Below are 57,671 nucleotides of genomic sequence, written 5' to 3'. Positions count from 1 at the left end.
CTTTTTTAAAATCTAGTGCTTATATTCAAAAAGTGGGAGAGAAAAAGAACGTTTCTCAGGCATCCGCTGTTAAATAAACAACTTCCCTATTATTATTCTAAACATAGCAAACAAAAATCCCTATTTCACTAATAAAGTAGTGAAATAGGGATTTTTGATGTATTTACATCGTATGTAGTGGAAACGAAGTATCAATATCCACAGAATTAGTAGAGGTACTCCATTCATTAGATTCAGAGGGTTGAGATGTATCTAAATCGTATTCTGTTATAACATCTTGTAACCAGAACCATGTTATGATTAAAGCTATAATGGTAAAAGCGATTATGATAAAAATAGCGACTTTTCCTTTCAACTGCAACCCTCCTTTAGCATCTAAATTAAGATTATCAAATCTAACGACAACTGTAAATATCAACCTTCCAATTTAAAAGTCATGATCCCTTAAAACTAACGAAGGCATATCCCTCATTGGTTCACATTTTCTTAATGTTATTTTACTGGATTGCCTCAGTTATATTGTAGTCAGCAATATCGATGTCTAGTTCTTTCCCAAGCGCTAATTTAGCAAGTTCGTTTCCTATATATGGACCCATTGTAAGTCCAGTGGCCCCTAGTCCATTGGCAAGCAGAAGCCCAGTATAGCCTGGGAGGGATCCTATAACTGGTAAAGAACCGGGGGTAAATGGTCTGAAACCAACCCTTGTTTCCAGTACGGTTCCTGTTGCTAAATTTGGTGCAACTTGTAATGCTTTTGTCAAAACTTCCTCTAAACCGCCAGCAGTAATGCGATAATCAAAGCCGACATCATTTTCATGTGTGGCACCAACAACGATCCGGTCGTCAAAGGATAATAAATATTGATTATTCGGAGGCATTACTACAGGCCAGTTTCTTGTGTTTACGTTGGGCATTTGAATATGCATGATTTGTGCTCTTTGGGCTGTAACAATAAAATTTATGCCTAAAGGTTTAATCAAATCGCTCATCCATGCTCCTGAAGCTGCTATGACGGTATCTGCAAATATTTTATGATTATTTACGATAACACCAGTAATGTTAGTTTTCTCAAATAAAAGACTAGCATCGCCTTGGATTATTTTTGCTCCATGCTTTTTAGAAGCATTTAATAGAGCGTTTCGAAGTGCACGTCCATCAACCCGTGCAGCACCGCTTATATGTACCGAACGATATTCATCTGATAAAAGAGGAAATAATTCTTTGGTTTCCTCTTGATTTAACAATGTAACATCGCCTATTTCACTAGCTTCTTCACGTCGTTTTAATGCTCGTTCCTTCATTGCTACGAGTTTCTTTTCATCCGTATGAATACTAATTGCACCTACACGATGGTATCCAACATCTGTTTCTCCATCCTGAACAAGAGATTCGATCAGTTTCGGATAGATGCGTGCACCATTTTTCGCGAGATGGTACCATGCTTTGTTCCGTCGTTGAGATAGCCAAGGACAAATAATGCCAGCTGCAGCGTCTGTTGCCTGTCCTTTGTCCTTACGGTCGATCACTATAACATCTGCTCCGGTCTTAGCGAGCTGATATGCTGTTGTTGCACCAAGTATACCGGCTCCAATTACAACATATTTATTCATATATACATCTGCCTCATACCATTTAATTGATTGATCATCTCTCATTTCCCCCTATTATTATGTTTACTTTGAGTCACCCACCACTTATTCCACCTCACGGTCTAATTGAAGTGGGGGTTCGGTTACTGTAGTTAATCGATTCGCTTCATTACGAAGGTTTATACTTGTGTTAATATCTCAATCATGTATTGCATTTTGGACCATTCCTGTCACGTAATGCAAGTTTCTCAACATCTTTGTTTTTTTGATTTAGGCGGATAAGAAATTTATATGTTTTATTGACCAACATGTCTTCACCCTCGTTAACAGGAATGTTTGTTCTCATTATACCACAATAGTGTTTGTTTAGAGGAAATATTATAATTGTATGGAGTCTTCTACGCCTAAAATGATAAAAGCGATTATCCTAAATGTAAAATAAATCGTTTAGTATTGCTTTAATTTACGGTCATCGTTATGATAAAATTTGAAATGTATAAGCTTATGAAAATCATCAGAGAAGGAATACCATGTAAATTGCTATCCAATACGTAATTATTTATGGTAACCTTGTATGTAGAGTATTATCAATAAATAAAGTGGGGTATATGAAGGAGAATAGCTATGGAAAAGACATTAATTATCGGTCATAAAAATCCAGATACGGATTCGATTTGTTCAGCTTTATCCTATGCTGACTTAAAAAACAAATTAGGAGTTAATGCTGAGCCGGCAAGGCTTGGGGAAGTTAATAAAGAAACACAATTTGTTTTGGATTATTTTAAAAAAGAGGCACCAAAATATATCGAATCGGTAGATAATGATATAAAGGATATTATTTTGGTCGATCATAATGAATTTCAGCAAAGTGTTGACAATATACAAGACTTACGTATTTCTGAGGTGATTGATCATCACCGTATTTCAAATTTCGAAACAAAAGAACCGTTATATTTTCGTGCAGAGCCAGTTGGCTGTACAGCTACTATTTTAAATAAAATGTATAAAGAAAATAATATTGAAGTTTCAAAAGACATAGCTGGTCTATTATTGTCGGCTATTATTTCCGATTCTTTATTACTAAAATCACCAACCTGTACAAAAGAGGATGTAGATGCAGCCTACGAATTAGCAGAAATCGCAGGGGTAAATCTAGAAACGTATGGACTTGAAATGCTGAAAGCCGGAGCAGATTTAAGTGATAAATCAATTAGAGAATTACTTACCATGGATGCCAAAAATTTCTCTCTTGATGGTGCAAACGTAGAGATTGCTCAAATAAACACGGTTGATGCCAGCGAGATCTATGAAATGCAAACAGATATAGAAGCTGAAATTGAAAATATTGTGAAGGAAAAAGATCTGGCGTTATTTTTGTTTGTTGTAACAGATATTTTAAACAATGATTCAGAAGTACTTGCGATGGGGAATGCAAAGAATAATGTTGAAAAAGCGTTTGGTGAAACACTAGTTAATAACCGTGCATTTTTAAAAGGGGTCGTTTCACGCAAAAAGCAAATTGTTACAAAATTAACGGATGCATTTACAAACTAAGCTACATCAAAAGACTATATCATAAGGGAATGATCTGTTCCCTGTGATATAGCCTTTCTTCGTTTAAAACTAAAAAGTTTCTCCTAAATCAGGAGAAACTTTTTTGCTATTGTTTTATAACATTTACTGCTTGTGGCCCACGAGCACCTTCTTCAATTTCAAAGGTAACTGTTTGACCGTCGTCTAAAGTTTTAAAGCCTTCTCCTTGAATTGCGGAGAAATGTACAAATACGTCATCTCCGTCTTCAACTTCTATAAAACCGAAGCCTTTTTCTGCATTAAACCATTTTACTTTACCTGTGTTCATCTTTCATTCCTCCAAGTGTAATTATCACATTTATTGTTATTTTGTTCTGCTGAATAGTTCAAGACGATAACCTTTAAAAGTTATTTATAGCGCAATCGAACAATATTTATTGTTAGTATAGCCCACTAAATAAGCAATTATACATTTAAAAAATCAATGCCCCATAAAGTTTAGTGTTTGTGTAAAACATGAATAAATGCACCTCATGGGTTTAAAGCTATCTATATAATGGAGAAAAGGAGGAATAAGCATGGGTGGAAAACCAAAAGGTCCGAAACAGCAGGAACATCCTAATCTACCACGAAGCCCGCAGCAACCATATGGAGAGCCACTTGATGGTTCAAAAAAAGTCAAAAATAGAAATCATTCGCGTCAAAACAAAGGTGCATCGCATGATATGTAATGAATACAATGAATTATATTTTGAAGGCAGTTTTAAACTGTCTTCAAAATGCATTAGATCAATATTTTTTCGCTTACACCTTGACTATTTTTAATAAAACATTATATAATATAATTTGGATCGAAAAAATAATAATATGGGGCATTAGCTCAGTTGGGAGAGTGCTTGCGTGGCACGCAAGAGGTCATCGGTTCAAGCCCGATATGCTCCATCCCTCTTAAACGCTTATACATCTAGGTGTGTAGGCGTTTTCTTATTGAATCAAATTACTAAAAATATTCTTTGTTATCTGGATGTTTGGCATCCATCATGAGCACATCGTGGAATAAATATTGTATCCGGTAGCAGCAAAAGGGGGGTTTTGCTCTCGTGCCCGTTTAAAAATTAGCAAAGGACAGGTAGTATTTTTTGAGAAGTTCGCTCAAAAAATCTCCACCTTAAACCCTTGCTAATTTCCATTTTGTCCGCTGCAATTTTCGTACCGAAAGCCGTACTCAGCAAAACTAAAAATAGCACGCTTTCGGTATTTTAGTTTAGCGGACAAAACCACTCAAAATAAAAAAGATACAAGAAAAATCTCTCGTATCTTTTCTTCAACAAACGCGCCCGTTCGTAATATAAGGTTAACCAGATATTTCTGGTTGACCTTTTCTTATAGGGTCGTATTATAACGGTAGTCGGGGTAGAACGTAGCGCCCGTGGGACTTGATCCCGTCCGCAAAACTGTTCACCCCCTACTTGTATAAACATGTTTTGGGCTGGTTGGGACAATGATCCCGTTTAACAAGAGAACCTATGACATTACAAGCAGCTTTAGGGGTTACCGACTAATTTATTACTTTTTTGAGGAGGAGATTTAAATATGAATCCAGTTGTAGGTTTGGATGTTTCCAAAGGAGAAAGCCAGGTTCAAGCCTTTTTAGATAAGAATCAGCCATATCGTAAGAGCTTTAGTGTTAAACATACTCTAGATGGTTTAGGAAGTTTATTAGAATTTCTAAAAGATATTGAGAAATTGGCTGACGGAAAGCAACCTTCGGTTATTTTAGAATCAACGGGACATTATCATACTCCTGTTATTGAATTTTTAGAGGAACAGCAATATGTCTATATTATTGTTAACCCCCTCATTTCTCATCGATCTAAAAGTACAAATTTACGGAAGGTAAAGACTGACGCAATCGATGCCTATCATCTATGTCAATTATATTATAAAGAGGAGTTAGAGCCGCATAAAAAGAGAGGGATTCAACTCCTAAACCTTCGTATCTTACAAGGCAGCAAGAAAATATTTCAAGCACCGCCGCACAAACAAAGTTGCAGTTACAGTCAATTTTAGATCAGGTATTTCCTGAATACAGAGGTGTCTTTAACAATCTCTATTCAAAAGTATCTTTACAGACTCTATTACATTTCCCAACTTCAGAAGACGTTTTATGTGTGAGTGAGTCTGCGCTAACAGATAAAATCTCAGAATTATGTACAAGGCGCTCAGAGAAATGGGCCGCAGAAAAAGCACTAAAACTGAGAGAAGCTGCATTGCGGAATCCGTTTCAAAACAATTTGTACCAAAGTCATATCTTTAACCTAAAAATGTTTATCAACATTGTTCTTCAATATAAGAGCATCTATCAAAATTAGCAGTAGAAATAGAAGCCCTCGCAAAAGAAATTGAAGAATATCAGATTATCCAGTCTATCCCTGGTATTGGAGAAAAGATTGCGGCAACAATCATTTCCGAAATCGGAGAAATAGAACGGTTTAATCACCCTAAAAAGCTAGTTGCCTTCGCTGGAATAGATCCTAGTGTATACTCTTCTGGCAGGTTTACTGCTTCTATAAACCGTATCACCAAAAGAGGATCCAGCAGATTGAGACAAGCACTATTTATGGCTGTACAATGCGGTATAAGGGATTCCCGTAAACAAAAATCAGGTGATGAAATTATCCCTAGAAATAAAAGACTAAGAGATTTTTACGACAAGAAACGTGAAGAAGGAAAACCCTTTAGAGTAGCTGTTATTGCTTGTGCGAATAAGCTTTTACATTGGATTTATGCATTATTAAAAAATAAAACACCTTTTGAAGATGTAGCTTAAATAGCAATCTTAGGTAAATAGTGCAAATTCTTCCAGTTAAGTAAAGGAAGGTTATTTGGCATACCCAATTTTAGTATATCATGTAAGTTCTATATTTTTCACAGAAAAATATTGACAACTATTAGCTGGTTTAGCTGAATAAGCCACACTATTTAATCTTGCAGGTACCGCGAGTCGATTCAATCGCTTTTATTTTACTAGTTTTCTTATGAATGCTATCTGTTCCCTCCTCTTTAAGGGAGTCAATTTCCCATTGGATTATATATTTATTGGTTTTAGAAATTATTGTTATAATTTCCGCGTCACCACAACACTCTCTTGAGCGTTAATCTATAACTATTTGCTTTGCCTTTTCCTCCGTAATATTTTGATCATTCGATTTTATGCTATTACACCCAGTTAAAATAATAAGAAACAACAAGAAATATATAACAGTTATTTTTTTCATCTTTTAGTTCCTCCTTACTTTAACTCTATAAGCTGAATTGCATCTGATAAAATTTGTATAACAATCTGGGTCGTTTGCGGAAGAACATTATTGATTTTTCAACCGCTTCAGGATTTCATGTTTTATAATCTTTGTGGCTTCGTAGTAATCAATGTTTTCATCTGCTTTTTTCGCATGGTCTATAAGCGAATCAATCAATGGGGCATTGTCTGCATTTTGCACTTTTTTCTCAAATTCCTTTAATTTATCGGTCATTTCTTTCATTCCCCTCGGTTCTATACCTATTCGATTTTATGTATGAATCCATGATGTAGGCAGAGTTATCACAAAGCAACGGAAACCAGTCCGTAAACCTTTCTTCCATTGCATAATCTAATAAATCCATCATCTCTATAATATTATTATCTCGAACAAACTTCATCATTTCACGTATCAATGTATATCTTTCAATCTTTGTAACTTCTAACAACTGACTTAGATCAGCACCACAATGAGCAACAATATCATTTTTGTTGTATTGATATTTCCATATGTGCAAAATACCGAATCATACCTTTTGTATTTGCAACTTTTTGCGGAACAGGAGCATTCAATTTCTTTGTTAAAGATTCAATTTGTTTAAAGCTCTTATTCCCTGGAAACATCATCATTACATGCCAATGGACTTTTTTAAGTTCTCCATCTGGGTTAACATCTTTATCATGTAACGGACTTTCAATCCAAGGTGTACGCAGTTCACTAACTATTTCACGCCAATTTTCAGGCGCACTTTCGGGATAAACAACAAAAGTCCAATTCCTTACACGTTCATCTTTTTATTTTTGTTATTAGACATATTATTTTGGTGTATAATAACTGTACAACAAATTATTGGTAGCTTTTTAATAGGGAAATGGAAATAAACTTTCATAAGATTTAATTACTTTAACAAGATAATGGTTGATGTGATGCAAACAATATTACCGAAATACCAATTTAACATATTCCAGCACCTACTAATCATGTAAGTCAGTTACTGTTTATCAATGCCCCATCCCCATAGAACAGACAAAATAACATAAGTACTGAAAATTTAGTAGGGGAAGGCAAGCCCCTACTAGGAAACTTTAATTTATGTTTGAAAAATGTATGCGAGCCTTTTCTGCGATATCTTCTGGTATCTTATATGTTAATGGTTCTTCTTGAAGCATTTGGAAAAAATTTATGTCACTGGTATGAAGGTCACCAAGCGTAAGACGTGGTGTAAGACGTGCATGAATAGGAGTTGCTTCTTTTGAGAAATTCAGCATCATATTAAAGCTTGCAAGTCCTTGCTCGTCTAATGTTGCAAGTATAGCTTGCAGACCTTGAGCAAAGTCATCCCAGTCTTTTTCTTTTATATCTTGAAATGAGATTTTGTTAGGAAAAACAGCTATAAAATCGTTGTGTGCTTTTGGAGCGTAGGCGTGCATCCAAGCTATATTTCCTTTTTCCCCAATCCAGCGTGTTCCTTCCTTTTTTTCTGTTTCATAGAGATAGGTAAAATATTCTTTATTATGTGTTTTTGTAAATTCTCTTGCTTTTGTTTCCATAAGTCTTTGATAATTTGTTGCAGATTCTGAAACGATGACGTGTAAATGCGGATGAAGAATGCTTCCTCCTGAATACGGCAAGTAATTCCAGTTGATTGAAGCGAATAATGGTTTTTTTTCAACTGTCATTACTTGTTTAATATAAGTTTGTGCGGCTGTAAATGCATCCTTTATCATAGAGTTTGTAAAATCAGAAAGAGGAACATAATGATCTTCGGAAAAAATAACGACTCCATTATGCTTGCTATAAGGAAATAAGTTAGGACAGACGATTGATTGCCCATGAGAAATTCTTCCGTTCTCTGCAATTTCTTTAGGAAAAGTGGGTGTAAGTTTATGTACGTTTTCAGGGCAAAATGGGCAGTTTTTTCCTGATGTTTGTTTTGCAGCTTCTGTATAGTCCGGGGGTGTTAGAGACATACCAGGATCAAAAACAATACGAGATGATTCTTCTGTAAGCGGATCATAACGTATTTCTGTCTTTCGTTCTATTGGGTTTCCTTTTCCATCATAAAATGTAAACCATTCTTCTTTTTTTCGGAATAAGCTATTCATTGGCTACACTCCCTTTTTATTTTTCTATTATATATTATGGAATACCATTAAGAATATATCAATATTTCAGTATTTTAAATAAAATGGCCCTTTCTTAGGAAAGAACCATTGATTACTCTTTATTATATGGATTTATATGAACAAGGACATCTTCAATATCGTTATACTTTGTCAGAAGTGTTTGTTTAATTTCTTTCGCAATATCATGTCCTGCTTTAACTGTAAGTTCAGAATCAACGCTGACTTTAATATCAATCACAACATAACTCCCATGCGTACGTGCGTACATTTGATCGATATGAAGGACACCATTAATTTCTTTAACCGTTTGTCTGTAGTTCATTGCATCTTTCTTATCAAGTACTTTTTCCATCATAATGTTAGAAGATTCTTTGGCAAGATCGTATCCCACTTTGATTACAATAAGAGATACTATAATTCCAGCGATTGCGTCTCCGTAGATAAGAAAGGGGAGGTGATAGTACTCACCCAACATTGCACTCCCAATCCCAAGTAAAGCAGCAAACGATGACAGGGAGTCTGAACGATGGTGCCAAGCTTCACTAATTAGAGCAGAGCTGGTGTATTTTTTACCTAAATAATGCTTGTAATGAAAGAGGGCTTCTTTTACTAGGATAGAAATTATAATGATAATAAGTGCTAATTTCCTAGGGGCGGATGGTGTCTCTCCAAAAAACGTTTTTATAGAGGAAATACTAATTTCGATCCCAACGACAAGTAGTAATAGCGCTACAATAATCGAAGCGATATTCTCCGCTTTCCCATGTCCATAAGGGTGTTCCTCATCCGGTGGCTTAATTGCAATTTTTACACCAAATAGAACAACAATTGATCCAGCGATGTCTGAAGCAGAATGGACGGCATCCGCCAAAAGCGCACGACTTCCCGCAATTACTCCACCAATTCCCTTCATCACTGTAAGTAATGCATTAGCAATAATTCCAACCCAAGTAGCTATAATAATTGGACGAGAATTTTTTCTCAATTGACCACCGCCTTTCATCTTCTATAGCTTATCAAATGAAGTATGAATGGGTCTATAGCAACGTTATTCACTGTACATAACATAGTAATAGATATGCTATAATGTTGGATAAGACTAAAATAAAAGGCTCTTCACAAAGTAGGAGTATTAAATTTTTTGAAAAAATATTTCGATATCATTTTCTCTTTCCTAAATACGTTTTAAAAGAGAAAAATTATTTGTCATATCTTGCAGAAATACAATGGAAGGGGAAAAGACATGTCTGAAAAGATACTTATAGCATTAGGTGGAAACGCAATACTGCAGCCAAAGCAGGAAGCAAATTATGAAAATCAATTAAATAATGTGCACCATAGCACAGAAATGATTGCTCAAATCGTAAAGAAAGGGCATCGTGTGATTATTACGCATGGTAATGGTCCTCAAGTGGGTAATATCTTACTTCAACATGAAGAAGCTAAAGATGTTATACCACCTTTTCCTTTAGATGTATGTAGTGCAGAATCGCAAGGGTTTATCGGTTATATGATTGACCAAGCACTTAAGAATACGTTGCAAAGAATGGGATTGAAAAATCAAGTTGTGAGTATGTTGACACAAACGCAAGTTTCAAAAGACGATGTAGCATTTCAGAACCCGACGAAACCAATTGGGGTCTTTTATTCAGAGGACGAAGCAAAGCAGTTAGCTGATAAGAAGAATTGGGTTGTAAAAGAAGATGCAGGACGTGGATGGAGAAGGGTTGTTGCTTCACCAAAACCGGAGTCCATTTTAGGTTCGGAGGTCATCAAAACATTAACAGATGCTAATGCCATAGTTATTGCTTCTGGAGGAGGAGGTATTCCAGTAGTTAAAAATGAGGATGGTACATTCCAAGGAATAGAGGCTGTTATCGATAAGGATCGAAGTGGTTTTAAATTAGCTGCAGAAGTGAAGGCAGATAAATTTATGATTTTAACGGATGTACCAAACGCCTATATTAATTATGGAAAACCAAATGAAAAGGCGTTGGGAGCAATTACTTTGGAAGAGGCAAAACAATATATAAAGGAAGGCCATTTTTCAGCCGGTAGCATGGCACCGAAAATGGAGTCTGCAATTAAGTTTGCAGAGCAAGGTGGGAAATCTATCATTTGTTCATTAGACCAAGCTGGACTTGCAATAGAAGAAAAAGCAGGAACAATTATATCAAAATAATGAATGGAAAAAGTCAGGTGTTCTTACCTGACTTTTATCAGTTTACGATCCCAAGCTTTTTGAGGCCATTAAATATTCCCGAGTCTAAGACGGACGTCGTTGTATAGGTTGCATAAGGAATAAGCTCTGGAGGGGCATTTTCCATGGCAAAGCCATTTCCGACCGCATTTAACATTTCTTTATCATTCATACCATCCCCAAAGGCAATTGCTTGTTCTTTCGAAATCTCTAAATGAGTAAGTACCTTTTCGGTAGCAGTGCCTTTATTAACATTGTTTCGGATTACATCGTAACTTCCTTCAACCCCTTTTAGATTCACTCGTGAAAGATGCAAGTTTGTATCTAATTCATAAAGTGAGGCTTGGCCCTTAGGTACATTCATAACTGTGATACCTAAGATATTATTCATAACATTTTCTGTGAAAAGTTCATTATACCTAAGTTGAAACGTTTCAATAAATTTTTGAACAACCGGTTTGTCTAATGAAGTAAAATAATTTTTCTCATTTGTATATAAAACCATTTCATGGCCATTCCTTTTGGCAATATCAAGGTATTTTTTAACTAGGTTCCCAGCCATTGGTTCGTTAATAATAATATTGTCTTTATAAATAGCAAAAGCACCGTTGTATCCGATCATGGAGGTAATATTTAATTCTTTAGCAAGGTCTTTTATTTCATGGAGCGGGCGTCCAGTAGCCAAAGAAACTTCCATATTTTGATGCTGTAATTGAGAAATTGCTTCTTTTGTTGATTCAGAGTAAGAGTGGTCAGGTTTTAAAATAGTTCCATCAATATCCAGTAAAAGTAGTTTATATGCTGTCATCATGATCCCCTTTTGTGCATCGTTTTAATTTTATGAACGATTTTACCACAAAATAAGGATATTTGTTAGTTGGTTTTTTTAATTTTTCATTTAAGATATGATGCTGGCTTTTGTCTTTTATTTTCGGATGCTTCTACTATAAGACTTGCAGATGCATCACCAGTAATATTTATAGATGTACGCATCATATCCAATATCCGATCAATCCCGGCAATTAATGCAATCCCCTCTAATGGCAAATTCACTGCTGCTAGGACCATCGTCAGCATAATTAATCCTGCTCCAGGCACCCCTGCTGTACCAATGGATGCAAGTGTTCCAATCAATGCTACCATCAATAGCTGAGAGAACGTTAACGTAGTTCCGAAATATTGAGCAATAAAAACAACGGTAATCCCTTGATAGATCGCAGTACCATCCATGTTTATCGTAGCACCTAATGGCAGTATGAAACTGCTTGTTTCTTTAGATACACCTAAATTTTCCTGTGTATTCTTCATCGTTACAGGTAAAGTGCCCGCACTACTACTTGTGCTAAAGGCGACTGCTGCAGCAGGAAAGATGCCTTTGAAAAATTGAAGCGGATTCATCATCCCAAATGTTTTAACAGCGAAGGAATAGAAAAGCCCTGCATGAATTAAACATGCAACAAGCATTGCAAGAATTAGCTTAATAAGTGGCATTAAAACAGCAAGACCATATTCACCGACTATCGGGGCAAGCAGGCCAAATATACCAATCGGAACAAGTGACATAATAATACCAGTTATCTTATACATGATCTCGGCAAATCCATCAAAAAATTGCTGAACTCCTTTTGCTTTTTCACCAACGATTGTTATGCCTATCCCTATAAATATTGCGAAGAAGATAATTTGCAACACATCACCACTTGCTAAGGATTCAATTGGGTTTGTAGGTATAATATTGAGTAAGGTCTGCACAACCCCCTCTGTTTCAGCGGGTGTTTCAACTGCTTTGGAAAGCTTAAGGTCTGTTCCTGTCCCCGGAGAAAAAATATAGCCTGCCAATAAACCAATAGAAATAGCGATTAAACTAGATAATAAATAGAAGATAATTGTTTTTCCGCCTAAGCGCCCTAATCTTTTAATATCACCTGAACTGGTTACGCCAACGATAATGGTCGAAAGAATTAATGGAATGATAATAAACTTAATCAAACGTAAGAATAAGTCTCCTAGTGGTTGTATGTAATATGTTTTTTCGCCAAAAATCAAACCTGTGATAATTGCAAGAATAAATGCTATTACAATTTGCCAAATTAGACTTTTTTTCATAAAAATAGCCTCCTTTGGTTAAAATAGAGTATGCGTAAACAATACATTTACATCGCCCTCATTTCGAGTTACTATAGTGTATTCACACATCTAGTTGAAAATTCTAAAAAATTAATAATTATAGTTATGCGAATGTGCGTCACTGGACAATATCTCCTGTAAAAGAAGATAAGTTTCATTGACTTTGTATTAAGTCAATTGTAAACTAGATAAAGGAATGTAATTATATATAAGACATATGAGGTGATACCATGATTCAATCTGTGTTAACAATAGGAGCCATTTTAACCGTAGCATCCCTTGTTCTTAGCTTTATTCTTCTTAAAGCGACACCGAAAGAGAAATTTATGAGCTATATCCCAGGTGCGGTATTTTTTGCAGCTGGTTTAATACTACTCTTGTTTGCAACTTTTGGTAAAGTAGAAATTATGGGGGCAGGTTTAGGTGGATGGGGAATCGCTTCTCTATTCGCAGCTGCAATTGGTCTAATCATTACAGCTATTTTGGATTCATTTCAAAATGCAAAGGCATAAAAAAGAGCGATGATCGGGTACCGACCCCCAAAAGTTAGAGTAGAAAACTAACTTTTGGGGGTGTTTTTTATGGCCAAGTATAGTGGGGAATTTAAAATAAAGTTTGTTACCGAGTATTTGTATGGAAATCTTGGATATAAATTATTAGCGAAGAAATACAATATGCCCTCTCAAACACCATTACAAGATTGGGTAAGAGTCTATAAAACACAAGGGATGAAGGGGTTAGAACGAAGAAAAGTGAAGGAAGTGTACTCTGTTCAATTTAAATTAGATGCGATACAATTTAAATTAGATGCGATACAATTTATGTTAGAGACGGGTGCTTCTTATCAGGAAACTGCTGAACAATTTCGATTAAATAATCCTTCATTAATTCACCGTTGGATGAAAACATTTAATGAACAAGGGATAGAAGGCCTGAATCCAAAGTCAAAGGGGCGACCCTCTATGTCTAAAAAACCAAACAAAAAGAAAAACGAAGAGAAAAAACTTACGCGTGAAGAAGAATTAGAACGAGAGAATGAATTACTAAGACTAGAAAATGCATACTTAAAAAAGTTGAGAGCTTTTCGGGAAAATCAGAGTGCCTTCCACGAAAAGCACAAGCAAAAGTGGCATTCGAACTCAAAGAAGAAGGGTTCCGATTAAAAGATGTTCTCCTTGTCGTGGGCACCCCAGAAGCAACATACCATTACCATGTGAAAAATTTTGACCGAGAAAATCCAGATGCAGAATTAAAAAGACGGGTTGAAGAATACATTTACTGGTACAACCATGAACGATCAAAAGAGAAATTGGCTGGATTAAGTCCAGTCGAATACCGAACTCAATCCAGCCAATCAGCTGCATAATCAAAACTCTAAGTAACCACCATCTCGCTCTTTTTTTATAGGTTATTCTTTTGTTTTTTTGATGGAATATGTATACCCACCACGCTGCTCTATTTTACCCTCTTTCATTAATTTGCCCAGTGCTCGCTTCAAGGCTGCTTTACTAATATTAAATGTTTCGCGAATGTCTTCTGGATCACTTTTATCACTAAACGGGATCACACCATTATTTTCTTCCAGCTTTATTAAAATCATATCAGCATCTTCATACATGCTATGCTGTTTTAATGGGCGTAAAGAGACATTTATTGTACAATCATCCTTTACGTCAATAACCCGCCCTTCAACTAATTGACCGAGTCTTGGTTCGATTTTTCTTTCTGTATAATGAATAAATCCACGGTAGCCATCCTCTGTAATTATCGCTGATCCTTCTCTGCTTGTATGATAGACACGCCCCTTAACTGATTTATTTAAAAGTTCATGTGAAGCAAAATTCCATTCGCTTGCAAAAATTTTCTCTGTAGCTGGAATAGCGAGTAAACGACCTTTTCGATCATTACCTAAAGTAACGTAGAGCTTATCACCGGGCTTAGGCCATACATCTTCAATCAATGGAAGATCATCAATTGACACGAGCATTTCTTTTGTTGTTCCTATATTAACGAATACACCAAGCCCATCAATGACTTCAATTACTTTTGCCCAACCATAGATATCAATTTGAATAGCAGGCAAATAGGTTGTTGCAATCAGTTGTTTCTTTTTGTTCTGATACAAGAAGACATCAATTTTTTGGTCAATTGCCAGTTCGCTTTTAGCTTCATTATGATGTAAAAGTGCCTCCATTGTTTTCCTTTTTAAAACATATCCTGTTTCAATTTTTCGATTAACAGTCATTGTTTGAATTGTACCTAGTAAATTACTCATGCCCGATCCTTCTTTCTATATATATTGGAAAAGGGGTACCCATTATAAGGATACCCCTTTGATTTATAAAGTAACACATAAGAATCATTTTATTATTTAACCCAATTTGGGTTGGAAATTTTTGTACTTCATTAAAATTTCACTTTACCGCGGTCTATGTTCCACTGGATGTTCTCTAACTTAAGCAACGTAAGCCCTTCCTGCTCATACGTCCTTGCGACCCCTCAGTCGCGCCAGTGTGAATAAGTATCTTTAAAAACATTACGTAGAATGCCAAAATAACTTATTAGTTACTCAATTATTTTAATATACCATAATAAACTCCCTTTTGTCAATATGGTACGTCAAATATTGGATTTTATTGACACTCTAAAGGATTTTTTATACTATTATTGAATAGCTAAACATTCTTTGAAAACTAAAATGTTTGAAAATAGGCTTTTTTCTAATAAAGGGCAGGAGTTCGGTATGAATGAAGGAGCTTTTAAAATCAAGTAACTGGATTGCGGGATTACAGTGGCTTTTTTTTATTTTCACTAATATTGTAGTTATTCCAATAACTGTAGGCGCAGCTTTTGATTTAGAACAAAACACGATTGTTTCCTTATTACAATTATCGTTTATTGTTACTGGAGTTGCTTGTATTGCTCAAGCTGTATTAGGACATAAACGTGCAATTATGGAAGGACAATCCGGTTTATGGTGGGGCGTATTTTTAACACTTGTTGTAGCTGCTGCTGCGCAAGAGATGCCTCTCTCCGTTTTAGGCGGAAGCTTGGCAGTAGGAGTTATTATATCAGGAATAATCACGATTGTCATTGGATTGACCGGATTAGGGTCCAATTTATCTGGGCTTTTCAACTCATCAGTGATGGGTGTGTTTATGTTTTTGTTTGGCTGCCAATTAATTTCTATTTTTATGAAAGGAATGCTTGGTATCCCTTTTGGTAATCCAGCAGAATCTGGCCATATTCACGTGTCTATTTCATTATTGTCTATTATAGTAGCGGCTTTTGTCATCATTATTAGTGTTAAAGCATCAGCAAATATTCGAAAATATGGATTGCTGATTGGCATTATTATTGGATGGATTGCTTATGTGTTTATTTTCGGATCAGATGCATCAATTAATCCGGAAACATCGTTAGATTTTAAGTTATTTCCACTAGGAAAGCCCACGTGGGATATGGGAATTATTTTAACTGCTGTATTAACAGGTCTGTTAAATACGGCAAATACATTTGGAGCATTAAAAGGTACAGATGCTATGTATAAAACAGATACAGATGATAAACAGTACCGTAACTCTTTTACAATAACCGGAATTTTTACTTGTCTTGCTGGTTTGCTGGGGCTAGTTCCTTATGCTCCATATGTCTCTTCTATTGGTTTTCTTCGTCAGACTGGAATAATTGAAAGAATACCGTTTATCATCGGTGGATTTATGTTTTTTATCATGGGGATTATCCCTCAGATCGGTGCTTTCTTTTCTTTATTACCGCTGAGTATCGGAAGTGCGGTATTATTTGTAGCTTATTTGCAATTATTTAACTCATCATGGGACTTTTTTAAACATGTCCATTTCAATACAATCAATGTATATCGGACAGCTATTCCGCTTTTTGTAGGTATTATTATTATGACGATGCCTGCGAGTTATTTTGAAACACTGCCGAATACGATAAGACCTCTAATAAGCAATGGTTTACTTGTAGGAATAACACTTTCATTAATTCTGGAGAATGTGATTCCATGGGATAAACTAGGAAAGCAACATGAATCAAATCATGAATCTCAGAGAAATATTGTACAGTAGAGTATAGATGAAATGTAAAGAGAGAGGATGCCTTAAAATGGATTTACATTTAAATGGAAAATCAGTTATTGTTACAGCTGCGAGCAAGGGAATTGGTCGAGCAATTGCAACTGAATTCGCACGTGAAGGGGCTAGCGTTCTATTGGCTAGCCGTCAACAAGAAACACTGCAGCATACCGTTACTGCAATAAAACAAGAAACTAACAATGAGCATGTAGATTATGTTGTTTGCGATATGAAAGATGCCCATGCCATAAAGGCGATGGTAGATAAAGCATCTAAATGGAACGGAACTGTTGACGTTTTAATAAATAATGCGGGTGGACCTCCTGCTGGGAAATTTTTAGATATGAAGGATGACGATTGGTACCATGCATTTGAATTAAACTTACTTAGCTTTGTAAGAACTATAAGGGCAGCACATCCTCATATGCAAAAGCAACAATGCGGACATATCGTTAATATTGCCTCATCATCCATCAAACAGAGACTGGATAATTTGGTTTTATCGAATACAATGCGCCCTGGAATTGTTGGCCTAGCAAAAACGTTGGCTCAAGAATTAAGTCAGGATAATATTTTAATTAACACTGTAGGACCAGGCGTTATTGAAACAGACAGAATCTTAGATTTGAATAAGATTAAAGCAAAGCAGCAAGGGGTATCTGAAGAAAGCATTAAGAACGATGCGGAACAGAATATTCCAATCGGAAGATATGGTCAACCAGAGGAATTTGCAAAAGTAGTTGTGTTTTTGGCTTCTGGAGCAAACACATATATAACTGGTCAATCATTAATTGTCGATGGTGGATCTGTTAAAGCGTTATAAGGAAAAATATTATTTATTCATAGCATTTGTTGATACCAAAATAAGACTGATTTGTTAAACACAATCAGTCTTATTTTTAATAAATATTCATGGTACCGATTAAAATGAGAAGAAGCGGCGGTATAAAGGTCATCTTTTGCATTGCTTTATTCTTTGAAAGAATCATACCTATTTTTAAGCCACAAAAAAGGAATGCGCCACTCATTAATGCGATAAAGATTGAAGTTAAAAAAGGTGAATAACCTATAATTGCTGCTGCTATCCCAGCTCCGAAAGCATCTAAAGCGAGTGCTGCGCCAAGTATTAGTGCTTCACCGGCAGAGATTGTTCCTGATTTATCTATATCTGCTTTGTCTGGAGTCTTTAAAACTGTTTTAAAATGATGGAGTTTTTTAGTAGCTTCAGGAATGCTTTCTGTTGGGTTACTTTCTTTTTTCGACCGAATGATATTAAAAAATGAAAAACATCCAAGTAAAATTAAAATAATCCCGCCGATATTGTCAGCTAGGTGCGGAGAAATGACTGATCCTAGAATACTCCCTACTGTCATTGAGAGAGAAACAACAATACCTGAACAGATCATAATGATGCTTAGAGCAAAGAAAGGCACACGAATATTGCGCATTCCATACGTAACTCCAACACTGAATCCATCTACACTAACAGCAATGACTAAAAAAAGTAAACCTGTATAAAAAAGCATTCATGACCATATCCTTTATACATTTTTAAGTTAGTGTATGGTAATATGGGGCAATATGGGTGGGCTATCACCTAATAAAACATAAGGAAAGACTTTAAACTAGCAGATGACGTATAATAAGGTAAAGAATAAATATATGTTTTAAGGAGAAAGGATTTTTATCGTGAGTAAAACAGTTGTATTGGCAGAAAAGCCTTCCGTTGGTCGGGATATCGCGAGAGTGCTACATTGCAATAAAAAAGGAAACGGTTATATGGAAGGTCCAAAATATGTTGTAACCTGGGCACTAGGTCATTTAGTGACGCTTGCAGATCCTGAGGTATATGATAATAAATACAAAACATGGAATTTACATGACTTACCGATGCTTCCATCTAAACTAAAACTTGTAGTGATGAAGAAAACTGGTAAACAATTTAGTATCGTAAAATCACAATTAAATCGAAAAGATGTACAAAATATTGTAATTGCAACGGATGCAGGAAGAGAAGGAGAACTTGTCGCCCGGTGGATTTTAAAAAAAGCGCATGTTTCCAAACCAATTAAAAGATTATGGATTTCTTCAGTGACTGACAAAGCAATACGGGATGGATTTAAACAATTAAAACCTGGAAAGAAGTATGAGCATCTTTACGATTCTGCAGTCGCACGTTCAGAAGCCGATTGGTATGTAGGGTTAAATGCTACCCGTGCCTTAACAACAAAGTTTAATGCACAGTTATCCAGTGGGCGCGTACAAACACCAACCCTTGCTATGATTGCGGCCAGAGAAGAGGAAATTAATAAATTTCAGCCGCGCAAATTTTATGGCATTGAAGCAAAAACAAACCAAGGGATAACCTTTACATGGCAGGATGTAAAGAATAATAAGCGCATTTTTTCAAAGGATAAAGCAGATGAGTTGCTTAACCGGATAAAAGGGAAAACAGCAAAAGTTACGCACATTAAAAAGGAATATAAAAAGAAATTTGCTCCGCAGTTGTATGATTTAACTGAATTACAACGCGATGCAAACCGGATTTTTGGATATTCCGGAAAACAAACCTTATCATTGATGCAAAAACTTTATGAGCAACATAAAGTTTTAACATACCCACGTACAGATTCGCGGGTGATTTCAACGGATATTGTATCGACATTGAAAGATCGCGTTCAAGCATGCGGGGTAGATCAGTATGCAACTGCTGCCAAAAAAATACAGCGCAGTGAACTAAAATTATCTAAAGCAGTAGTTAATAATGCAAATGTGTCTGATCACCATGCTATTATCCCAACGGAACAACCTGTTATCTTACAAGAATTGAATGATAAAGAGAGAAAAATTTATGACTTGGTTGTAAAACGATTTTTAGCTGTTTTATTACCACCTTATGAATATGAGCAAACAACAATCACTGCTGATATTGCAGGTGAAACGTTTACAGCGAAAGGTAAAATAGTTAAGAAACAGGGCTGGAAAGAAATTTACGATTCTCGTTTTGAAGAGGATGAAGCTAAAGAGGAACAACATTTACCTGCTATAGATAAAGGACAGAAATTTTCAAGTGTACGTCTATCGCTGACAAATGGCGAAACGCAACCACCTTCTCGTTTTACGGAAGGTACTTTACTCCAAGCGATGGAAAATCCGGTTCGTTATATGGAAAAAGAGGAACAACATTTAGCAAAAACAATCAATAAAACAGGTGGACTTGGCACTGTAGCTACTCGAGCTGATATTATCGAAAAGCTATTCCATAATGCATACATGGAGACCAGGGGAAAGCATATTTTTATCACATCAAAAGGTAAGCAGTTACTTGATCTTGTCCCGTCAGATCTAAGATCCCCAGCTTTAACAGCGGAGTGGGAACAGAAATTGCAATTGATCGCTGAAGGAAAGCTGAAAAAGGACCGTTTTGTCGCGGAAATGAAGGAATATGCCAAAGATGTTGTTCAAGAAATTAAGGGGAGTGAGTCGAAATTTAAGCATGATAATATGACAGGTACGAAATGTCCTGCGTGTGATAAATTAATGCTTGAAATAAAGAATAAAAAAGGCCGGATGCTTGTTTGTCAGGATAGGTCCTGCGGGCATCGAAAAAATATCGCTAAAGTAACCAATGCACGTTGTCCCAACTGCCATAAGCGTTTAGAACTACGCGGTGAAGGGGAAGGGAAAATGTTTATTTGTAAATGCGGTCACCGTGAAAAACTATCTACTTTTAATGAGCGAAAGCAGCGGGAAAAGAAGCATAAAGTATCGAGAAAAGATGTCAATAAGTATTTAAAAAAACAAGATGATGATTTTAAAAATAATGCCTTAGCGGAGGCACTTGCTAAATATAAAAAATAAAATAAATCTTTTTAAAAATTATGATATTATTTTATACTAAAATACACATCTCCATGATGTGTATTTTTTCATCGCTAATAAAATTGAAAATATTAGATAGGAGTGATGGATTTGCCAGCTAAAACAAAGAAAGGATATTCAAAGCGCTCTTGATTTTTAAACAATTTGGATCTTATTATTACTATTTTTTATATTTTTAGGCATTCCATTAGGACCTGGTGTAACATATTTTCTATAAAAAAGAATGGAAATGACTTTATAGACACTTCCATTTGATAGAAAAAGTGTATTTACGTATCTGTGGTTAATTTTTCTTCCATTTTTTCAAATTGATTTTGTACCGGTTTCTTCGGATTTGAAGTCCACATGCTAACCACAATAACAGCGATTAAACTGAGCGCGAATCCAGGAATGAGTTCATAGAGAAAGTCTGATAATCCCGGTATCAGGAGCCATGTTATAACGGTTACACCGCCGATGATCATTCCTGCAAGTGCCCCCCATTTGGTCATGTGTTTCCAGTATAAGCTTAATAGTACAACCGGTCCAAATGCCGAACCAAAACCTGCCCAGGCATTTCCAACAAGTCCCAAAATCGTATCATTTGGTGTATAAGCAAGGATAACACTGATAATTGCTACGACTAATACAGCCAGTCGACCGATAAGTACGAGTTCTTTGTCGGATGCTTTTTTTCGGAAAAAAGTTCGATAAAAATCCTCTGTCACAGCGCTTGATGTAACTAGCAGCTGAGAAGATACGGTACTCATAATTGCAGCTAAAATCGCAGCCAGGATGAACCCTGTAATATACGGGTTGAATAAGACTTTGGAAAACACAATGAGTACTGTTTCCGGATCGCCAAGCTGTCCAGGGCGCTCGGCAAAGTAAGCCACACCAACAAGCCCCACGAGCATGGCGCCAATGATCGAAATCGCCATCCAGCCAATTCCGATTCGGCGAGCGGTTTTCAATTCTTTAACCGTATTGATGGCCATAAACCGGACAATAATATGTGGCTGCCCAAAATATCCAAGGCCCCATGCCAAGAAAGAAATAATTCCGAGAACCGAGGTGCCTTTGAATAAATCAAGCAATGAAGGGTCAATCTGTTGAATATGGTTCCAAGCTTCTTGTGTTCCTCCAACACTTGTAAACGCAACAATGGGTACCAATATTAATGCGAGGAACATAATAATTCCTTGTACAAAGTCCGTCATGCTCACCGCTAGAAAACCACCAAATAGCGTGTAGGCAACGACTACACCAACCGTTAAAAATAAACCAATATTATAATGCAACCCGAACGCACTTTCAAACAGTTTACCACCGGAAACCATTCCGGCCGTTGCATATAAGGTAAAGAAAATGAGGATAACAATACCGGAAATAAGTCTAAGCATATTAGAGGAATCACGAAACCTATTTTCTAAATAATCAGGAATCGTAATGGAGTCATTTGCAACTTCTGTATACATTCTTAATCTAGGTGCCACAATAAGATAATTCACATATGCACCCAAAGTAAGTCCTATCGCAAGCCATGCACTAGCAAGCCCCGTGGTATACATGGCACCCGGTAATGCCATCACCATCCATCCACTCATATCAGAAGCACCAGCGGATAATGCTGTAACGGCAGGGCCAAGTCCACGTCCTCCTAACATATAATCCGATAAATCAGATGTCTTTTTGTACGACCAATATCCGATTGCTAACATGACGAGCATATAAATGCCTAGTGAAATAAATATTCCTAAATCCACTGAATCGCTCCTTTATTTTCCTGATTAAGGGTTGTTCAAAACTCCGGTAAAAATGACATGTATCTAAATGCATCTAATCTTACATTCCTCTGCTTGAAACTACTACGCCCTCTTGAACTTTACAAACATCTACATCTTCACGCATAATAAGGTACTATTTCTTGGTTCTTTGGGATATGTTATGTCCCTATAATCTCATAACATGGCCTATTCTATAACATTTTACAAAATGGATATAAATATTCATTTTGACGCCAATCAAAGCAGAAGAATATTGGTTTATTTGAAATACTTTTAACTCAGCGTTTAGGCCTATCTTAAATAGGTTTGAACTACTAAACATTACTATTAATTGTTGACCACTTTTTAGGGAGGAGAAACTGTAGAAGAGACAAATCATTGCTTTAGTAATAGCCATTGTATATGGCAGGTTGGAGTTTTTGTGATGTTTAAAATCAAATATGTATACAATTCTTTCCTGAACTGTGTATTTTACACATTCCTTATATTAGTGGAAGTGATTTGATCAGCTACTTCCACTAATATAGGATTATTCTCTTACAATTGATTCATAAATTTCTTCTAAAGACCATATAATTCCTTTTTCATCTTTGTAAACAACATGTTCAGGTTTAAAATGTGCGGGTGAACTAATCCCGGCGGCAGCTGCAACCCGATATAATCCTTTACGCATGGTAATTAAATAGTTAGCTGTTCGATGTTTTTTTTCATCAATAACAAGCGCCTTCTGTAATTGGGGTCCGTTGTAGCTACACCAACTGGACATGCATTTGAATGACATTGTAAGGTTTGGATACACCCTACAGTGATCATAAATCCACGGGCGATATTCACAAGATCTGCTCCCATGGCCAACGCTATTGCAACGCGGTCGGGAGTAAATAATTTACCTGATGCAATAATCGTTACCTGGTCACGAATATCATGTTTTTTTAACGCATGATCTACTAAAGGCAATGCTGATTTAATGGGGAGACCAACGCTATCAGAGAGCTCCTGGTATGATGCGCCTGTTCCTCCTTCACCACCATCAATGGTGATAAAATCAGGTCCATGATCAAGTTCTTTCATATTCTTCGCTAAATCATCTGCTTCAAGATGGCTGCCAACAACAATTTTTATGCCAACTGGCTTTCCAGTGTATTCTCGAATTTGGTTAATAAATTGAAACAGTGAGGGAAGGTCATCATATTCACGGAAGCGATTTGGACTATCAATAGAATGAAAGGGTTTAACCATACGTATTCTGGCAATTTCCTCATTAACCTTTTCAGCATCAATATGACCTCCGCGTGTTTTCGCTCCCTGGCCTAATTTTATTTCAAATGCCTTAATTTGAGGAATTTTGCTTTTCTCTAATAATGCATCCCAGTTGAAGTTTCCTTCGAGGTCACGAACACCAAATAAACCAGGACCGATCTGCATGATTATATCAACGTCTCCCTTTAGATGGTATTTAGAAAGACCTCCTTCACCTGTGTTCATCCATGTTCCCTTGGCAATGCCAAGGCCCTTGGAAAGAGCTGTTATCGCTTGCTTACCTAATGATCCATAGCTCATCGCTGACATTCCTATTTGACCTTTAACTTTAAAGGGATACTTTGCTTTTTTTCCAATTACAATAACATCTTTATCGTTTAGTAAATAGTTTATGGATGTATCTTCCTCTAATTTTTCTTTACGCTGTGTGAATAAGGGGTTTTTAAGTAAAATATAACGGTTTGTTGTCACTTTCTCATCCTTGTTTAATTCCATTTCTTCTGCTAGTTTTGGAAATAAGGAATTTCTTACATAAAAACCCGCTTCTTCAAAGTCCCTTTGCGATCCAAATCCAATAACATCCCGTTTATATTTGGCGCTTTTTACGATATTTTTATAATCCTTTCGTGATAATGGCTTCGCTTCTAAATCACTGTCAAAAAGATACTGACGTAATTCTGGTCCAATCTGTTCGAGGAAATATCTTGCTCTTCCTAATAAAGGATAGTTTCTTAAAATGGGATGCTGTTTTTGTCTTTTATCAATCATAAATAAATATATACCAATTATTATCGTTGTAAAGAAAATAGTGGCAACGGTAACAAAACCAATTATCGTCATTATATTTGCCGTATTCACCTATATACGTCACCTTTCAATATCTGACATTCTCTATTTTAGATTGGTTTAAAAAGAAGGAAATATCCTATAGTATTGACAACTTGTTCCTCGGCATAAACCTATAGTTATGATAAATGGAAGCGGAAGCATGTTATAATAGTAAAAAAGACCGCGGTGATATGTCAAAAAAATATTAATTAAATATTTGATTATCAAGGTTCAATTTGTTTAAAAAAAGCAACACAAACTAGAACCAGTAATTAATTGTAATTTACTGGAAATTAAATAAAGGGATTTGGAAGCTAATGATGCTTCATCTATTTATGCTCCTTTCGGCGTGTAAATTTGGTTGTTACGTAGTAGCGCATCAACCAAACGCACAAATTTTCTTGCGGTTAGGGCGAGGGCTTTTTTATGCTGATGTATCGGTACTTCCTGATACTTTTTCGCGTAATAGTCTTTGTGTTCGGGAATATGCCTTCTTATCGAGTTGGCGGCTTCAACCAGATAATATCGCAGGTATTGATTCCCATTTCGTGTCAGGGAAGTATCCTCAGCCGTGAATCGTCCAGCGTATTTGGCATAGCACTCAGCAGACTGTTCATGCACAAACTGAGTTACCTGGAACGGATGGCGGCGACTCCTGCGGAAATAACGTGAGTCTTGAGACCCCGCAGGAAGTGGGTTTCTTCCGAGGAGGCTCAAGCCATGCCCGCGGAAAGCGTCCGCCAGTAGTGAAAGGTAACGTAGTTATCAACAATGAGATTTTTGTAAATTTGTAAGAGTTAATAGGCTGAATAGAAAAGCCTAAATATACTATACGAGGAGTTATTTCATGAAGATTGATCAATTTATTGTACACGGCGCAATAGACGAAAAAACACGTTGTGAACATTATCAGACTAAAAAAGATATTATTGCCATCAAATTTTTCTGTTGCGACGCTTATTTTCCATGTTACCTTTGTCATCAAAAATATGGATGTGGGAAAGGTGCTGTCTGGCCAAAAAAAGAATTTGGCAAAAAAGCAGTTTTATGTGGTTCGTGTAAAAATGAATTGACGATTCAGGCGTATAGAGATTGCAGAAATACTTGCCCGTACTGCGAGGCACAATTTAATTCAGGTTGTCTTCTTCACCATCATTTATATTTTGAGAAGGATACATAAACGATATTAAACTCTTTACTTGTAATCGATGCCTCATGTATCATTGGAAAGAGAAACATATAAGCTATTGAATTAAAGGGAGGTAGAATATAGATGGCTTTTGTAATATTAGATCCATGTGGTCCGGAAAAGTCAGCCGAATGTGTAAGCGTATGTCCTGTCGACTGCATTGAGGAAGGACCAGATCAATTTTATATAGATCCGGATGTATGTATAGACTGTGGTGCATGTGTAGCAGTTTGTCCGGTAGACGCTATTGTAGAGGAGTATGATTTAACTCCTGATCAGGAAGTATTCCTGGAGAAGGCTGAGGAATTTTTTGCAAACAAGTAGCGTTTTTCCATATAGATAGGGAAAGGGACTCTAAAGATAGGGTCTCTTTTCCTTTATTTTTTAATTTTTTTCTGCTTTTTCTGCTATGTTGCTTGCAATCCATCGCTTAGCTATTGCTTCATCGATTTCGTATACTTTTCCAGCTCGAAGTAAATTGCCATGATAGGCGGTCTGGACGTTCATTTTAACTTTAATCATTTTACAAAACTCCTCTGTACATAAATTATTCTTTTCTAAGTATAACATGTATCTTGGCTTGTTAAATGATAAAGAATGAAATCTTATTTCTATTATTATTTTCTTAAAATTGGTATATTTATGATTATAATCATATTATAAAGAGGCGATAGTAGATGGACCATACGATAAAAATGCAAAATGTTTCTTGGAAAAGAGATGGTAAGTTAATCCTTCAAAATATCAATTGGAAAGTGAATAAGGGAGAGCACTGGGCAATTTTAGGGTTAAATGGCTCAGGGAAAACGACTTTATTAAATATGCTCAATGGCTATATATGGCCGACGTCTGGAAAAGTTAGTGTATTAGGCAATTTATTTGGAAGGACGGATATACGAGAACTTAGAAAATTCATTGGTTGGGTTAGTTCATCTTTAGAGTATAGAATCAGACCAATGCACAAAACACAAGATATTATTGTTAGCGGAAAATATGCATCCATTGGACTTTACGAAGATCCAACTAAGGAAGATTATCAAAAGGCGTATCACTTGATGGAGGAGTTAAGATGCTGTGACTTACAGGATCGGACGTATCAGACTTGTTCACAAGGTGAAAGACAAAAAATTCTAATCGCACGAGCATTAATGGCTTCACCGAATGTTCTTATTTTGGATGAACCGACGAGCGGGCTTGATTTTATTGCACGTGAGGATATTTTAGCTACTATAAAGCGGTTAGCTGCACAAAAAGAAGGTCCAACGATTTTATTTGTAACACATCATATCGAGGAGATTCTACCGATATTCAGCCATACATTATTGCTTAGACAAGGAGCTGTATTTGCTCAAGGGGAAAGGGAAAAAGTATTAAATAGTGCGAGCTTAACAAATTTTTTTGAAAAAAATGTGCAAGTAGATTGGCACCATGATCGAGCTTGGATGGCATTGCTGGAATGAATGTTGATAAAAAAAGCATGTAGAGGAATACACATTCACTCTACATGCTTTCTATTCTATTTTGCTGAAAACTTTAAATGTTCATCGGTTATGGCATTTTTTATAGTGTCTTAGGAATTTGGTTAAAACAGCGTTTGTAAATCCATTTATAATCTTTTACTGTTAAGTCACGCGGATTCCCAACAGTTTGTGGATCAGTCATCGCTACTTCTGATAGGCGATCGATCATATCAGGTGAAACGCCTTGTTCTTCAAGAGATGGAACATCTAGATCTTCTACTAATTGGTACATTTCATTTACTGCTGCTTTAGCTGCTTCTTCTGTTGTCATGTGGAATGTGTCAACACCTAATGCTTGAGCAATTCGTGCAAATTTTGCAGGGTGACCTTTCCAGTTAAATTCCATAACAGGTCCCATCATTGCTGCAACACATTGTCCATGCGCAACTGGGATAATGCCGCCTAATGATTGTGACATTGCGTGTGCTGCGCCAGCTGATTCACTACCGTAAGAAAGTCCTGCTAACATTGCTGCTTGTGCCATTCCATAACGGGCTTCTAGGTCTCCACCATCTGCATAAGCGCGGCGAATATATTTCCCAACGTATTCCATTGCTAATAATGCAACTGCATCAGTAACCGGTTGTGCGTAATGCATCGTATAGCATTCGATTGCATGTGCAAGAGCGTCAATACCTGTCATTGCTGTTACGTGCGGAGGCATAGAAATATGCAATTCAGGATCTAAAATTGTTAAATGAGCCGCAATTAAAGGACCACCTGTATTAAACTTAAATTCACGTTCTTCATCTGTAATAACTGCCCATTGTGTAACCTCAGAACCAGTTCCAGCAGTTGTAGGAATCGTTGTTAGAGGTGGAATACGATTTTCCAGTGGTTTTTTACCTTCTGCTGCTTCGTAATCAAGTACACTGCCTTCATGTGTTGCTTCTACACCAATTCCTTTAGCAGTATCCATGGAACTACCTCCACCAACTGCCACTAACCCATTACAGTTTTCTTGCTTATAAAGAGCTGAACCTTCTGCAATTAATCTTACTGGCGGGTTTGGTTCTACTTTATTAAACAACACAATTTCAATACCTGCTTCTTCTAAATGTTTTTCTACAGGAGCAGTTACGCCAGCATTATAAATACCAGGGTCAGTTACTAAAAGTACTTTGGAAACACCAAGGTTTTTCACTTCTTCTCCAATATGCTTGATAGAGCCGATCCCGTGCTTGATTGCTGTTGGTAATTCAAATTGATGGAAATTATACATTTGTTCTACTTTCATATTTAAGCTCATTCTTTTTCCTCCTAATAATTAACATTTCACTTATTAATTTTATTTATTGGAACCAGTTGATAGGTTCTGGTTTTAAATTATGAAAAATATGTTTTGTTTCTGTGTACTCTTCTAATCCTGCTTTTCCTAGTTCTCGCCCAATGCCGGATTGTTTGAAGCCTCCCCAAGGTGCATGTGGAAAATAAAGATTAAATTCATTAATCCAAACGGTGCCCATGCGCATCTTGGCTACACAACGTTCAGCCTTAGCAATGTCGTTTGTCCAAACTCCTCCGGATAGGCCATAAATTGAATCGTTTGCTAGTTTAATAGCTTCATCTTCATTAGAGAATTTTTCCACCGTAATGACAGGACCAAATCCTTCATTTTGAACAACATCCATTTTACTTTCACAGTTTGTTAGAACTGTAGGTAAGTAGAAAAATCCATCCTGCAGTTTAGGATCCTCAGGTCGTTTTCCGCCTGTTGCTACGGTTACGCCTTCCTTAACGCCATTTTCGACATACTTTATTACTTTATTTAAGTGCTCTTCTGAAATAAGTGGCCCCATTTGCGTAGTCTCATCAAAACCACTGCCTAACTTAATATTCTCTACTTTTTCAACTAGCGCATTGACAAATTTATCATGAATCCTGTCCTCAACAATGAGTCTTGTTCCTGCAGAACAGATTTGTCCAGCATGGAAGAAAACAGCATTCATTGCCTGGTCCAAAGCAGTATCAAAATCTGCGTCAGCAAATACGACATTAGGGTTTTTTCCGCCAAGTTCTAATGCAATTTTTTTAACATTATCACTCGCCGCTCTCATTATTTTTTTCCCTGTTTCTATTCCACCTGTAAAAGAAATTAAGTCAACATCATTATTTTCCGAGAGTTCTGCACCTACTGCGTTACCTGCTCCTAGAACAAGGTTGGCAACACCTGCTGGAACTCCAGCTTCTTCCATTAATTCAAATACTTTAATAGAAGTAAGCGGGGTAATTTCACTTGGCTTCATGATAAGTGTATTTCCTGCTGCCAATGCTGGAGCTAACTTCCATGATGCTTGCAGTAATGGATAATTCCATGGTGTAATCTGACCGCATACACCAACTGGTTCACGAACCACTTTACTAACAGAGTTTGGAATAGGAGAATCGATGATTTCCCCACCATCTTTATCAGCTAATTCTGCGTAATAGCGAAATACACCAGCAATATCATCCATATCGCCACGACTTTCTTCTACTGTTTTACCGGTATCAAGAGATTCTAATTCAGCTAATTCTTCTTTGTCTCTTTCAATTAAATCAGCAATTTTATTTACAATTTGTCCGCGTTCAGTTGCTGGAGTTGTAGGCCATGAGCCATGATCAAATGCTTTTCTTGCTGCTGCAATGGCAAGCTTAGCATCATCTTCATCACTCTCCGTAACACGCGCAATAATTTCTTTATTGAAAGGGTTAATAATGTCTCTTGTTTTATTAGATTCGGAAACAACCCATTTCCCATCTATAAATTGCTTCTTGATGTCCAATAGACTCCCTCCTTAAAAATGTTAAATTTGTTAAATAAAAATTTAATGTTTTGAACAAATTAAATGTATCATGTTGATTTTAATTTGTCAAAAAGAAAAAAAGATAGATTTTTTTCAACGTAAGCCTAGCATGCGCTAAAGGAAATGAATTTTGTTTTGGCATTTGACATTTAAAATTAAGCCGTTACCATTAAATTTGTAAAATATTTATTTAATAAACAAAACAAACTAAATGTCAAATGGGGGTGAAATTATGGAAAGGTCACCTGATGAACAAGCAATAGAAAAAATAGATTATGCCAAAGACCAAGTTATTGGTGCTATATCCGAAACAATGGACTTGTATGGAGTTACTCCTTCAGTTGGAAAGTTATATGCAACGATGTATTTTAAAGGCCGGATGAATTTGGACGAAATGCGGGAAGAGCTTGAAATGAGCAAACCTAGTATGAGTACCAGTGTACGTAAATTACAAGAGATTGATATGGTGAAAAAAACATTTCAACGTGGTTCACGAAAACACACGTATATGGCAGAAAAGGACTTTTTTCGTTCTTTCATGTCCTTTTATTGTAAAATGTGGGAACGGGAAGTAAAAATGAATATGGAAGCCATTTATGAGGCGGATTTTTACTTGAAAGAAGTAATGGAAGATCAATATTGCTCACAAGAAATGCGTGATGAAGCAAATGAGTACTATCAGATGCTTGAAAGCTCAAAAATTTATTATCATTGGTTAGAAAGATTAGTTGAGAGTATTCGGAATGAAAGCATCTTTGATTTTTTACCAAAACATGAATGAAACATAAACTTAACAAGGAGAATAAATAGAATGAATTTTAAATGGGGAAAAAAAGTAATTTTATTCACAATCCTAATGATCGTACTTGCGGCTTGCAGTGATTCGGAGAATGAATCGTCAAGTTCCGAGGAAGGGAAAAATGACGATGAAATCGTTATGGCGCAGATCAGCTGGGCTGAAAACATTGCTACAACGAATATGTGGAAGGTTATTCTTGAAGAAAGAGGCTATGATGTAAACCTGAAGTTACTTGATATGGGAACAATTATGGCAGCACTTGAGAGCGGGGATTTAGATGTGAATCTTGAAGTATGGCTCCCTGTTCAGGATGCAAGCTACAAAAAGCAATATAAAGACACTGTTACATTTTTTGAAGAACCTTGGTACGATAATGCGAAAGTTGGCTTAGTTGTTCCTGAATATATGGATGAAGTGAATAGTATTGAAGATTTAAATAAATACAAAGATAAATTTGAAGGGGCAATTACTGGATTTGATCCAGGTGCAGGAACAATGGAAGTGACAGAAGATGTCATTAAGGATTATGATCTTGACTACGAACTGCTCACAAGTTCTGAACCAGCAATGATTACGGAAATCGATGAAACAATCAAAGAAAAAGGAAGTATTGTTGCTCCTTTATGGAAGCCACATCGTGTATTTGCTGAGATGGATTTGAAGTTTTTAGAAGATCCGAAAGAAACCTATGGTGGTGTAGAAGAAATATTTATTGCAACGCGGCAAGACTTTGCTGAAGACCATCCAGAGGTCGATCAATGGCTGAAAAACTGGGAAATGGATGATGAATCGATCGGTGAATTAATGAGTTACGTAAATGATGCTGATGAACCGATTGAGGGAGCTAGAAAATGGGTTGAAGAAAATCAGGATTTAGTTGATGAATGGGTTAATTAGATAGATCAGAGACCATCTCTACTATGGAGGTGGTCTCTTTTTATGCGTAACATCAACTTTTTGATGGTTCAATAAATCCTTTGACAACATGAACGTGCCCATCATTAGTAGTTGTTTTTGTTTTAACGTAGTGGGTGTGATAACCATTTGATAATGGAATTGGAGGACCGGTATAGTCTTCGTAGTAATGAATATGCTCATCATCAAACGTAGTATTTCCCCATATTTTATGCACATGACCATCTTTTGTATGAATTGGTGTGCTTGTCACACCAGGGTGTAAATGAGTGTGTCCATCCTGGCATGTTGTTGCTCCAGAATGAGCATGTGTGTGGCCTTTTTGTTCTATTTTTTTATCTTTTTGCCCTTTACGTATGGTTCGCGGTAAACCATCTGGATGATTCAAGTTGAAAGGGTAGCGCAAACCTTTGTAATGGTGCGTTTGATTGTACGTAATATACGGATTTGGATTCATTCCATAAACCATTGATTTCAATCCTCCTCATTTTTGGTGTATCAATAGTATAATATGCACAGTTTGCTTATACTGGGACTGTTATTGTGTTGGAGTTAACTTTTTAGAAATGATAGAATAAGAACGGATATAGACCGAATAAAGGGGAGATTTAAATGGCAAATACATTGCTCTTAAGTATCAAAAATCGAATGAATAGCTTGTCAGCAACCGAAAAAAAAGTAGCTTCATATATATTAAATCATGCTGAACTTATACCTAATATGACAACAAAGGAGTTAGCAGAAAAATCAAATGTCAGTGAGGCTAGTGTGATTCGTTTTTCAAAGACAATGGGAATAGATAGCTTTAAGACATTCAAAATTACCTTAGCCCAGGAACTAGCTGTATCTGAAGAGTATATAACGGATTTTTCCATCGTTAAGAAAAAAGATTCCCCGTACGAATTGTTTCAAAAGGTTACACATGTGAATAAAAGTGCCATTGAATCGCTATCAGGGTCTATAAATAAAAAGGAATTAGAACAAGCAATCGATGTATTAAAAGAAGCCAGAAAAATCGTTTTTTATGGTGTAGGTGGATCGGCAATTGCAGCAATGGATGCTTTATATAAATTCACAAAGCTAGGGTTTCAGGCAGAATTTAGCCAGGATTTTCATTATATGCTTTCTCATATACCGTATTTAAATGAAAAAGATGTTTTTGTAGCGATTAGTATGTCAGGACAAACGAAAGATGTTTTAGATTTATCCAGATTTTCCCAAAAAAAAGGATCCACACTGATTGCAGTTACAAATATTAATAAATCGCCTTTATATAAAGAAGCTGATATACGCCTGGCAACTCCACATGTAGAGAAAGACTTTCGGGTAGGAAGCATTACTTCGAGAATGACACAGCTCACCATCATTGATAGTCTTTATATAAGTCTTTTTAACAGTATTGGAAAAGAAGTTGTAGAGCAGTATCAAGAAGCGAGAGAGGAAGTAATGAAATTGAGAAGATAACTATTTCTTTGTCATAAATGAAATTTTGTTTCATAAATTAATTATTAATAGTTGACATTAAATTTCAAAATCCTATAAAATAGATATAAAGAAAAGGAAGGTGAGGAAATTTTTATGTTAGATAAATTAGTTACTGAAACTAGAAATAAACATACGATGGACCTTGATCAAATGTCTATTCAAGATATATTACAAATAATGAATAAAGAAGATGAAAGAGTTACTAGAGCAATTGAAAAAGAAATAGGATCGATCGAAAAAGCCGTACACATGGTTATTCAATCATTTCAGAATAATGGAAGATTAATATATGTTGGTGCAGGGACTAGTGGTAGATTAGGAATATTAGATGCTGTTGAATGTGTTCCAACCTTTGGTTCTCCATCAGAGATGGTCCATGGACTTATTGCGGGTGGGATGAAAGCGGTTTCAAATGCTGTGGAAGGAGCAGAGGATAATCCTGATTTTGGAAAGAAGGATTTAGAAAACATAGATTTAAATAAAAATGACACAGTAATTGGTTTAGCAGCAAGTGGAAGAACACCATATGTAGTTGGAGCATTACAGTATGCAAATGAAAAAAAGGCAGGGACGGTTGGAATATCTTGTAATACAAATGCAGAAATAAGCAAGTGCAGTCAAATAGCAGTTGAGCTTGAAACAGGATCTGAGGTATTAACCGGATCTACTCGTTTAAAAGCGGGAACAGCACAAAAAATGGTTTTAAATATGATTTCAACAACAGCAATGGTTGGGATAGGTAAGGTATATCAAAATTTAATGGTAGATTTGAAACCAACCAATCATAAACTAGAAGAGAGATCCAAACGAATTATTATGGAGGCAACAAATGTAGATTATGAGACTGCAAGCAGCTATTTTGAGAAGGCTAATCACCATGTCAAAGAAGCAATTGTCATGATCCTATTACAGTGTTCTCATGAGGAAGCAGCAGAAAAGCTACGCGGGGTCAATGGATTTGTGCGTAAAGCATTATCAAAATAAAGGGAGGGTAAAGTTATGGGCAAAGAACAGAATATGGCTAAAGGAATTTTAGAGCAGATTGGAGGGAAGGATAATCTAAAACGCATTACACATTGTATGACACGGTTAAGACTACTCCTAAATGATGACACCAAAGCTGATTATGACAAGCTAAAACAAATTGAAGGGGTTATGGGTGTAGTTGCTGATGAAACATTACAAATTGTCATCGGTCCCGGTACAGTAAATAGGGTTTCAGAGGAATTAAGCCAACTTACAGGTCTTGGAATTGGGGAGGACGCTGAGCCCGAAGTAGATAACTTAACCTTTGAAGAACAAGCAGCGATAAAAAAAGAAAATATTAAAAGAAAAAATAAGACGCCATTTAAAAACCTTCTTCGCAGAATTGGGAATATATTTATTCCATTAATTCCAGGTCTAGTTGCCTCTGGTATTATTAATGGAGTTGCAAATTTTGCTAAAAACGCAGGTGCAAATGACGAAGCAACTTGGATGCAAATTTTACTATTAATTGGAAGTGGTATTTTTACCTATTTAGCTATTTTAGTTGGATGGAATACCGCGAAAGAATTTGGCGGGACGCCTGTACTTGGTGCAATTGCCGGAATGTTCCTGTTTAATCCGATGCTAGAGCAAATAACAATCTACGGGGATGCATTAATTCCGGGTAGAGGCGGATTATTCGGAGTGATATTCGCTGCGTGGCTGATGGCTTTTGTAGAAAAATATGTTCGTAAAGGTATACCTGCCTCAGTAGATATTATATTTACACCATTGATTACCGTACTTTTAGTAGGAATTGTATCATTATATGCAGTTATGCCAGTGGCTGGTCTCGTTTCAGATGGTATTACGAACGGATTGACCGTCTTGATTGATGTAGGTGGTGTTGTAGCTGGAGCTGTTTTATCTGGATTCTTTTTACCTTTAGTTATGGTCGGATTACATCACGGATTGACGCCGATCCATGCGGAACTAATTAATGCTTATGGTGGTACTGCTCTCCTAACGATTCTAGCTATGGCAGGCGCGGGTCAGGTTGGTGCTGCAATCGCTATTTATGTGAAAACGAAAAATAAACGATTGAAAAATATTATAAAAGGTAGTTTACCTGTTGGGTTCCTTGGAATTGGCGAACCATTATTATATGGGGTAACCTTGCCATTAGGCAGACCTTTTATTACCGCGTGTATTGGTGCAGCGTTTGGCGGTGCTTTCCAAGCTGTTATGCACACCGCAGCAGCAGGAATTGGGGTTTCCGGACTATCATTAATTCCATTAATTACAGATGGAAAATATTTTAGCTATTTTGTTGGTCTAGTTATTTCATATGTGTTTGGATTTTTATTTACGTATTTATTTGGATTTAAAGAAGAAATGGCAGACGGAATTTAAGTTCGTATGGTCACAAATAAAAGGAGGTTTTTTACCTCCTTTTTTCTATATACTGAAAAAGGATGTGTGATAGCAATGCTAGGGATTTCTGTATACTTAGGAAATAAAGAAATAGCAGATCAAAAATCATATATAAGAAAAATGAATGATTGCGGTTTTCGTTGTATTTTTACATCCCTTCATATTCCAGAAGAAGATAATTCGAAATATAAGGACCAGTTAAAGGAACTAGGTCATTTAGCATCCCAACTGGACATGGAGCTAATGGCAGATATATCTCCAGATTCTTTAAACCTATTAGGAATGAATTGGTCTAACGCGGATAAATTACTCAGATGGGGGTTGACCGGAATCCGAGTGGATTACGGTATTCCCGAACCTGTGATCATCGAACTATCTCAAAAAATGAAAGTAGCTTTAAATGCGAGTACGATTACAGAAGAGGCTTTAACACGAATGAAGGCAAACGGTTTGGTAACTGCATCTGTAGAAGCCTGGCATAATTTTTATCCACGCCCTGAAACTGGGCTTGATCTTGATGACTTTATAGAGAAAAACCGCTGGTTAAAAGAAAAAGGGATAACCATTATGACCTTTATTCCCGGAGATGAAGAGTTGCGTGGTCCATTGTATCAAACGTTGCCTACGATTGAGGATCATAGGAAACAATCACCTTTTGCTTCCTACATGGAAATGAAGATGGTTGGACGAGTTGATAAAATTTTAATTGGTGATGTAGCTATAAGTTCATCGACATTAGACCAATTCACTTCGTACAATAAGAATAATGAAATCCTTTTGAAAGCAGAACCGGATGAAAATTCAGCTGAGGAAATATTGCAGAAAATACCTGTTTTACATACAAACCGTCCTGATGGGGCTCGAGATTGCTTTCGTTCCGTGGAATCACGGCAGTATCCTCATAAAAACATTTCACCATCAAATTGTATGGAACGTCTAATCGGGACAATAACAATAGATAATAAAAAATATTTACGGTACCAAGGAGAAATACAAATTACAAAACGGGATTTACCAGCAGATGAAAAAGTGAATGTAGTTGGCAGGGTAGTGTCAAAAGACAGACCATTATTAAAATGGATCAGGGACAATCAAAAGGTGCGAATACAATGGGGATCTTAAAATGGCTCTCTTTAGAATTTTTTAGGAATTTCATAATATGAAAGGACCGTCTGAAATAATCTATAGAATAGTTTAATATTGTACTTATAACTAAATTATACTAACCTATAGATAGTTACCTAAAATATTCAAAATATTGAAAAGGACCTGATATTTAATGGGCAAAGGAATGGAACAGATGTCAACTAGTCCGCTGCTTCAACGTAAGTGGGTGGTGTATGTTTTGATTTTATTAATCACGCTTATTTGGGGATATGGCTGGGTTCTTATGAAAGAAGCTCTCCGGTACATGGGTCCATTTTCCTTTTCTGCGCTACGATTTGGTGTAGGATCTGTCATCTTATTTATGATTATGTTCTTTATGAAAATGAAAAGACCGCCAAAAGAGCAGTTAGGACACATTGTCATCGTTGGTTTGTTGCAAACAGCGGTTGTTTATTTATTGGTAATGTATGCATTACACTTTGTTGAGGCAGGTAAATCATCCGTATTATTATATTCCATGCCGATTTGGAGCAGTTTTTTTGCAGTGAAGCTTTTAAAAGAAAAAATTACGATAACTAAAATGGTGGGACTTGGATTAGGTGTTGTTGGACTTATCATGATTATTGGCTGGGACATATTTATTGGTCAGGATTTTTCTGCTTTATTCGGTGAAATACTGATAATAATAGCAGCTGCATCATGGGGATTAGCAAATGTATATTATCAGTTAAAGGTAAAAGGTGTTTCAAAAATACAAGTAACTGCATATCAAATGGGGTTTGGAACATTAGGAATCACGGCAGCTGCAATTGGAATGGAATGGGGAGAACCCATCCAATTCAATGTAACAAGCATATACTATATTCTGTTTACGGGTGCTTTAGCTTCGGCTTTATGTTTTACATTATGGTTTATTGTACTTAGTATGATCGATATTGTTACGGCAACAATCTCAACATTGCTTGTTCCTGTTTTTGGTTTGCTTTTCAGTGCGGTGCTTTTAGGTGAAAAGATAACAGCAGGGGTTATACTGGGATCTTGTTTGATACTTGCAGGTATATTTATTGCTCAATTACCAATGAAAAAGATGGAACAAACAAAAAGCAAATCCTTAACCTTATGATCAAGTTCATAGATTGTTTGAAGCTATAAAAAGGGGAAAACTTTATATGATCATAAAAACGTGAGTTCTTTTTAAAAGGAACTCACGTTTTTATGTGTGTTGATAAAACTTTAGGAGTGTCAGGAAGTGTTAGAGAGACGGGCATTGATCGAAGAAAATAGATGATTTTGAGTTAACAATTTTTATAAATGGTCGATAAAAAATAGGAAGGAAGAATCAAAAAAAATCAGTTGTTTGATATAAAAGACCTAATCATGGGAGAATTTACTTCAATTCATGTTAGGTTCAAAACTTAATTTATTATGTGGATCGTCAGGATAGAGATGGAAAGGAAGTATTATATGGAAACAAGTCAATATTTAGAAATGTTTCTTGATGAGGGACGGGAGCACTTACAAGCGGTGAATGACAACCTTCTTAAATTGGAAAAATATCCGCATGACTTTAATCTTGTTGAGGCGATTTTTCGATCAGCCCACACCTTAAAAGGAATGGCTGCCACAATGGGGTTTGAGGATATAGCGGCACTGACACATCAGATGGAAAACATCCTGGATAAAATACGTAATAACAAATTGCCAATTTCTACAGAGGTTATTGACATAACATTTTTAGCAATTGAATACTTGGAAGAAATGGTGAATTCGATAGGTGAAGGAAGTGATGGCAAAAAAGATGTAACAAGTATAATCGAACATCTAGCGAATGTAGGGAATGGGGGAAATCCCAGTCAAACAGACCAAGTATTAGAGAAAGAAGACGAACCAATCATTGAATTAGATAATTATCAAATTACTGTAGTCACTCAGGCTGTAGAACAAGGGTATCATGCGTTCCTAATCACTATTAGATTAATAGAGGAATGTCTTCTAAAAGGTGTACGTGCTTATATGGTTTTTGAAATACTTGATAATCAAGGTGAGATTATTAAGACGATACCTGTAGTAGATGAATTGGAAGAAGGAAACTTTGAAAGGGACTTCACTTTTGCTTTTCTATCCCAAAAAACTGCAGATGAAATAAAGGATCTTATTTGGAACGTATCAGAAATTGAAAATGTGGATATTTCAAATCTCTCCCGGGTAACGAAAGCCAATGAAAATAAAAATAGTAATAATGAATCAGACGCAGAAAAAACACATAATAACTTCAATGGGAAAAAAAGTATAAGTCCCTCTAGTAAAACAATTCGGGTGAGTCTAGCACGTATTGATCATCTTATGAATCTGTTTGAAGAGATGGTGATTGATAGAAGTAGACTCACAGAACTGGCAAAAAAAATAGAGAACCAAGCATTAACAGAAACCGTTGAACATACAACTCGGATTTCAGGTGAAATGCAAGATTTAATTTTAACGATGCGAATGGTACAAGTGGAACAGGTATTTAATAGATTTCCTCGTATGGTAAGAGGGCTAGCCAAAGATTTAGGCAAAGAAATTGAACTGAAAATTATCGGAGCTGATACAGAGCTGGATCGGACTGTTATTGATGAACTAGGAGATCCATTGGTTCATTTAATTCGCAACTCTGTTGATCATGGGATTGAAGCACCATCAAAACGTATAGAACTCGGAAAACCTGCAAAAGGGAAGTTAATATTACGTGCTTTTCATAGCGGAAACCATGTATTTATTGAAATTGAGGATGATGGCGCAGGAATTAATCGTGATAAGGTTGAAGCAAAAGCAATTGAACAGGATTTAATTACATCTGAACAGGCGAGAAATTTAACCGATGATAAGATTCATCAGCTTATTTTAGCGTCTGGTTTTAGTACGAATGATAAAGTGTCAGATATTTCTGGGCGCGGCGTTGGCTTGGATGTTGTCAAAAATACGATTGAATCACTCGGCGGCGAAATTTCTATCAAATCGCAGCAAGGGAAGGGTAGTGAATTTTCTATTCAATTACCTCTAACCCTATCTATTCTCGCTGCTTTATTGATTAAAGTTCAAGGTGAAACATATGCTATTCCGCTATCTTCAATTGTTGAAACAGTACTGCTTGAAAAAGAGCAGATTATGTATGCACACGGACAAATAGTTATGGATTTTAGAGGGAAGATTATCCCTCTGATTTCACTGAAGGAATTTTTCGCTGTTCCAAGTAAAAACGAAGGTAAAAAACAACAACATGCTGTTGTATTAGTGAGTAAAGGAGAAAATATTACAGGGTTAATCGTGGATTCTTTTCTCGGACAACGAGAAGTTGTTCTTAAATCTTTAGGAAACTATTTAAAGGACGTTTATGCTATTTCTGGGGCAACCATTCTAGGAGATGGACGCGTATCATTAATTATTGATCCGAATGCATTAATCAAATAAAAAGATGCCAATAAGCATGTTTTACATATGTCTAATGGAAAATGAAGTCTAAACATAATTGACAAGGAGGTATATTGATGAATCATTTCTTGAATTTCAAAACGATTCGAATAAAGATGATACTAGGGTTTTCGATTGTTCTTATCCTTAATATATTTTTAGGTGTTTATATGTTTTGGAATTTAAATAAAGTGAATAAAAGCTCAGGTGATATTGTAAACCGAGAGCTTCCATTATTAATCGCTGATAAGCAATTAGTCTCAGCGCTTGCGAATGAGATCGGAGCGGTACGTGGATATTTATTATTTGGAGATGGCTTCTATAAAGATTTATTTGAAAAATATGCAGATGAAGGAATAAAACAGGAAGAGATCATTAAAGAGATAGGTGCAACGAAGGAATTTGAAACACTTAGTGAGCAATCTTCTCAATGGAGAGAAACCATTGTTCATGATGTATTTCAAGAATACGACAGGGGAAATAAAGAAGGTGCACTTCAAAATTTATCAGAATCAGGTCCATTTTTTGACGAAATAATAAATGGTTATCAGGATATGGCTAAAAAAAGAGAGAATAAAATTGTTTCTATGGAGGAAAACAATATTGCTAACGGCGAAAGAACATTAACAATTGTTTCAATCGTAATTGTATTAGTTATTGTTCTTAGTTTAATTGTGGCATTTATAACTTCATACTCTATTTCAAAACCGCTTAGAATGGTGATGAAACGAATGAAACGTATTGCTAGTGGTGATCTTAGCTATAAACCTATCGAAACGAGATCAAGGGATGAAATAGGACAGCTTATTGCAGCAACCAATGAAATGACGAAAAATACAAAGGAATTGTTGAATCAGATTATGACTGTCTCGGAATCGGTAAGCAGTCATAGTGAAGAATTAATGCAAACAACGAATGAAGTTAATGCAAGTTCTGAACAAATAGCAACAACGATGCAAGAATTAGCATCCGGGGCTGAGTCACAAGCTAATAGTGCTAGTGATTTGTCATCTATTATGGGGTCGTTTACAGTAAAAGTCCGGGAAACGCGTGAAAATGGGGAGTGTATACGCCAAGCTTCCCATGAAGTTTTAAATATGACAGATAGAGGTAGTCAACTAATGGAGTCTTCAAATGGACAAATGGAAAAAGTAAATGGAATTGTCAGTGATGCAGTTGACAAGGTTGATGGCTTAGATAAACAAGCTCAGGAAATTTCTAAGCTTGTATCAGTGATTCAGGATATATCTGATCAAACGAACTTGCTTGCCCTTAATGCAGCGATTGAAGCTGCCAGAGCAGGTGAACATGGACGGGGTTTTGCGATTGTAGCGGATGAAGTAAGAAAACTTGCAGAACAAGTATCTGTTTCTGTGACAGATATAACAGACATCGTTGAGCGTATACAAAGCGAATCAAGTATTGTCGTAGATTCACTAAAAGAAGGGTATCAGGAAGTTGAAGAGGGCACTATTCAAATAAGAACAACGAGTGAAACATTCCATACAATCAAAACAGCAATTAAAGAAATGGCAGAAAATATTAATATCGTTTCTATGAATTTATCGGATATTGCCAATAACAGTGAAGAAATGAATTCCTCTATAGAGGATGTTGCAGCTATCTCAGAAGAATCAGCCGCAGGGGTTGAACAAACATCAGCTGCCTCACAACAAACAAACAGTTCGATGGAAGAAATAGATGGAAGTTCACGTCAACTCGCAACATTAGCGGAGAACCTAAATGGCTTGGTACAACGATTTAAATTATAGTTAACAGGTAAAATGGGATTGAGTATTGTTGGACTCAATCCCATAAAAAATCTAATGCTGTTTTTTAAGTCCTCTGCCTCCAAATAAAATTGTAATCACTGGACTTAATAAACAAAAGAAAGCAAATGGCAAATAGGTCATTACTGGTACACCTAATACATCTGCGATAAATACTCCACAAACACTCCACGGCACAAGTGGATTAATAACTGTTCCCGCATCCTCTAATGTTCTTGATAATGCCTTAGGAGCAAGGCCGGCTTTTTTATATACACCTTTATATGTTTCTCCTGTTAGCATAATGGATAAATATTGTTCACCAATTAGAATATTGACACCAATCGATGTTGCTGCTGTAGAAATGATAATAGACCGCACCTGATGTAATTTACTTTGAAATGCTTGTAATATAGACGGAACGATACCAGTAACAAACAGGAGTCCTCCAAATCCTAATGCTAAAATAACGAGTGAAATAGTAAAGAGCATACTGTTTATACCGCCTTTTGTTAGTAACTCATTTACAGGTTCAAAATCAGTTGAAGCCGTATATCCATCAAACCATACCGTCCAAATTTCTATCGGCGCTATATTACCTAATATGCTTGCAATGATCGTTGCAATTATACTGCTTAAAGCCAAAGAAATGAATGCAGGTATTTTAAAGATGGTGCAAAAGACAAGTATACCTAAAGGTAACCATGAGAGCCAATGTATTAAATTGGTTGCTTCTAATGCCATTTCATACTGATGCACGTCCTGCAAAGGTATTGATTGATTTGGAGATAAGGTCACAAATAGTATAAAAGATATAATAAAAGCTGGAATTGTTGTTAAGCTCATATGTTTGATGTGCTCAAATAAGTCAACCTGAACAATCGTTGACGCCAGATTAGTTGTGTCTGATAAAGGGGACATTTTGTCACCAAAGAAAGCACCGGATACAATCGCTCCAGCTGTAATGGCCATTGAAGCATCGATAACATCACCCATTCCAATGAAAGCAACTCCGATGGTTGCGGTTGTTGTGAGTGAACTGCCGAGTGAAACTCCAATGATTGCAGTAATAGCAAACACAATCCCATAAAACCATGTCCCTCCAATAAAAGAGAAGCCAGTACTTATTAATACAGGGATCGTACCGCTAATCATCCAGCTGCTTATTAATATACCAATGAGAAAAAATAAAAAAATAGCACCCATTCCAGATTTGGCCCCTGCTATCATACCTGTTTCTAACGACTCAAAAGGTATTTTTTTTATTAATCCATATGCAACAAGTAAAATTATTCCTAGTAATATCGGGATATGTGGAACAGTATCAAGTCCAACTATAAAATAACTAATTAAACCTATAATAATAATGAAAAAGAAAAGTGCTTCACTTAATGTTGGATTATGTTCAGGTTTGATTGGGAACATCTCGCATTCTCCTTGTTGATTAGTAATATAAATAATAAAAAGCCTCGTCCCGAAAATAGGGACGAAGCTTTACTCCGCGTTACCACCCTGATTGTTGAATACTTTCAACCGCTCAAGAGATTTATCTATAAAAATAGAATGTGTATATTCGAATTTTTCCTGCCAAAGTTCACATCATCCACTTTGTTTCTTATGCTGCCTGGAAATATCTACTCGTCATTCCTAGATAAGTTTATCCATTTGAAATTGTTATTATTGAATATACATTGTCATCTGTTCTGTTGTCAATCGAATTAATAAAGTCCGAATTCTTTGTAATATGAAAAAAATCAGTTTATAATATATAGAATTTCGGGAAAGGGAGCAAAGTATATGGTGACAAATACAGCAGGAAAAGAACCTTCATCACAAGCGAAATTGATGATTAAAAAAGGTCTTGCCACTGGATTTCCAATTGTACTAGGTTATTTGCCTGTCGCTATTACATATGGCGTGTTAGCAAAGCAATCAGGTTTATCTTTAGTTGAATTAACATTAATGAGTATACTTGTGTTTGCAGGTGCAAGCCAGTTTATGGGGGCTAATATGATTGCGGTTGGAGCAGGAACTGTGGAAATAATTATTGCAACGTTCGTTCTTAATTTTCGCCATTTTGTGATGAGTTTGTCGTTTATGAATTCCTTAAGAGATATAGGGATAAATTGGAAGTTGCCTCTTTCACTTGGCTTGACAGATGAAACATTTGCGGTTTCAGCTTTACATACAAAAGAAGCAAAGATGGAAAAAGGCCCCTTATTTTATCTAAGCATTTTTTTGACAGCTTATTTTTCATGGGTTTTTGGATCTTTTTTAGGCGGGTTAATCGGGGAAGTTATTCCGGAGAGACTGAGCGATAGTATGGGAATCGCATTGTATGCAATGTTCATAGGTCTTTTAATTCCATCCGTAAAAAGAGAATTAAAAGTCGGATTGATTGCGCTTATAGCGATGCTTATCAATGTTTTATGCAGTCAATTTATGACCGATGGCTGGTCTATTGTACTAGGGACGATTATAGGTGGTTTAAGTGGTGTTTATTTTCTTAAGGAGGACAAGTCATGATATTTATGATTATAATAGGAATGTCAATTGTCACAATGATACCTAGAATCATTCCAGCATTTATAGTTGATAAATTGCAGTTTCGTGATTGGGTGAATCGTTGGTTAAATGCCATTCCCTATGCAGCATTAGGAGCTCTTATTTTTCCGGGAATCTTAACTGTGAAACCTGATCAGCCCGAAATTGGCTTAATAGGCGCGGGCGTCGCAGTTGGGTTAGCTTATATCGGATTAAATGTTATTCTAGTCGTGGCTGGTGCGATCTTATCCATCTTTATCGTTTCCATCTATATTTAAAGAAATAAAAACAGGGGGGATAGCCGTTATGTTTTCGGTTAGAAAGGCTGTTTATACGGATGCAGAAACAATTGCTACTATTCATGTAAATACTTGGAAAAGCACTTATACTGACTTGCTTGAAGAACGTGATTTAACTAATATGACTTATGAAAATCGAAAAACGCTATGGGAAACAGTGTTGCGACTGAAAAAAAGAGAACAATGCACATTTGTGATTTGTGACGATGAAAAAATCGTTGGCTTTATTTCTGGAGGTCCAGAAAGAACCAAACGTTTTGCATATGATGGTGAAATATACACGATTTACATACTAGATGAATACCAAAAAAAGGGTTTAGGAGCAAAACTTTTAAAAGCATTTGCTCAAGAGATGAAAGGAATGAATTATCACTCTATTCTAGTGTGGGTACTAAAGCAGAATCCATCTAGCCGTTTTTATGAACGATATCTTGCCAAATCGGTAGGAGAAGAAGCAATTACGGTTGGAGAAGGAAGCTATCAAGAAACTGCGTACGGATGGGATAGCATTGATGAATTGCTGGAAATACTTGCATGATATACATGGCGTATTCGTTCTTTTTTCTGTAAGCATTAGACTTGAAATTTATCTAAAAATTTAGGATAATAAGAAAAAGGAACAAGGGGGCATATTCCATGAAGAAGCAAAAAACAATTTATCGATATTACCGTTATGAAGGTAATATTCTTCATGCAAAACGAGAAATTCCATATGAACTAAAGCTCACGTCAAGATTGATTTTAGATGAATTATGTTTTAAATGGAATAAAAAAAGATTAGAAGCCGCAATCAACCGTTCCATCGATACTGGTAATAAACAGGAATTTTTAAAGTTAAGTAAAGCATATAACCACTTTATATGGGAGTAAATAAATATAGAAATAACCCGTACTAGTGACAAGCCGTATAGGCAGGTTTTAACGTGCATGAAAAGTGCAAGGTTATTTTAATCATAAGAGTCAGCAAACAATTTATTTTGTTCAGCTGGCTCTTTTTACTCGAGTTATTTCTTTGGAAGAGACATGCCTGTCTGATAGGATTTATTTCCGATTAATTGTAAAAGTTTTTTGGGAACAAAGGCATTTTCACTATGCCAATAATTTAATACTTCCGTTATAATTTCCAAACCCTCTGCCCGAGCATTTTCGTATAAATCAATAAAACTTTCCAAAGATGGTTTTTTGGTTACTGGATGATACCATGTTGTTTTCTGTAAGTTTAAATAGTCAATATGATCATTTACTGGCTGATGGGAATATAGAGAAACGTAGGAAGGAAATAGCTTATTCTTCCATCCATATGGATCTGAAAATAATCTTAATGCCAATTTCATATCTCTATATGATTTGTGAATGTATGCTGCATTCTGTCCTCTTATCTTTTGGTTATACTTTTTTATAAGGTCATGCAATAAACTTGCAATGTCTTTATTCATTCTAAACCCGATATCAATTTCTTTATAAGCTGGTGCTTTCCACGTTTTTAATCGATGGAACCTCTCCATCATTAACGTATCTATTTTTACTTCCAACTCTTGAGGTTCATGATGTAACGCTTGAGCCAAGTGATAAATATATGGATGTGTATTTCTGTCTAATAAATGATGTGTGATAAAACCGAAAACATACGAACGTACTTTTTCATTTTTATCTTTTGCAGCTTTAATTAAATCCACAATAAAGTTGCCACAGCGCTCTGTGTGCAAGAAATTACTAATGGCATGTATATGCTCTTTATTAGTTGACCAAGGCCAAAAATTATAATATAAAAAAAGGTCTGGTCCTTGCGCACCTAGTTTTATAAATGTTTCATTTTGTGAAAATGGATGTGGACCGATAATTGTATCCAAAATATCTTCACAAAATAATATATGTGTCCAAATTTTTGGCATATCGAATCCTCCTTATAACAATTGCTCCAGTATAAGAAGACTTCTGGTTAAAAAAGTAATTATAAAAAAAGCTTGAACGTCTTCCTGTGAAAGTTCTTTGAATTACTTCGTGCATATTAAGTATTATATATCAACATAATGGAATCAGATAGTAAATTCCCAGCACAAATTTGTGTCAATATGAAGTTTCCTTTTTTTGTAACATTTGCAAGAAACGAAATGGTAATCTTAAAATGATTTAACTAACTGAATTATTTGGTACAATAGAAGAGTGAAGGATAAGCATACATAGGGAGGAAATGAACATGGATTACCGTATTGAAAAAGATACAATTGGAGAAATTAAAGTAGCAGCTGATAAGTATTGGGGAGCACAGACACAGCGCAGTAAGCAAAACTTTCCAATCGGTAATGAAAAAATGCCAGAGGAGATAATAAAGGCATTTGCTATTTTAAAAAAGAGCACAGCGAAAGTAAATAGCGACTTAGGATTATTAGATGAGAAAAAATCTGAAGCAATAGCTTATGCAGCAGATCAAGTAATCGATGGTAAGTTATATGATCACTTCCCATTAGTTGTCTGGCAGACAGGCAGTGGAACGCAATCAAATATGAATGTAAACGAAGTATTAGCATTTGTTGGAAGCGAATGGTTAAATAATAACGGCAGCGATTTAAAGCTTCATCCAAATGATGACGTAAATAAATCACAAAGTTCGAACGATACTTTTCCGACAGCGATGTATATTGCAACAGCATTAAAAATGGAAGATCAAGTTTTGCCAGCATTAAAGCAATTAAAAGATAGTGTGAAGCTTAAAATGGATAAATTTCAAGACATTGTTAAAATAGGACGAACTCACCTGCAGGATGCTACTCCTTTAACACTTGGTCAAGAAATAAGTGGCTGGCACCGGATGCTTGAAAAATCAGAAAGTATGATAAAAGAAAGTCTGCAGCACTTAAAAGAACTTGCAATTGGTGGTACTGCTGTAGGGACTGGTTTGAACACTCATCCAGAATTTGCGGAACGTGTTTGCAGTGCAATCAGTGAATATACAGGGAAAGACTTTGTTTCTGCACCAAATAAATTTCATTCTTTAACAAGTTATGATGAAACTGTTTATGCACATGGTGCATTAAAAGCTCTCGCTGCAGATTTAATGAAAATTGCAAATGATGTACGTTGGTTAGCAAGTGGACCACGTTGCGGTATTGGAGAAATTACAATTCCAGCTAATGAACCTGGAAGTTCCATTATGCCAGGTAAGGTAAATCCGACACAAAGTGAATCGCTAACAATGGTTGTAACCCAGGTGATGGGGAATGACGCGACGATCGGCTTTGCGGCAAGTCAAGGAAACTTTGAATTGAATGTATTTAAACCAGTGATGGCTTATAACTTCTTGCAATCATGCGGGCTTTTAGCAGATGGTATGAGATCTTTTGAAGAAAGATGTGTACGAGGGATTGAACCAAACCATGAGCAAATTGAAAAGAATTTAAAAGATTCTTTAATGTTGGTAACAGCATTAAATCCACACATTGGTTATGAAAATGCAGCTAAAATAGCTAAAACAGCTTTCGAAGAGAACTCCACTTTAAAAGAAACTGCAGTTAAGTTAGGGTTATTAACTGAAGAAGAATTTGATCAATATGTGAATCCAAAAGAAATGACCCATCCAAACTAAAGATGATACGAAAGAGGTTGGGCCTTAACTAGCCAAGAAGTGACTTTCATTTTATCAGAAGGTGTCCTTTTTGTTTACTAAAACAAGCATATTAAAGCCCTTTTCATATCTAGTTGACTGGAACGAAAGGCGGCTGGCTCCTGCTGGAACAGCACGAGTCTGAAGACCCCGCAGGAAGTGGTTTTCTTCCGAAGAGGCAGAGGCCGTGCCCGCGGAAAGCAGTCGCCTGCAGTGCAAGTCAACGGGATTACTAAATAAGTATAAATCGCACGGAAAAGTAAAATAAAGAAGTTCGGGAGTTCCATCTAAAGACGGGACTCCCGAACTTCTTTTACATTTGCTGGGGTTTTGTCCTAACCTCCTTTTCCTTTTAAAGAACAAATTACCAGCCACAAATCATGATAAGATTTTATATATTGCAGACAATATATTTTACAGGAGGTGATAAAGATGGCTAGAAACAATTCAAACCAACTAGTCGTCCCTGGAGTTGAACAAGCTCTTGATCAAATGAAAGTTGAAATTGCACAAGAATTTGGAGTAAATTTAGGCGCTGATTCCACTTCACGTTCTAATGGATCTGTTGGAGGGGAAATCACAAAGCGTTTAGTGCAAACTGCGCAACAACAACTTAATGGACAACAACCTCAATAAAAATGGCTAAGAAGAGGAAAAACCTCTTTCAACAGAGCAAAAAAGTCATATTGGCTTTTTTGCTCTTTTAAATTGTCAAAAATAAATAGTAATTTCAAGAAAAAGTATACATGAATCTATACGTTTGTTATAGTAGCCATTAGGTTGTTCAAGTTGTAATTTATTAACTGTTGCAAAATCGGACGACTGGAAAATTTGAGGAGGTATCCTATGTCTAATGTTTATGATAGTGCTTATGGCTTAGAGAACGCACTTCGGGAAAGTTCAGAATTTAAAAATTTGAAAGCAGCGTTTGAAGCAGTAATGAATGATGAGGCTGCTAAGAAACTGTTTGAAAATTTCCGGGATACGCAGTTGGGGTTGCAAAAAAAGCAAGCCACAGGTGAAGATATTACGGAAGAGGAAGTTGAAAAAGCCCGTAAAGTTGTTGAAACAGTACAACAGCATCAAGATATTTCAAAACTAATGGAGGAAGAGCAACGCTTAAACCTTATTATTAATGAAGTTAGTGCAATTATCACAAAGCCATTGGAAGAGCTTTATGGAGAACAAAACTCAAACTAGTAATGAGAAAACAACTCGTAAGACAAAAGTCTGCGGGTTTTTTTCGATCTTTTCTGCAAAAAGACGACCTTGTCAATATCTTTATGTATCACTTTAGCCGTCTTTTTGCATAAAGCATTTACCTGTGAAATAGGATTAACTCACCCTCAGGTGATACACATCGATGTGTATATTCACGATAACCTTCTTCACCTAGACGGTTTTGCCCAATTTCCTTTGCTTCATCATTGCTTTTTGCAGTAAAAGATTCATCTAATAATTTGTCTCCAGATTTACTGAAAACAGTTAAAGCATATGTTTTCATAATTTTCCCTCCTTGAAGTCGAAATATGTAGGATATAGAATATATTCTTTATTTATTAAAAAAATCCTTCTTTTCATCATCTTTACAATATTATTTGATATAATTTTATAAGGAAATTATAATGTTAAAAGATTTTATTTGCCATAATTGGCATACAGGATGAAGTTATTTTTCAATATCTTTCAGACGCTTTGTCGGCTGTAAATATAAAGGGGGAAGGCAATTTGGCATTGTTATTAAAAGAAGTCACAAAAAGGTTTGGAAAAGACACTGCTGTGGACCATTTGTCACTAGAAATTCCAGAAAAGGGAATTTTTGGATTTTTAGGTGGAAATGGTGCAGGTAAAACAACTACATTCCGTATGATACTCGGATTATTAGATCGTACAGAAGGGGATATTTCATGGAATGGGGAATCAATTAGTTATCATAAGAGTCATTTGATCGGTTACCTGCCTGAAGAGAGGGGCTTGTATCCTAAGTTGAAAGTACGAGAGCAAATTGTTTATCTAAGCAAATTGCGTGGAATGAAAAAAAGCGAGGCATTGACCGCACTAGAAGCTTGGCTGAAACGTTTTAAAGTACCAGAATATATCGATAAAAAAGTGGAAGAGCTGTCTAAAGGTAATCAGCAAAAAATTCAGTTTATTTCTGCTGTCATTCATCGACCGCAATTGCTTATTCTGGATGAGCCTTTTTCAGGTCTTGATCCAATTAATGTAGAAATGTTAAAAGAAGCTGTTATCGATTTAAAAGAACAAGGTACTTCTATTGTATTTTCATCACATCGTATGGAACATGTAGAGGAACTATGTGAAAGTCTTTGCATTTTACATAAAGGAAAAGATGTTGTTAAAGGATCGTTAAAAGAGATTAAACGTTCTTACGGGAAGAAAAATTTGATAATACATGCGGACGAGTCACTAGAATTTTTAAAAAACCATCCTGGGGTTGTACGTTATAAAAATATAGCAGAAGGCTGTGAACTGCAGATAGAAAATGAAGATATTTCTCAAACTATTTTTCATGCACTGCAAGATAAAGGATTTATTCGTAGGTTTGAATTAGAGGAACCTAGTTTAAATGATATTTTTATTGAAAAGGTAGGTGCATCTTATGAATAAATTTTGGATTATTTTATCCCATACTTACATGTCCAGGGTGAAAACGAAGTCTTTTTTAATAGGAACACTTATAACATTATTGCTTATCTTCGGAATCTCAAACATTCAATCTATTATTGATATGTTTTCTGATAACAGTTCGAAAAAAATTGCGGTAATGGATGATTCGGAAAAATTATTTAAGCCACTAGAAAGCAATATTTCTACAGTTGATGATACAGTCGGTTTAAAACTTTTTACTGGATCAGAGGATGAAGCCAAAGAAGCTGTACAAGAGGAAGAATATGAAGCTTTTGTTAAGTTATCTTTAAGTGATAATCAAATGCCAGAAGCGCATTATTATGCAGATAACATCACAAACTCTGATACGCAAATGCTAATTGAACAACAATTACAGCAGGTAAAGGTTTCAATGGCAACGGAGCAGGCAGGGATCGATCAAGCAACACTACAAAATATCAATGCACCTGTCACATTTCAGACTAAAGCGTTAGATAAAGATGCCAAGACAGATGAGGAACTAAGTCAGGCACGTGGTATCGTTTATATTATGCTATTTGTATTATATATTGCAGTGATTATGTATGGATCCATGATTGCAACAGATGTAGCGACAGAAAAATCATCCCGGGTGATGGAGTTATTGGTATCCAGTGCGCCACCAGTTACGCATATGTTTGCAAAAATAATAGGAATCGCATTACTAGGATTAACTCAAGTTATTCTTGTTGTAGGAGTAGGGTATGCCCTCATTGTTTCTAAACAAGGTGAGCTAACCGAAGGATTTTTTAGTTATTTTGGTATTCAAAATACATCGCCAGCACTCTTTATCTATGCAATTATTTTCTTTTTATTAGGTTATTTGCTGTACGCAACATTAGCAGCTATGCTGGGATCGCTTGTTAGCCGTGTAGAAGATGTTCAACAATTAATCCTGCCGATGACCTTTTTGATTATGATTGCTTTCTTTATTGCAATGTTTGGACTGAATATGCCTGAATCTAAATTAGTGATTATTTCTTCTTACATTCCATTTTTTTCACCAATGCTTATGTTTCTACGCGTTGGAATGATGGACGTTCCCGTCTGGGAAGTTTCCATTTCCATTGGGATATTAATAGCGACAATCGTACTTTTAGCTGTTCTTGGTGCAAGAGTATATAAAGGCGGTGTCTTGATGTATGGCCGCTCCAGTTCGTTAAAGGATTTAAAAAAGGCGATTGCCTTATCTAAAAAAGAATAGGCTTAAAAAAAGTCACAGAATAGGAAACTGTGGCTTTTTATTGCTTTGAAATACGAACGTGCATTCTGAAACCTTTTTTGCTAAAATGAAGATAGTCAAATGAAAGTAGCGGGTGATCCACGTTGAAGGAACAAATATCTTTTATCCATGCAGCTGATTTACATTTAGATAGTCCTTTTCAAGGATTAGCTCATACTCCAGAACATATTTTCTCAGATCTCCAAGCGAGTACATTTACTGCACTTAAAAAGTTAGTTCAGGCTGCTATCGAAAAACAAGTAGATTTCGTACTTTTAGTTGGTGATCTATTCGATAATGAAAAACAGAGTCTTAAAGCCCAAATCCGTCTACGGCGTGCATTTGAGGATTTGGAACAACATCAAATTCCGGTCTATATATCATATGGAAATCATGATTACCTAAATGGCAACAAGTATGCAGTAACTTACCCATCTAACGTGTTTATTTTTCAAGATGAGCAAGTCAATTATTTTACATATAAAAGGAATGGCAAGGCAATCGCTAATATTTATGGGTTTAGTTATAAAAATAGGGCAGTTGAAACAAATAAAGCGAAGGAATATTATGTCCAGGATGAGCAGATCCCGTATCATATTTCGATGCTTCATGGGAGTTTGCATAGCAATACAGAGCACGATGTGTATGCACCATTTTATTTAAGTGATTTAGTAAATAAGGATTTTGATTATTGGGCCCTTGGCCATATCCATAAGCGGGAAATCTTAAAAGAAAATCCATATATTATTTATCCAGGGAATATACAAGGCCGCAATCGGAAAGAGCAGGGTGAAAAAGGATGTTATCATGTCAGGATGTCACCCACAAATACAACGGCTTCTTTTATTCCGCTGCAAGCCATTCAATTTAATGAGGTAAGTCTTGATGTTTCCAAATGCGAGGAAGTTTATCATCTGGAGAATGAAATAAAAAAGAAGCTTGGTGCAGAATTAGATCCATCTATTTCTCAGCTAGTCCAATTGAAACTGACAAGTAATAATAGGCTTTTAAAGCAATGGGAAACAGAACAGTATCTTGACGATCTCATCGAGCTTATTAATGAAACATTAGCCCATCAGAAACCATGGATGTATATTTTCCGTTATACCGCAGTTGTACACGCAAGTCTTTTTTCTGACGAAATGTTGTACAGGGCTGAACATTTTATGGGTGAGCTTATAAGGCATTTTGATAAGGTATCTGTTCACTCTTTTACAAAAGAATTATTTGAGCATAGACAAGCAAGAAAGTATTTAGATTGTTTATCAACAGAAGATGAAAAAAGGATCAAAGAGAAAGCGAAACAGCTTTTAATGAATGAACTCATGATGAATGAGGGTGAATAATTTGAAATTACAGCGGGCAACAATTTACGGTTTTGGCAGATGGGTGGATGAAACAATTGATTTTTCTGGTCATTCCTATATCTGCATTTACGGTGAAAATGAGTCTGGAAAGTCAACCTTACAACAATTTTTGTTATTTATGCTATTTGGACTTCCACCTAAGCAGCGCACATTTTATCAGCCTAAATCTAGCGGAAAGCTTGGTGGAAGACTGACTGTTATTGACGATAATGGTAAGAAATTTACGATTGAACGTTTGGACCAAGTTAGGAATGGAGCTGCTAAATGCTATACGCAGGCAGGAGAAGAACATGATGAGACCTGGCTGAAAGAAAAGTTAAAAGGCATGACAAAGACAATTTATGAATCAATTTTTTCATTTTCGGGAGCAGATTTAAGCAACATCACAAAGATGAAAGAAGACGACTTAGGTGAGGTTCTTCTTGGAATTGGATTAACTGGTTCTAACAATATTTATTCTATTGAGAAAAGATTAGATAGCAAGATGGGGGATTTGTTTAAACGTTACGGAAAAAAGCCAGTGATCAATCAACAACTTAAAACTTTAGAGGAACTTTTTTCAGACCTTAAGAAACATGAAGCGCGGGAAGATACCTATAAGGAGAAGAAGACAGATATACAAGTTATAAAAAATGAAATTTCCAGCTTGCAGTCTTCCATTCATCAAGCAAAAGAAGATAGGTTTACACTCGAGAAACAACAACAAGCTTTACCTCTTATAAAAAAGTATCATTATTATTTAAGTGAATTATCGAATTATCCATCTCAAATAGCTTTTCCTGAAGATGGGATTGAGCGCTTGAATCAACTAAAGGAACAACTTCTTCCATTGAAAAGCGAATTGTCTGTTGTTGAAGATAATCAAAGAAAATATAAAGAAAGGCGAGAGGAGTTACAGCAAAAATTACACGAGGAGGCAGTCTATAAGCAAGCACAAGAAATTATCGAAGGAGAACAATCGTATTTAGAAAATAGACGTGAAATAGAAAAAATCCGGGTAACAGTGAAGCAATTAGAAACACAAATGAAAAAAGAACTGGAAGAGCTAGATCTAGGTCTCGATCCGGGCGATTTATCGAATATAACTTTCCCTTTTCAAATTGAAAAAACATGGAATGATATTAAGAACAATCGTGATCAATTAAATGCTGAACAAGATCAAATAGATCAAGAAGCAGAATATTTAAAGAAACAACAGAATGAATTAGAATCTTTGAGGGAGGAAGAAGAAGCGTGTGTTCTTGCTGATCAGCAAAGAAACGAATGTGTTCATAAGTTAAATAGATACAACGAACAGGATTACATGAGAAGTTTCCAAGCTGCAAAAAGTAATCAGCAATTAAAATGGGAAAAAGCAAAAAAACAAAAAGAAAAAAGGATATCTAATCTTTTCCTTGCAAGTGTGGTAGCTGCAGTCCTTATTGCACTTTTGGCAAGTATTACTGATGACTCGCTCCTTTTCACTGGAACAGTAATCTTGCTGCTGCTTGGGGGCGGACAGTATTTTTTAGGAAAAAGGTCCTTACATGTTACAGATCAGTTTCTTGATACGAATGAAGAGGTAATATCCTCCAGTACGATAACAAAAGAGGAGAAAGAAAATATAGAACATTTGCTTGCTGAGGATAAACAGCGAAGAGAGAAACTGGAAGTAACACTACAGCAACTAAAGGCTTTACATGTACAGTTAATGAAATGGGAAGAAAAAAAGTTTGCTTTGCAAACAAAAGAAAAACAATTACTGGTCCGAATGGAAGAACAATATAAACATTATCCATTTCTTGAGAAAATAAGTGTTTCCTATTGGCCGGAATTTTATCATGCGATGAAAAACCTTCTTTCTCAAAATCGGAAAAAGGTGGAATATGAGGCTTTATATCAAAAGCTAAATGAATACCAAATTGAATTTGAAAATAAATGTCGTATTTTTTTGCAAGATATAAGCGGAGAATCGGTTAATGACGCGATGGAATTTCAATTAAAGATTATAAGGAAAAGCTTAGAGGATAGGGAGAATGCGAAAAACGTTTTGCGCCAATATGAAAATTGGAGCATAGACAATGCTGAACAACAACGGGTGTTAAAGCAGAAAGTAGAAACGTATGAACGTGAGATAAGGAATTTATATGATACTGCTAACGTGAACTCAGAGGATGATTTTTTAAAAAAGGCAAAGCAAGTCGAAAAGAAAAAAGAAATAACTGAAAAGATCAATCAATTTGTCAGTCAATTATCCATCATTTTCCCTGATGGAGATCAGAATACATTTATAAATGGAAAAGGCATAAATGAACAAACACTTCAAGGAAAATATGAACAAAACAAAGAAGTAATCGGTGAGCTTGAAAAAGAGATTGAAGCAAAAAGACACCAACTTGCTAGTGTACATTCAGATATATCTAATTTGGAAATGTCTGAAGCATATTCGAACATTATGCATCGTTTTCATAGGGAATCGGAGCATTTAAAAAAGCTTGCTAATGAATGGGCGGTTCTACAAACAGCTAAAGGAATCTTGACGGAAACAAAGCGCAGCTATCGCAAAAAGTATTTAGATAAGGTAATAAATCGAACATCAACGTTTTTTGCAGTTTTAACCGATCACAGATATATAAAAGTGTATCCCCCTTTAGAGAATACGTTCTTCCAGGTAGAAGCCAGCGACGAGATAAGGTATAATGTGAATGAGTTATCAAAGGGAACGATTGACCAGTTGTATATTTCTTTACGACTTGCTATTAGCGAGATTATGAGTAATAAGCATTGTTTACCTTTTATAATAGACGATGCTTTCGTGCATTTCGATTCTATACGTACGATGCGTGTAATGGAAATTCTAGCAGACCAAGCGAAACATCAGCAGATTATTCTATTTACATGTAAATCAGATATACTGCAAGCAGCACAAAAAGCTAAAATTATTCGCTTAGGGAATCCTATTCGCATTTAATAATTATTCATGCTAAACTTATTTCAGAAAAGATTTCTTGAACAAATACTTAGGGACACGTCATTATATCTATTACGTTTAAGGTATAAAAACCTTATATTTTAGTTAAGAGAAAATTGGCTTATTAATAAATGGGAGGAATTCCATTGGCTGGGGAACAAGGAGAAAAAAAAGATTGGGAAAAATACGAAGAAACAATTGAAAAATTCATTCAAGTCATAGCTAAAAACATGAACTTATATGGTATGACCCCTTCTGTTGGAAGATTATATGGGGTCTTGTATTTTTCAGATGAACCGATGACACTCGATGGTATGCGTGATGCGTTAGAGATGAGCAAAACCAGTATGTCGACAGGAGTACGTGTATTATCGGAGATGAAAATGGTTGAGTCTACTTTTAAAAAAGGAATTCGAAAAGATCTTTATCAATCAGAAGAAGATTGGTATAAGTCATTTACCTCACTATTTGGGAATCGTTGGCGTCAGCATACAGAAACAAATATTGAAGAAGCAGAAGAAGCAGTAGAAGAGCTGGAATTACTAGTGGAAAAAACAACCGACGAGCAGTTAATCGACAAGATTACAAAAGATATTGAAAAGCTCCGCTACGCACAAAATTATTATAAATGGTTAATGGAATTCATAAGTGTAGTGGAATCCGGGAAGATTTTTGAATTTATTCCAAAAAGGCCACAAAACAAAAAATAGAAAAATAATAAGAGCGTGAGATTGGCAACAAAAGAATACAGGATCAATAGCTGTCTGTATACCTGTCTGTTGGTCAATCTCTTTTTTTAATAAAGACCTGCGGTAGTATGTCAAAAGAAAAATAAATAACTATTTGATTATCAAGGTGCAATTCACTTAAAAAAAGCAACACGAAGCTAAACCA

Annotated in this window: 53 protein-coding genes, 1 tRNA gene and 5 pseudogenes (1 of these 59 running past the window's edge); 36 read left to right on the top strand and 23 right to left on the bottom strand. The window is 35.9% G+C overall.

Annotated features, from left to right (window positions below):
* Positions 1-77, top strand: the 3' end of a protein-coding gene (locus J2Z81_RS09150; RefSeq protein WP_038221041.1) for a YczE/YyaS/YitT family protein. Its footprint begins 562 nt before the window's first position; the window shows 77 of its 639 coding nt (coding positions 563-639); its start codon lies beyond the left edge, outside the window; it ends in the stop codon at positions 75-77.
* An 86-nt stretch (positions 78-163) separates the two neighbouring features.
* On the opposite strand, the gene J2Z81_RS09145 is transcribed toward J2Z81_RS09150, so the two are convergent.
* Together J2Z81_RS09145 and J2Z81_RS09140 are read right to left on the bottom strand one after the other, a co-directional pair.
* Positions 164-355 carry a hypothetical protein gene (locus J2Z81_RS09145; protein WP_029268242.1) on the bottom strand — a complete coding sequence of 64 codons (192 nt, stop codon included), beginning with the start codon at positions 353-355 and terminating at the stop codon, positions 164-166.
* Between the two features lie 142 nt (positions 356-497).
* A complete protein-coding gene (locus J2Z81_RS09140; RefSeq protein ID WP_029268244.1) occupies positions 498-1,610 on the bottom strand; it encodes an NAD(P)/FAD-dependent oxidoreductase in 1,113 nt (370 codons plus the stop codon).
* A gap of 603 nt (positions 1,611-2,213) precedes the next feature.
* Here J2Z81_RS09140 and J2Z81_RS09135 point away from each other — a divergent pair.
* On the top strand, positions 2,214-3,143 hold the full coding sequence (locus tag J2Z81_RS09135) for a manganese-dependent inorganic pyrophosphatase (protein ID WP_029268246.1): 930 nt from the start codon (positions 2,214-2,216) through the stop codon (positions 3,141-3,143).
* 106 nt (positions 3,144-3,249) lie between these two features.
* Here J2Z81_RS09135 and J2Z81_RS09130 read toward each other — a convergent pair whose 3' ends face one another.
* Positions 3,250-3,450, bottom strand: coding sequence for a cold-shock protein (locus tag J2Z81_RS09130; RefSeq protein WP_029268248.1), 201 nt, complete (start codon positions 3,448-3,450; stop codon positions 3,250-3,252).
* Between the two features lie 250 nt (positions 3,451-3,700).
* On the opposite strand from J2Z81_RS09130, the gene J2Z81_RS09125 reads away from it, so the two are divergent.
* The 3 genes and pseudogenes from J2Z81_RS09125 to J2Z81_RS09115 all read left to right on the top strand — a co-directional run bounded on the left by J2Z81_RS09125 (position 3,701) and on the right by J2Z81_RS09115 (position 5,952).
* The gene (locus J2Z81_RS09125; protein ID WP_029268249.1) at positions 3,701-3,853 is read left to right on the top strand and encodes a small acid-soluble spore protein P; all 153 of its coding nucleotides are present in this window, start codon (positions 3,701-3,703) and stop codon (positions 3,851-3,853) included.
* Positions 3,854-3,991: 138 nt separating this feature from the next.
* A tRNA-Ala gene (locus J2Z81_RS09120) sits at positions 3,992-4,064 on the top strand.
* 651 nt (positions 4,065-4,715) lie between these two features.
* Positions 4,716-5,952: pseudogene (locus tag J2Z81_RS09115) on the top strand (IS110 family transposase).
* Positions 5,953-6,277: 325 nt separating this feature from the next.
* Here the strand turns inward: J2Z81_RS09115 and J2Z81_RS16220 are convergent.
* The 6 genes and pseudogenes from J2Z81_RS16220 to J2Z81_RS09090 all read right to left on the bottom strand — a co-directional run bounded on the left by J2Z81_RS16220 (position 6,278) and on the right by J2Z81_RS09090 (position 9,532).
* Positions 6,278-6,400 carry a lipoprotein gene (locus J2Z81_RS16220; RefSeq protein ID WP_226371207.1) on the bottom strand — a complete coding sequence of 41 codons (123 nt, stop codon included), beginning with the start codon at positions 6,398-6,400 and terminating at the stop codon, positions 6,278-6,280.
* 87 nt (positions 6,401-6,487) lie between these two features.
* Positions 6,488-6,655 (bottom strand): hypothetical protein, encoded by a 168-nt coding sequence (locus J2Z81_RS09105; protein WP_226371206.1) that lies wholly within the window; start codon positions 6,653-6,655, stop codon positions 6,488-6,490.
* Positions 6,645-6,938 (bottom strand): hypothetical protein, encoded by a 294-nt coding sequence (locus tag J2Z81_RS16215; RefSeq protein WP_390337289.1) that lies wholly within the window; start codon positions 6,936-6,938, stop codon positions 6,645-6,647. Before J2Z81_RS16215 ends, J2Z81_RS09105 begins: the two co-directional genes overlap by 11 nt.
* Positions 6,904-7,155, bottom strand: a pseudogene (locus J2Z81_RS16210) (Rep family protein); the annotation flags it as partial. The gene J2Z81_RS16215 and the pseudogene J2Z81_RS16210, both read right to left, overlap by 35 nt.
* A 351-nt stretch (positions 7,156-7,506) precedes the next feature.
* A complete protein-coding gene (locus J2Z81_RS09095) occupies positions 7,507-8,526 on the bottom strand; it encodes a hypothetical protein (protein ID WP_029268253.1) in 1,020 nt (339 codons plus the stop codon).
* A 112-nt stretch (positions 8,527-8,638) separates the two neighbouring features.
* Complete coding sequence (locus J2Z81_RS09090; RefSeq protein WP_226981305.1) at positions 8,639-9,532, bottom strand: cation diffusion facilitator family transporter; 894 nt, start codon at positions 9,530-9,532, stop codon at positions 8,639-8,641.
* A 258-nt stretch (positions 9,533-9,790) separates the two neighbouring features.
* Between J2Z81_RS09090 and arcC the strand changes: the two genes are divergently transcribed.
* A complete protein-coding gene (arcC, locus tag J2Z81_RS09085) occupies positions 9,791-10,729 on the top strand; it encodes a carbamate kinase (protein WP_029268256.1) in 939 nt (312 codons plus the stop codon).
* Between the two features lie 37 nt (positions 10,730-10,766).
* Here arcC and J2Z81_RS09080 read toward each other — a convergent pair whose 3' ends face one another.
* Both J2Z81_RS09080 and J2Z81_RS09075 read right to left on the bottom strand, forming a co-directional pair.
* Complete coding sequence (locus tag J2Z81_RS09080) at positions 10,767-11,555, bottom strand: HAD family hydrolase (RefSeq protein ID WP_029268258.1); 789 nt, start codon at positions 11,553-11,555, stop codon at positions 10,767-10,769.
* Between the two features lie 86 nt (positions 11,556-11,641).
* Positions 11,642-12,853 (bottom strand): dicarboxylate/amino acid:cation symporter, encoded by a 1,212-nt coding sequence (locus J2Z81_RS09075; RefSeq protein ID WP_226371204.1) that lies wholly within the window; start codon positions 12,851-12,853, stop codon positions 11,642-11,644.
* Between the two features lie 251 nt (positions 12,854-13,104).
* Here J2Z81_RS09075 and J2Z81_RS09070 point away from each other — a divergent pair, with 251 nt between their 5' ends.
* The 3 genes and pseudogenes from J2Z81_RS09070 to J2Z81_RS15825 all read left to right on the top strand — a co-directional run.
* Positions 13,105-13,386 (top strand): hypothetical protein, encoded by a 282-nt coding sequence (locus J2Z81_RS09070; protein ID WP_029268260.1) that lies wholly within the window; start codon positions 13,105-13,107, stop codon positions 13,384-13,386.
* A gap of 69 nt (positions 13,387-13,455) precedes the next feature.
* Complete coding sequence (locus J2Z81_RS09065) at positions 13,456-14,037, top strand: transposase (RefSeq protein WP_226371203.1); 582 nt, start codon at positions 13,456-13,458, stop codon at positions 14,035-14,037.
* 89 nt (positions 14,038-14,126) lie between these two features.
* Positions 14,127-14,240 (top strand): annotated as a pseudogene (locus J2Z81_RS15825) (IS3 family transposase); the annotation flags it as partial.
* A 42-nt stretch (positions 14,241-14,282) separates the two neighbouring features.
* Here J2Z81_RS15825 and J2Z81_RS09055 read toward each other — a convergent pair.
* Positions 14,283-15,149, bottom strand: a complete 867-nt coding sequence (locus J2Z81_RS09055; protein ID WP_029268265.1) for a CvfB family protein — start codon at positions 15,147-15,149, stop codon at positions 14,283-14,285.
* Positions 15,150-15,621: 472 nt separating this feature from the next.
* Here J2Z81_RS09055 and J2Z81_RS09050 point away from each other — a divergent pair, with 472 nt between their 5' ends.
* Together J2Z81_RS09050 and J2Z81_RS09045 are read left to right on the top strand one after the other, a co-directional pair.
* Positions 15,622-16,965, top strand: coding sequence for a uracil/xanthine transporter (locus J2Z81_RS09050; RefSeq protein ID WP_038221045.1), 1,344 nt, complete (start codon positions 15,622-15,624; stop codon positions 16,963-16,965).
* A gap of 37 nt (positions 16,966-17,002) precedes the next feature.
* Positions 17,003-17,794: an SDR family oxidoreductase gene (locus J2Z81_RS09045; protein WP_029268267.1), complete on the top strand. Its 792-nt coding sequence runs from the start codon at positions 17,003-17,005 to the stop codon at positions 17,792-17,794.
* 76 nt (positions 17,795-17,870) lie between these two features.
* On the opposite strand, the gene ytaF is transcribed toward J2Z81_RS09045, so the two are convergent.
* On the bottom strand, positions 17,871-18,497 hold the full coding sequence (gene ytaF, locus J2Z81_RS09040; protein WP_226371202.1) for a sporulation membrane protein YtaF: 627 nt from the start codon (positions 18,495-18,497) through the stop codon (positions 17,871-17,873).
* Between the two features lie 163 nt (positions 18,498-18,660).
* On the opposite strand from ytaF, the gene J2Z81_RS09035 reads away from it, so the two are divergent.
* Entirely contained in the window at positions 18,661-20,832 is a 2,172-nt protein-coding gene (locus tag J2Z81_RS09035) for a DNA topoisomerase III (protein WP_029268270.1), read from the top strand.
* 290 nt (positions 20,833-21,122) lie between these two features.
* On the opposite strand, the gene putP is transcribed toward J2Z81_RS09035, so the two are convergent.
* The 3 genes and pseudogenes from putP to J2Z81_RS09020 form a co-directional block, all read right to left on the bottom strand.
* The gene (gene putP / locus J2Z81_RS09030; protein WP_226371201.1) at positions 21,123-22,598 is read right to left on the bottom strand and encodes a sodium/proline symporter PutP; all 1,476 of its coding nucleotides are present in this window, start codon (positions 22,596-22,598) and stop codon (positions 21,123-21,125) included.
* Between the two features lie 550 nt (positions 22,599-23,148).
* Positions 23,149-24,737, bottom strand: a pseudogene (locus J2Z81_RS09025) (FMN-binding glutamate synthase family protein).
* A gap of 303 nt (positions 24,738-25,040) precedes the next feature.
* Positions 25,041-25,292: pseudogene (locus J2Z81_RS09020) on the bottom strand (transposase); the annotation flags it as partial.
* Between the two features lie 262 nt (positions 25,293-25,554).
* Here J2Z81_RS09020 and J2Z81_RS09015 point away from each other — a divergent pair.
* Both J2Z81_RS09015 and J2Z81_RS09010 read left to right on the top strand, forming a co-directional pair.
* Positions 25,555-25,887 (top strand): CHY zinc finger protein, encoded by a 333-nt coding sequence (locus tag J2Z81_RS09015; RefSeq protein WP_029269354.1) that lies wholly within the window; start codon positions 25,555-25,557, stop codon positions 25,885-25,887.
* Between the two features lie 93 nt (positions 25,888-25,980).
* A complete protein-coding gene (locus J2Z81_RS09010) occupies positions 25,981-26,220 on the top strand; it encodes an indolepyruvate ferredoxin oxidoreductase subunit alpha (protein ID WP_029269352.1) in 240 nt (79 codons plus the stop codon).
* A gap of 60 nt (positions 26,221-26,280) precedes the next feature.
* Here the strand turns inward: J2Z81_RS09010 and J2Z81_RS09005 are convergent, their stop codons facing one another.
* The gene (locus J2Z81_RS09005) at positions 26,281-26,418 is read right to left on the bottom strand and encodes a hypothetical protein (protein ID WP_198020934.1); all 138 of its coding nucleotides are present in this window, start codon (positions 26,416-26,418) and stop codon (positions 26,281-26,283) included.
* A gap of 155 nt (positions 26,419-26,573) precedes the next feature.
* Here J2Z81_RS09005 and J2Z81_RS09000 point away from each other — a divergent pair, with 155 nt between their 5' ends.
* The gene (locus J2Z81_RS09000) at positions 26,574-27,356 is read left to right on the top strand and encodes an ABC transporter ATP-binding protein (RefSeq protein ID WP_029269350.1); all 783 of its coding nucleotides are present in this window, start codon (positions 26,574-26,576) and stop codon (positions 27,354-27,356) included.
* 100 nt (positions 27,357-27,456) lie between these two features.
* On the opposite strand, the gene J2Z81_RS08995 is transcribed toward J2Z81_RS09000, so the two are convergent.
* Together J2Z81_RS08995 and betB are read right to left on the bottom strand one after the other, a co-directional pair.
* Positions 27,457-28,665, bottom strand: a complete 1,209-nt coding sequence (locus J2Z81_RS08995; RefSeq protein WP_226371200.1) for an iron-containing alcohol dehydrogenase — start codon at positions 28,663-28,665, stop codon at positions 27,457-27,459.
* A gap of 43 nt (positions 28,666-28,708) precedes the next feature.
* On the bottom strand, positions 28,709-30,181 hold the full coding sequence (betB, locus tag J2Z81_RS08990; protein ID WP_029269345.1) for a betaine-aldehyde dehydrogenase: 1,473 nt from the start codon (positions 30,179-30,181) through the stop codon (positions 28,709-28,711).
* Between the two features lie 253 nt (positions 30,182-30,434).
* Here betB and cudC point away from each other — a divergent pair, with 253 nt between their 5' ends.
* Both cudC and J2Z81_RS08980 read left to right on the top strand, forming a co-directional pair.
* Positions 30,435-30,983 (top strand): choline uptake/conversion transcriptional regulator CudC, encoded by a 549-nt coding sequence (gene cudC / locus J2Z81_RS08985; protein ID WP_029269343.1) that lies wholly within the window; start codon positions 30,435-30,437, stop codon positions 30,981-30,983.
* Positions 30,984-31,013: 30 nt separating this feature from the next.
* Complete coding sequence (locus J2Z81_RS08980) at positions 31,014-31,898, top strand: glycine betaine ABC transporter substrate-binding protein (protein ID WP_029269342.1); 885 nt, start codon at positions 31,014-31,016, stop codon at positions 31,896-31,898.
* Between the two features lie 52 nt (positions 31,899-31,950).
* Here J2Z81_RS08980 and J2Z81_RS08975 read toward each other — a convergent pair whose 3' ends face one another.
* Positions 31,951-32,385, bottom strand: coding sequence for a YmaF family protein (locus J2Z81_RS08975; protein WP_226371199.1), 435 nt, complete (start codon positions 32,383-32,385; stop codon positions 31,951-31,953).
* Positions 32,386-32,528: 143 nt separating this feature from the next.
* Here J2Z81_RS08975 and J2Z81_RS08970 point away from each other — a divergent pair, with 143 nt between their 5' ends.
* The 7 genes from J2Z81_RS08970 to J2Z81_RS08940 all read left to right on the top strand — a co-directional run bounded on the left by J2Z81_RS08970 (position 32,529) and on the right by J2Z81_RS08940 (position 42,130).
* On the top strand, positions 32,529-33,380 hold the full coding sequence (locus J2Z81_RS08970) for a MurR/RpiR family transcriptional regulator (RefSeq protein WP_029269337.1): 852 nt from the start codon (positions 32,529-32,531) through the stop codon (positions 33,378-33,380).
* Positions 33,381-33,494: 114 nt separating this feature from the next.
* Complete coding sequence (gene murQ / locus J2Z81_RS08965; RefSeq protein WP_226371198.1) at positions 33,495-34,385, top strand: N-acetylmuramic acid 6-phosphate etherase; 891 nt, start codon at positions 33,495-33,497, stop codon at positions 34,383-34,385.
* A gap of 15 nt (positions 34,386-34,400) precedes the next feature.
* Positions 34,401-35,780, top strand: coding sequence for a PTS transporter subunit EIIC (locus tag J2Z81_RS08960; RefSeq protein WP_226371197.1), 1,380 nt, complete (start codon positions 34,401-34,403; stop codon positions 35,778-35,780).
* 75 nt (positions 35,781-35,855) lie between these two features.
* Positions 35,856-36,923, top strand: a complete 1,068-nt coding sequence (locus J2Z81_RS08955) for a DUF871 domain-containing protein (protein WP_226371196.1) — start codon at positions 35,856-35,858, stop codon at positions 36,921-36,923.
* Between the two features lie 178 nt (positions 36,924-37,101).
* Positions 37,102-38,031 carry a DMT family transporter gene (locus J2Z81_RS08950; protein ID WP_226371195.1) on the top strand — a complete coding sequence of 310 codons (930 nt, stop codon included), beginning with the start codon at positions 37,102-37,104 and terminating at the stop codon, positions 38,029-38,031.
* A gap of 341 nt (positions 38,032-38,372) precedes the next feature.
* On the top strand, positions 38,373-40,358 hold the full coding sequence (locus J2Z81_RS08945) for a chemotaxis protein CheA (RefSeq protein ID WP_226371194.1): 1,986 nt from the start codon (positions 38,373-38,375) through the stop codon (positions 40,356-40,358).
* Between the two features lie 77 nt (positions 40,359-40,435).
* Positions 40,436-42,130, top strand: coding sequence for a methyl-accepting chemotaxis protein (locus J2Z81_RS08940; RefSeq protein ID WP_226371193.1), 1,695 nt, complete (start codon positions 40,436-40,438; stop codon positions 42,128-42,130).
* A gap of 51 nt (positions 42,131-42,181) precedes the next feature.
* On the opposite strand, the gene nhaC is transcribed toward J2Z81_RS08940, so the two are convergent.
* Positions 42,182-43,552 carry a Na+/H+ antiporter NhaC gene (gene nhaC / locus J2Z81_RS08935; protein WP_226371192.1) on the bottom strand — a complete coding sequence of 457 codons (1,371 nt, stop codon included), beginning with the start codon at positions 43,550-43,552 and terminating at the stop codon, positions 42,182-42,184.
* Positions 43,553-43,924: 372 nt separating this feature from the next.
* Here nhaC and J2Z81_RS08930 point away from each other — a divergent pair, with 372 nt between their 5' ends.
* From J2Z81_RS08930 to J2Z81_RS08915, 4 genes are all read left to right on the top strand, one after another.
* Entirely contained in the window at positions 43,925-44,653 is a 729-nt protein-coding gene (locus J2Z81_RS08930) for an AzlC family ABC transporter permease (protein WP_029269325.1), read from the top strand.
* Positions 44,650-44,949 carry an AzlD domain-containing protein gene (locus tag J2Z81_RS08925; protein WP_029269324.1) on the top strand — a complete coding sequence of 100 codons (300 nt, stop codon included), beginning with the start codon at positions 44,650-44,652 and terminating at the stop codon, positions 44,947-44,949. The genes J2Z81_RS08930 and J2Z81_RS08925 overlap by 4 nt, the downstream gene beginning before the upstream one ends.
* 28 nt (positions 44,950-44,977) lie before the next feature.
* Positions 44,978-45,508: a GNAT family N-acetyltransferase gene (locus tag J2Z81_RS08920; RefSeq protein WP_226371191.1), complete on the top strand. Its 531-nt coding sequence runs from the start codon at positions 44,978-44,980 to the stop codon at positions 45,506-45,508.
* A 98-nt stretch (positions 45,509-45,606) separates the two neighbouring features.
* On the top strand, positions 45,607-45,840 hold the full coding sequence (locus J2Z81_RS08915) for an IDEAL domain-containing protein (protein ID WP_029269320.1): 234 nt from the start codon (positions 45,607-45,609) through the stop codon (positions 45,838-45,840).
* A gap of 134 nt (positions 45,841-45,974) precedes the next feature.
* On the opposite strand, the gene J2Z81_RS08910 is transcribed toward J2Z81_RS08915, so the two are convergent.
* On the bottom strand, positions 45,975-46,862 hold the full coding sequence (locus J2Z81_RS08910; protein WP_226371190.1) for a zinc dependent phospholipase C family protein: 888 nt from the start codon (positions 46,860-46,862) through the stop codon (positions 45,975-45,977).
* A 305-nt stretch (positions 46,863-47,167) separates the two neighbouring features.
* Between J2Z81_RS08910 and fumC the strand changes: the two genes are divergently transcribed.
* The 3 genes from fumC (at position 47,168) to J2Z81_RS08895 (ending at position 49,771) form a co-directional block, all read left to right on the top strand.
* On the top strand, positions 47,168-48,553 hold the full coding sequence (fumC, locus tag J2Z81_RS08905; RefSeq protein WP_226371189.1) for a class II fumarate hydratase: 1,386 nt from the start codon (positions 47,168-47,170) through the stop codon (positions 48,551-48,553).
* A 450-nt stretch (positions 48,554-49,003) separates the two neighbouring features.
* Complete coding sequence (locus tag J2Z81_RS08900; RefSeq protein WP_226371188.1) at positions 49,004-49,207, top strand: alpha/beta-type small acid-soluble spore protein; 204 nt, start codon at positions 49,004-49,006, stop codon at positions 49,205-49,207.
* A gap of 210 nt (positions 49,208-49,417) precedes the next feature.
* A complete protein-coding gene (locus J2Z81_RS08895; RefSeq protein ID WP_029269370.1) occupies positions 49,418-49,771 on the top strand; it encodes a YlbF family regulator in 354 nt (117 codons plus the stop codon).
* Between the two features lie 118 nt (positions 49,772-49,889).
* Here the strand turns inward: J2Z81_RS08895 and J2Z81_RS08890 are convergent, their stop codons facing one another.
* Entirely contained in the window at positions 49,890-50,075 is a 186-nt protein-coding gene (locus J2Z81_RS08890; protein ID WP_226371187.1) for a YhzD family protein, read from the bottom strand.
* 224 nt (positions 50,076-50,299) lie between these two features.
* On the opposite strand from J2Z81_RS08890, the gene J2Z81_RS08885 reads away from it, so the two are divergent.
* The 5 genes from J2Z81_RS08885 (at position 50,300) to J2Z81_RS08865 (ending at position 57,487) form a co-directional block, all read left to right on the top strand.
* Positions 50,300-51,199: an ABC transporter ATP-binding protein gene (locus J2Z81_RS08885; protein WP_226371186.1), complete on the top strand. Its 900-nt coding sequence runs from the start codon at positions 50,300-50,302 to the stop codon at positions 51,197-51,199.
* Positions 51,192-52,442: an ABC transporter permease gene (locus J2Z81_RS08880; RefSeq protein WP_226371185.1), complete on the top strand. Its 1,251-nt coding sequence runs from the start codon at positions 51,192-51,194 to the stop codon at positions 52,440-52,442. Before J2Z81_RS08885 ends, J2Z81_RS08880 begins: the two co-directional genes overlap by 8 nt.
* Before the next feature lie 122 nt (positions 52,443-52,564).
* A complete protein-coding gene (locus J2Z81_RS08875) occupies positions 52,565-53,806 on the top strand; it encodes a metallophosphoesterase family protein (protein WP_226371184.1) in 1,242 nt (413 codons plus the stop codon).
* Position 53,807: 1 nt separating this feature from the next.
* The gene (locus J2Z81_RS08870) at positions 53,808-56,777 is read left to right on the top strand and encodes an ATP-binding protein (RefSeq protein WP_226371183.1); all 2,970 of its coding nucleotides are present in this window, start codon (positions 53,808-53,810) and stop codon (positions 56,775-56,777) included.
* Positions 56,778-56,923: 146 nt separating this feature from the next.
* Positions 56,924-57,487 carry a GbsR/MarR family transcriptional regulator gene (locus J2Z81_RS08865; protein WP_226981303.1) on the top strand — a complete coding sequence of 188 codons (564 nt, stop codon included), beginning with the start codon at positions 56,924-56,926 and terminating at the stop codon, positions 57,485-57,487.
* The last annotated feature ends 184 nt before the right edge of the window (positions 57,488-57,671 follow it).

Origin of the sequence: Virgibacillus alimentarius, from assembly GCF_017874635.1 — a bacterium.
GTDB classification, from domain to species: Bacteria; Bacillota; Bacilli; order Bacillales; family Amphibacillaceae; genus Virgibacillus_B; species Virgibacillus_B alimentarius.
The sequence above is the reverse complement of the archived record's forward strand: the minus strand, read 5'-3'. Positions and strand labels throughout refer to the sequence as shown.

What these genes read in the sequence shown, in the direction of transcription:
- J2Z81_RS09140 (WP_029268244.1), bottom strand. Translation starts at nt 1,610, where the DNA reads ATGAATAAATATGTTGTAATTGGAGCCGGTATACTTGGTGCAACAACA.
- J2Z81_RS09135 (WP_029268246.1), top strand. Translation starts at nt 2,214, where the DNA reads ATGGAAAAGACATTAATTATCGGTCATAAAAATCCAGATACGGATTCG.
- J2Z81_RS09130 (WP_029268248.1), bottom strand. Translation starts at nt 3,450, where the DNA reads ATGAACACAGGTAAAGTAAAATGGTTTAATGCAGAAAAAGGCTTCGGT.
- J2Z81_RS09125 (WP_029268249.1), top strand. Translation starts at nt 3,701, where the DNA reads ATGGGTGGAAAACCAAAAGGTCCGAAACAGCAGGAACATCCTAATCTA.
- J2Z81_RS16220 (WP_226371207.1), bottom strand. Translation starts at nt 6,400, where the DNA reads ATGAAAAAAATAACTGTTATATATTTCTTGTTGTTTCTTATTATTTTA.
- J2Z81_RS09105 (WP_226371206.1), bottom strand. Translation starts at nt 6,655, where the DNA reads ATGACCGATAAATTAAAGGAATTTGAGAAAAAAGTGCAAAATGCAGAC.
- J2Z81_RS09095 (WP_029268253.1), bottom strand. Translation starts at nt 8,526, where the DNA reads ATGAATAGCTTATTCCGAAAAAAAGAAGAATGGTTTACATTTTATGAT.
- arcC (WP_029268256.1), top strand. Translation starts at nt 9,791, where the DNA reads ATGTCTGAAAAGATACTTATAGCATTAGGTGGAAACGCAATACTGCAG.
- J2Z81_RS09080 (WP_029268258.1), bottom strand. Translation starts at nt 11,555, where the DNA reads ATGACAGCATATAAACTACTTTTACTGGATATTGATGGAACTATTTTA.
- J2Z81_RS09075 (WP_226371204.1), bottom strand. Translation starts at nt 12,853, where the DNA reads ATGAAAAAAAGTCTAATTTGGCAAATTGTAATAGCATTTATTCTTGCA.
- J2Z81_RS09070 (WP_029268260.1), top strand. Translation starts at nt 13,105, where the DNA reads ATGATTCAATCTGTGTTAACAATAGGAGCCATTTTAACCGTAGCATCC.
- J2Z81_RS09065 (WP_226371203.1), top strand. Translation starts at nt 13,456, where the DNA reads ATGGCCAAGTATAGTGGGGAATTTAAAATAAAGTTTGTTACCGAGTAT.
- J2Z81_RS09055 (WP_029268265.1), bottom strand. Translation starts at nt 15,149, where the DNA reads ATGAGTAATTTACTAGGTACAATTCAAACAATGACTGTTAATCGAAAA.
- J2Z81_RS09050 (WP_038221045.1), top strand. Translation starts at nt 15,622, where the DNA reads ATGAAGGAGCTTTTAAAATCAAGTAACTGGATTGCGGGATTACAGTGG.
- J2Z81_RS09045 (WP_029268267.1), top strand. Translation starts at nt 17,003, where the DNA reads ATGGATTTACATTTAAATGGAAAATCAGTTATTGTTACAGCTGCGAGC.
- ytaF (WP_226371202.1), bottom strand. Translation starts at nt 18,497, where the DNA reads ATGCTTTTTTATACAGGTTTACTTTTTTTAGTCATTGCTGTTAGTGTA.
- J2Z81_RS09015 (WP_029269354.1), top strand. Translation starts at nt 25,555, where the DNA reads ATGAAGATTGATCAATTTATTGTACACGGCGCAATAGACGAAAAAACA.
- J2Z81_RS09010 (WP_029269352.1), top strand. Translation starts at nt 25,981, where the DNA reads ATGGCTTTTGTAATATTAGATCCATGTGGTCCGGAAAAGTCAGCCGAA.
- J2Z81_RS09005 (WP_198020934.1), bottom strand. Translation starts at nt 26,418, where the DNA reads ATGATTAAAGTTAAAATGAACGTCCAGACCGCCTATCATGGCAATTTA.
- J2Z81_RS09000 (WP_029269350.1), top strand. Translation starts at nt 26,574, where the DNA reads ATGGACCATACGATAAAAATGCAAAATGTTTCTTGGAAAAGAGATGGT.
- J2Z81_RS08995 (WP_226371200.1), bottom strand. Translation starts at nt 28,665, where the DNA reads ATGAGCTTAAATATGAAAGTAGAACAAATGTATAATTTCCATCAATTT.
- cudC (WP_029269343.1), top strand. Translation starts at nt 30,435, where the DNA reads ATGGAAAGGTCACCTGATGAACAAGCAATAGAAAAAATAGATTATGCC.
- J2Z81_RS08980 (WP_029269342.1), top strand. Translation starts at nt 31,014, where the DNA reads ATGAATTTTAAATGGGGAAAAAAAGTAATTTTATTCACAATCCTAATG.
- J2Z81_RS08975 (WP_226371199.1), bottom strand. Translation starts at nt 32,385, where the DNA reads ATGGTTTATGGAATGAATCCAAATCCGTATATTACGTACAATCAAACG.
- J2Z81_RS08970 (WP_029269337.1), top strand. Translation starts at nt 32,529, where the DNA reads ATGGCAAATACATTGCTCTTAAGTATCAAAAATCGAATGAATAGCTTG.
- murQ (WP_226371198.1), top strand. Translation starts at nt 33,495, where the DNA reads ATGTTAGATAAATTAGTTACTGAAACTAGAAATAAACATACGATGGAC.
- J2Z81_RS08960 (WP_226371197.1), top strand. Translation starts at nt 34,401, where the DNA reads ATGGGCAAAGAACAGAATATGGCTAAAGGAATTTTAGAGCAGATTGGA.
- J2Z81_RS08955 (WP_226371196.1), top strand. Translation starts at nt 35,856, where the DNA reads ATGCTAGGGATTTCTGTATACTTAGGAAATAAAGAAATAGCAGATCAA.
- J2Z81_RS08950 (WP_226371195.1), top strand. Translation starts at nt 37,102, where the DNA reads ATGTCAACTAGTCCGCTGCTTCAACGTAAGTGGGTGGTGTATGTTTTG.
- J2Z81_RS08945 (WP_226371194.1), top strand. Translation starts at nt 38,373, where the DNA reads ATGGAAACAAGTCAATATTTAGAAATGTTTCTTGATGAGGGACGGGAG.
- J2Z81_RS08940 (WP_226371193.1), top strand. Translation starts at nt 40,436, where the DNA reads ATGAATCATTTCTTGAATTTCAAAACGATTCGAATAAAGATGATACTA.
- nhaC (WP_226371192.1), bottom strand. Translation starts at nt 43,552, where the DNA reads ATGTTCCCAATCAAACCTGAACATAATCCAACATTAAGTGAAGCACTT.
- J2Z81_RS08930 (WP_029269325.1), top strand. Translation starts at nt 43,925, where the DNA reads ATGGTGACAAATACAGCAGGAAAAGAACCTTCATCACAAGCGAAATTG.
- J2Z81_RS08925 (WP_029269324.1), top strand. Translation starts at nt 44,650, where the DNA reads ATGATATTTATGATTATAATAGGAATGTCAATTGTCACAATGATACCT.
- J2Z81_RS08920 (WP_226371191.1), top strand. Translation starts at nt 44,978, where the DNA reads ATGTTTTCGGTTAGAAAGGCTGTTTATACGGATGCAGAAACAATTGCT.
- J2Z81_RS08915 (WP_029269320.1), top strand. Translation starts at nt 45,607, where the DNA reads ATGAAGAAGCAAAAAACAATTTATCGATATTACCGTTATGAAGGTAAT.
- J2Z81_RS08910 (WP_226371190.1), bottom strand. Translation starts at nt 46,862, where the DNA reads ATGCCAAAAATTTGGACACATATATTATTTTGTGAAGATATTTTGGAT.
- fumC (WP_226371189.1), top strand. Translation starts at nt 47,168, where the DNA reads ATGGATTACCGTATTGAAAAAGATACAATTGGAGAAATTAAAGTAGCA.
- J2Z81_RS08900 (WP_226371188.1), top strand. Translation starts at nt 49,004, where the DNA reads ATGGCTAGAAACAATTCAAACCAACTAGTCGTCCCTGGAGTTGAACAA.
- J2Z81_RS08895 (WP_029269370.1), top strand. Translation starts at nt 49,418, where the DNA reads ATGTCTAATGTTTATGATAGTGCTTATGGCTTAGAGAACGCACTTCGG.
- J2Z81_RS08890 (WP_226371187.1), bottom strand. Translation starts at nt 50,075, where the DNA reads ATGAAAACATATGCTTTAACTGTTTTCAGTAAATCTGGAGACAAATTA.
- J2Z81_RS08880 (WP_226371185.1), top strand. Translation starts at nt 51,192, where the DNA reads ATGAATAAATTTTGGATTATTTTATCCCATACTTACATGTCCAGGGTG.